Annotated in this window: 46 protein-coding genes (2 of these 46 running past the window's edge); 29 read left to right on the top strand and 17 right to left on the bottom strand. The window is 45.8% G+C overall.

Features of this window, described 5'->3' with window-relative positions:
• The 9 genes from pilM to MASE_RS01690 form a co-directional block, all read left to right on the top strand.
• Positions 1-1,056: the 3' portion of a type IV pilus assembly protein PilM gene (pilM, locus tag MASE_RS01730; RefSeq protein ID WP_014948037.1), read on the top strand. The gene continues 12 nt to the left of window position 1, outside the view; only the last 1,056 of its 1,068 coding nucleotides appear in the window; its start codon lies beyond the left edge, outside the window; its stop codon occupies positions 1,054-1,056.
• Positions 1,044-1,622 carry a PilN domain-containing protein gene (locus MASE_RS01725; protein WP_014948036.1) on the top strand — a complete coding sequence of 193 codons (579 nt, stop codon included), beginning with the start codon at positions 1,044-1,046 and terminating at the stop codon, positions 1,620-1,622. The genes pilM and MASE_RS01725 overlap by 13 nt, the downstream gene beginning before the upstream one ends.
• A 2-nt stretch (positions 1,623-1,624) precedes the next feature.
• A complete protein-coding gene (locus MASE_RS01720) occupies positions 1,625-2,236 on the top strand; it encodes a type IV pilus inner membrane component PilO (RefSeq protein WP_014948035.1) in 612 nt (203 codons plus the stop codon).
• On the top strand, positions 2,233-2,760 hold the full coding sequence (locus MASE_RS01715) for a pilus assembly protein PilP (RefSeq protein WP_014948034.1): 528 nt from the start codon (positions 2,233-2,235) through the stop codon (positions 2,758-2,760). The genes MASE_RS01720 and MASE_RS01715 overlap by 4 nt, the downstream gene beginning before the upstream one ends.
• Before the next feature lie 2 nt (positions 2,761-2,762).
• Positions 2,763-4,535 (top strand): type IV pilus secretin PilQ, encoded by a 1,773-nt coding sequence (locus MASE_RS01710; protein ID WP_014948033.1) that lies wholly within the window; start codon positions 2,763-2,765, stop codon positions 4,533-4,535.
• A gap of 269 nt (positions 4,536-4,804) precedes the next feature.
• On the top strand, positions 4,805-5,320 hold the full coding sequence (gene aroK, locus MASE_RS01705; protein WP_014948032.1) for a shikimate kinase AroK: 516 nt from the start codon (positions 4,805-4,807) through the stop codon (positions 5,318-5,320).
• Between the two features lie 30 nt (positions 5,321-5,350).
• On the top strand, positions 5,351-6,418 hold the full coding sequence (gene aroB, locus MASE_RS01700) for a 3-dehydroquinate synthase (RefSeq protein WP_014948031.1): 1,068 nt from the start codon (positions 5,351-5,353) through the stop codon (positions 6,416-6,418).
• A gap of 121 nt (positions 6,419-6,539) precedes the next feature.
• The gene (locus tag MASE_RS01695) at positions 6,540-8,012 is read left to right on the top strand and encodes an SPOR domain-containing protein (protein WP_014948030.1); all 1,473 of its coding nucleotides are present in this window, start codon (positions 6,540-6,542) and stop codon (positions 8,010-8,012) included.
• A 226-nt stretch (positions 8,013-8,238) separates the two neighbouring features.
• Positions 8,239-9,120: a Dam family site-specific DNA-(adenine-N6)-methyltransferase gene (locus MASE_RS01690; protein ID WP_014948029.1), complete on the top strand. Its 882-nt coding sequence runs from the start codon at positions 8,239-8,241 to the stop codon at positions 9,118-9,120.
• An 83-nt stretch (positions 9,121-9,203) separates the two neighbouring features.
• On the opposite strand, the gene MASE_RS01685 is transcribed toward MASE_RS01690, so the two are convergent.
• The 3 genes from MASE_RS01685 to MASE_RS01675 form a co-directional block, all read right to left on the bottom strand.
• Positions 9,204-9,404 (bottom strand): DUF2970 domain-containing protein, encoded by a 201-nt coding sequence (locus MASE_RS01685; RefSeq protein ID WP_014948028.1) that lies wholly within the window; start codon positions 9,402-9,404, stop codon positions 9,204-9,206.
• A 9-nt stretch (positions 9,405-9,413) separates the two neighbouring features.
• On the bottom strand, positions 9,414-9,722 hold the full coding sequence (locus MASE_RS01680) for a hypothetical protein (RefSeq protein ID WP_014948027.1): 309 nt from the start codon (positions 9,720-9,722) through the stop codon (positions 9,414-9,416).
• A gap of 171 nt (positions 9,723-9,893) precedes the next feature.
• Positions 9,894-10,712 carry a TorF family putative porin gene (locus MASE_RS01675; protein ID WP_014948026.1) on the bottom strand — a complete coding sequence of 273 codons (819 nt, stop codon included), beginning with the start codon at positions 10,710-10,712 and terminating at the stop codon, positions 9,894-9,896.
• A 305-nt stretch (positions 10,713-11,017) separates the two neighbouring features.
• Here MASE_RS01675 and rpe point away from each other — a divergent pair, with 305 nt between their 5' ends.
• The 8 genes from rpe to MASE_RS01635 all read left to right on the top strand — a co-directional run bounded on the left by rpe (position 11,018) and on the right by MASE_RS01635 (position 20,053).
• Positions 11,018-11,695, top strand: a complete 678-nt coding sequence (gene rpe / locus MASE_RS01670; RefSeq protein ID WP_014948025.1) for a ribulose-phosphate 3-epimerase — start codon at positions 11,018-11,020, stop codon at positions 11,693-11,695.
• Positions 11,696-11,760: 65 nt separating this feature from the next.
• Positions 11,761-12,768 carry a tryptophan--tRNA ligase gene (trpS, locus tag MASE_RS01665; protein ID WP_014948024.1) on the top strand — a complete coding sequence of 336 codons (1,008 nt, stop codon included), beginning with the start codon at positions 11,761-11,763 and terminating at the stop codon, positions 12,766-12,768.
• 100 nt (positions 12,769-12,868) lie between these two features.
• The gene (locus MASE_RS01660; RefSeq protein ID WP_014948023.1) at positions 12,869-13,453 is read left to right on the top strand and encodes an anthranilate synthase component II; all 585 of its coding nucleotides are present in this window, start codon (positions 12,869-12,871) and stop codon (positions 13,451-13,453) included.
• A 297-nt stretch (positions 13,454-13,750) separates the two neighbouring features.
• On the top strand, positions 13,751-14,917 hold the full coding sequence (locus MASE_RS01655; RefSeq protein ID WP_014948022.1) for an HDOD domain-containing protein: 1,167 nt from the start codon (positions 13,751-13,753) through the stop codon (positions 14,915-14,917).
• A 462-nt stretch (positions 14,918-15,379) separates the two neighbouring features.
• Positions 15,380-16,588 (top strand): aspartate aminotransferase family protein, encoded by a 1,209-nt coding sequence (locus tag MASE_RS01650; RefSeq protein ID WP_014948021.1) that lies wholly within the window; start codon positions 15,380-15,382, stop codon positions 16,586-16,588.
• A gap of 20 nt (positions 16,589-16,608) precedes the next feature.
• Positions 16,609-17,646, top strand: coding sequence for an arginine N-succinyltransferase (gene astA / locus MASE_RS01645; protein ID WP_014948020.1), 1,038 nt, complete (start codon positions 16,609-16,611; stop codon positions 17,644-17,646).
• A gap of 13 nt (positions 17,647-17,659) precedes the next feature.
• The gene (astD, locus tag MASE_RS01640) at positions 17,660-19,129 is read left to right on the top strand and encodes a succinylglutamate-semialdehyde dehydrogenase (protein ID WP_014948019.1); all 1,470 of its coding nucleotides are present in this window, start codon (positions 17,660-17,662) and stop codon (positions 19,127-19,129) included.
• Between the two features lie 117 nt (positions 19,130-19,246).
• Positions 19,247-20,053 carry a DUF1338 domain-containing protein gene (locus tag MASE_RS01635; RefSeq protein ID WP_014948018.1) on the top strand — a complete coding sequence of 269 codons (807 nt, stop codon included), beginning with the start codon at positions 19,247-19,249 and terminating at the stop codon, positions 20,051-20,053.
• A gap of 65 nt (positions 20,054-20,118) precedes the next feature.
• On the opposite strand, the gene MASE_RS01630 is transcribed toward MASE_RS01635, so the two are convergent.
• The 3 genes from MASE_RS01630 to parC all read right to left on the bottom strand — a co-directional run bounded on the left by MASE_RS01630 (position 20,119) and on the right by parC (position 25,185).
• The gene (locus MASE_RS01630) at positions 20,119-22,287 is read right to left on the bottom strand and encodes a putative bifunctional diguanylate cyclase/phosphodiesterase (protein WP_014948017.1); all 2,169 of its coding nucleotides are present in this window, start codon (positions 22,285-22,287) and stop codon (positions 20,119-20,121) included.
• 12 nt (positions 22,288-22,299) lie between these two features.
• Positions 22,300-22,836, bottom strand: coding sequence for a heme NO-binding domain-containing protein (locus MASE_RS01625; RefSeq protein ID WP_014948016.1), 537 nt, complete (start codon positions 22,834-22,836; stop codon positions 22,300-22,302).
• A gap of 63 nt (positions 22,837-22,899) precedes the next feature.
• Positions 22,900-25,185, bottom strand: a complete 2,286-nt coding sequence (parC, locus tag MASE_RS01620) for a DNA topoisomerase IV subunit A (protein WP_014948015.1) — start codon at positions 25,183-25,185, stop codon at positions 22,900-22,902.
• Positions 25,186-25,511: 326 nt separating this feature from the next.
• Here parC and MASE_RS01615 point away from each other — a divergent pair, with 326 nt between their 5' ends.
• Positions 25,512-28,640 (top strand): hybrid sensor histidine kinase/response regulator, encoded by a 3,129-nt coding sequence (locus MASE_RS01615; RefSeq protein WP_014948014.1) that lies wholly within the window; start codon positions 25,512-25,514, stop codon positions 28,638-28,640.
• Positions 28,641-28,669: 29 nt separating this feature from the next.
• Here MASE_RS01615 and MASE_RS01610 read toward each other — a convergent pair whose 3' ends face one another.
• The 3 genes from MASE_RS01610 to MASE_RS01600 all read right to left on the bottom strand — a co-directional run bounded on the left by MASE_RS01610 (position 28,670) and on the right by MASE_RS01600 (position 33,816).
• Entirely contained in the window at positions 28,670-29,365 is a 696-nt protein-coding gene (locus tag MASE_RS01610) for a DUF2982 domain-containing protein (protein ID WP_014948013.1), read from the bottom strand.
• Positions 29,366-29,530: 165 nt separating this feature from the next.
• Positions 29,531-32,677: an efflux RND transporter permease subunit gene (locus tag MASE_RS01605; RefSeq protein ID WP_014948012.1), complete on the bottom strand. Its 3,147-nt coding sequence runs from the start codon at positions 32,675-32,677 to the stop codon at positions 29,531-29,533.
• Positions 32,677-33,816 (bottom strand): efflux RND transporter periplasmic adaptor subunit, encoded by a 1,140-nt coding sequence (locus MASE_RS01600; protein WP_014948011.1) that lies wholly within the window; start codon positions 33,814-33,816, stop codon positions 32,677-32,679. Before MASE_RS01600 ends, MASE_RS01605 begins: the two co-directional genes overlap by 1 nt.
• A 129-nt stretch (positions 33,817-33,945) precedes the next feature.
• Between MASE_RS01600 and MASE_RS01595 the strand changes: the two genes are divergently transcribed.
• The 4 genes from MASE_RS01595 (at position 33,946) to MASE_RS01580 (ending at position 38,283) form a co-directional block, all read left to right on the top strand.
• A complete protein-coding gene (locus MASE_RS01595; protein ID WP_014948010.1) occupies positions 33,946-34,593 on the top strand; it encodes a TetR/AcrR family transcriptional regulator in 648 nt (215 codons plus the stop codon).
• 163 nt (positions 34,594-34,756) lie between these two features.
• Positions 34,757-35,770, top strand: coding sequence for an aspartate carbamoyltransferase (locus tag MASE_RS01590; RefSeq protein WP_014948009.1), 1,014 nt, complete (start codon positions 34,757-34,759; stop codon positions 35,768-35,770).
• A 4-nt stretch (positions 35,771-35,774) separates the two neighbouring features.
• Positions 35,775-37,055, top strand: a complete 1,281-nt coding sequence (gene hemL / locus MASE_RS01585; RefSeq protein ID WP_014948008.1) for a glutamate-1-semialdehyde 2,1-aminomutase — start codon at positions 35,775-35,777, stop codon at positions 37,053-37,055.
• 154 nt (positions 37,056-37,209) lie between these two features.
• A complete protein-coding gene (locus MASE_RS01580) occupies positions 37,210-38,283 on the top strand; it encodes an adenylate/guanylate cyclase domain-containing protein (protein ID WP_014948007.1) in 1,074 nt (357 codons plus the stop codon).
• Positions 38,284-38,311: 28 nt separating this feature from the next.
• Here MASE_RS01580 and MASE_RS01575 read toward each other — a convergent pair whose 3' ends face one another.
• The 4 genes from MASE_RS01575 to glnK form a co-directional block, all read right to left on the bottom strand.
• Positions 38,312-39,238, bottom strand: coding sequence for a Dyp-type peroxidase (locus MASE_RS01575; protein ID WP_014948006.1), 927 nt, complete (start codon positions 39,236-39,238; stop codon positions 38,312-38,314).
• A 183-nt stretch (positions 39,239-39,421) separates the two neighbouring features.
• Positions 39,422-41,113, bottom strand: coding sequence for a gamma-glutamyltransferase (gene ggt / locus MASE_RS01570; protein ID WP_014948005.1), 1,692 nt, complete (start codon positions 41,111-41,113; stop codon positions 39,422-39,424).
• Between the two features lie 221 nt (positions 41,114-41,334).
• Complete coding sequence (locus tag MASE_RS01565; RefSeq protein ID WP_014948004.1) at positions 41,335-42,582, bottom strand: ammonium transporter; 1,248 nt, start codon at positions 42,580-42,582, stop codon at positions 41,335-41,337.
• 32 nt (positions 42,583-42,614) lie between these two features.
• Positions 42,615-42,953, bottom strand: a complete 339-nt coding sequence (gene glnK, locus MASE_RS01560; RefSeq protein ID WP_012516988.1) for a P-II family nitrogen regulator — start codon at positions 42,951-42,953, stop codon at positions 42,615-42,617.
• A 281-nt stretch (positions 42,954-43,234) separates the two neighbouring features.
• Between glnK and MASE_RS01555 the strand changes: the two genes are divergently transcribed.
• Entirely contained in the window at positions 43,235-44,050 is an 816-nt protein-coding gene (locus tag MASE_RS01555; protein WP_014948003.1) for a hypothetical protein, read from the top strand.
• Between the two features lie 49 nt (positions 44,051-44,099).
• Here the strand turns inward: MASE_RS01555 and MASE_RS01550 are convergent, their stop codons facing one another.
• Positions 44,100-44,819, bottom strand: coding sequence for an AraC family transcriptional regulator (locus tag MASE_RS01550; protein WP_014948002.1), 720 nt, complete (start codon positions 44,817-44,819; stop codon positions 44,100-44,102).
• Between the two features lie 228 nt (positions 44,820-45,047).
• Between MASE_RS01550 and MASE_RS01545 the strand changes: the two genes are divergently transcribed.
• From MASE_RS01545 to MASE_RS01535, 3 genes are all read left to right on the top strand, one after another.
• Positions 45,048-46,691, top strand: a complete 1,644-nt coding sequence (locus MASE_RS01545) for an endonuclease (protein ID WP_014948001.1) — start codon at positions 45,048-45,050, stop codon at positions 46,689-46,691.
• Between the two features lie 212 nt (positions 46,692-46,903).
• Positions 46,904-47,827: a DUF808 domain-containing protein gene (locus tag MASE_RS01540; RefSeq protein WP_014948000.1), complete on the top strand. Its 924-nt coding sequence runs from the start codon at positions 46,904-46,906 to the stop codon at positions 47,825-47,827.
• Between the two features lie 372 nt (positions 47,828-48,199).
• Positions 48,200-48,484: a hypothetical protein gene (locus MASE_RS01535; RefSeq protein WP_014947999.1), complete on the top strand. Its 285-nt coding sequence runs from the start codon at positions 48,200-48,202 to the stop codon at positions 48,482-48,484.
• A gap of 267 nt (positions 48,485-48,751) precedes the next feature.
• Here MASE_RS01535 and mrcB read toward each other — a convergent pair whose 3' ends face one another.
• A complete protein-coding gene (gene mrcB / locus MASE_RS01530) occupies positions 48,752-51,103 on the bottom strand; it encodes a penicillin-binding protein 1B (protein WP_014947997.1) in 2,352 nt (783 codons plus the stop codon).
• Positions 51,104-51,370: 267 nt separating this feature from the next.
• Between mrcB and MASE_RS01525 the strand changes: the two genes are divergently transcribed.
• On the top strand, positions 51,371-52,657 hold the full coding sequence (locus MASE_RS01525; protein WP_014947996.1) for a lytic murein transglycosylase: 1,287 nt from the start codon (positions 51,371-51,373) through the stop codon (positions 52,655-52,657).
• An 88-nt stretch (positions 52,658-52,745) separates the two neighbouring features.
• On the opposite strand, the gene MASE_RS01520 is transcribed toward MASE_RS01525, so the two are convergent.
• Together MASE_RS01520 and hrpB are read right to left on the bottom strand one after the other, a co-directional pair.
• The gene (locus MASE_RS01520; RefSeq protein ID WP_014947995.1) at positions 52,746-53,558 is read right to left on the bottom strand and encodes a DUF4198 domain-containing protein; all 813 of its coding nucleotides are present in this window, start codon (positions 53,556-53,558) and stop codon (positions 52,746-52,748) included.
• Between the two features lie 194 nt (positions 53,559-53,752).
• Positions 53,753-56,449: an ATP-dependent helicase HrpB gene (gene hrpB / locus MASE_RS01515; RefSeq protein WP_014947994.1), complete on the bottom strand. Its 2,697-nt coding sequence runs from the start codon at positions 56,447-56,449 to the stop codon at positions 53,753-53,755.
• Positions 56,450-56,605: 156 nt separating this feature from the next.
• On the opposite strand from hrpB, the gene thpR reads away from it, so the two are divergent.
• Together thpR and purU are read left to right on the top strand one after the other, a co-directional pair.
• The gene (gene thpR / locus MASE_RS01510) at positions 56,606-57,259 is read left to right on the top strand and encodes an RNA 2',3'-cyclic phosphodiesterase (RefSeq protein WP_014947993.1); all 654 of its coding nucleotides are present in this window, start codon (positions 56,606-56,608) and stop codon (positions 57,257-57,259) included.
• 185 nt (positions 57,260-57,444) lie between these two features.
• A protein-coding gene (purU, locus tag MASE_RS01505) for a formyltetrahydrofolate deformylase (protein ID WP_014947992.1) crosses the window boundary here: on the top strand, positions 57,445-57,671 show its beginning. It continues 628 nt past the right edge of the window; the window shows 227 of its 855 coding nt (coding positions 1-227); its start codon is at positions 57,445-57,447; the stop codon falls past the right edge of the window.

The raw sequence follows: 57,671 nt of genomic DNA, 5'->3' as shown, positions 1-57,671 counted from the left end.
TTTAAGAAAAAGCTGCCGCCCATTGTGGGCTTAGATATAGGCACGCGTCAAATAAAAGCGGTGTGGTTAGAGCAATCGAAAGACGGGTTCGTCCTTCAAGGGTATGCCTGTGAGCCAATTAACAAAATCGCTTTCTCTGAGCGTGATATTAAAGATTATGAGTCAGTAAGCATTGCTCTCAAGAAAATTCGAAAGTCGCTAAAAACAAAATTAAAGCTGGCAAATGTTGCTGTGGCTGGTACGTCAGTGATCAGTAAAATCGTCTATATGGACCCAGAGCAAAGCGATTACGATTTAGAAAATCAAATTGAGATCGAAGCCGACAGTCTCATTCCCTATCCGCTTGAAGAAGTATATTTGGATTTTGAAGAAATGGGGCCAAGCACAACGCACACTGGAAAAGTAAATGTATTACTTACCGCTGCGCATAAAGATTTGGTAGACAGTCGCTTGCTGCTTGCAAGAGAAGCTAACTTTGAGCCCAAAATTGTTGATATGGAAAATTATGCCATCGGCAATGCCATGGACTTTTTCCATGCGCCTCATACCGAAGACATGCCACTTTGCTGTATTAATGTGGGCGCCTCGCTACTTCAAATATGCGTAATAAAAAACGGCGACGTCATCTACACCAAAGAGCACGCCTTTGGCTTAAATCAGCTAATTAACGATATTAGCGCCATTCATATGGTTGAGCGTGAAACCGCAGAGCGTCAGCTGCTAGATGGCACGCTGTCTGGAAATTGGGTGGAAGATACGCTTCCTATATTTGCCGCTAACCTACAGCAAAATATCAACCGTGCATTACAAATGTATATGAGCACGCTACATGCAGAGCGCCCCACCAAAATACTGTTTAGCGGCGGTGCCGCTACTATTGAACCGTTAGTCGACATTTTAAAACAAGACTTAGGCCTAGAGGTTGATTGCTTCAATCCGTTTAGCAACATGTCGATAAACCCTAAACTTGATGCCACGAGACTTAGCAAAATTGCACCACAGCTTGCGATTGCAGCGGGTCTAGCGAGCCGGAGCTTTACGCCATGGCACATGTAAATTTACTACCTTGGCGAGAGAAGCAGCGCCAACATCAAAAACAACAATACTTGGCAGGGCTACTTGCCGTTGCCGCCATTGTAGGATTGATTTTTTGGTTCATTGGTCAAGCTATCGACCAGCAAATCAGTAATCAAAACTCGCGTAATCAATACCTTGAACGGGAAATCGCGGTTTTAGATGCGCAAATTGCAGAGATAAAAAAGGTTAAAGATAGTAAAAATGCCATTGAGCAGCGCATGGCATTAATTGAGCAACTGCAAGCAAGTCGCAATGTGGCTCCTATAGTATTTGATGAACTTGCTAAACTCGTTCCTCCCGGTGTGGCCTTTGAGTCTATGACCAGAAGCAATAACCGTATTGAGATTGAAGGGACTAGTGATTCGAACAATCGTCTTTCCGACTTTATGCGCGCGCTGGACAACTCGAAAGTGTTCGTTGCCGCAGAGCTTTCTACCATTAAATCTGACAGCAGTGCAGCGAGAGCGATTAGCAACTTTACGCTTACGTTTTCGATAAACCCCAATGTTGCTCCGCTAGAAATAGAAAGTAGTGAGGCGCAATAACCATGAAGTTTGATGTTTCAAAACTAAAAGAACTCAACGAACTCGACTTTGAACAAATCGCTATTTGGCCAAACGAAGTTCGCATTGTTGTGGCGGCGTTTGTCGCAATATTGGTAGGTGCATTGAGCTACTACATGCTAATAAGCCCCAAATTACCGATTAAAGATGCGGCTGAATTAAAAGAACAAGAATTAAAACTACAGTTCGAAGCAAAATACCGCATTGCGGCTAATTTAGAAGCCTACCAAGCCCAACTTGCGCAAATTAAGGAAGACTTTTCGTCTATGCTGAAAAGTCTTCCAACCAGCAACGAAACACCGGGTTTGCTTGACGATATCACTTACGTTGGTACCGCATCGGGCCTCACGTTTGAGTTGCTTAACTGGCAACAAGAAGTACCAAAAGAGTTTTACACCGAACTACCTATCGAAATGGAAGTAAGCGGTGGCTATCACAACTTTGGCGAATTCGTTTCCAAAGTCGCAGATTTACCTCGTATCGTTACGCTTCACGATTTTGACATAAAGCGTGAAGCAAATGGTCTGTCGCTGAAGCTACAGGCGAAAACTTATCGTTCGGAAAACTCGACAGACATTGAAGGAGATGAACAATGATTCGTTCGTTTTTATCTCTTTTGATCATATTGTTAGTAACAGGCTGTTCACCTAAACTCGACGATCTGCATGCCTATACACAGAGTGTTAAAGAGCGTGCTCAGCCACAAATTGAACCGTATCCAGAATTCAAGACTCACCCACCTTTTAGCTATTCGGCAAGCGCTTTAAGAAGCCCGTTCGATCGCCCTAAGAACAACGCCGCTCCAGTAGCAAAAGCACGGGTAGAAAACTGTTTGCAGCCAAACTTCCAGCGACCTAAAGAAGCATTGGAAGCCTATGGCGTGGACGCCCTCGCACTGACTGGCAACTTTGCCGTTAAGGGAGTGCAGTGGGCATTATTGAAAAGTAACGATGGCGTATTACATAAAGCTAAAGTAGGGAGTCGTATCGGCTTGTTTTATGGCAAAATTACGCAAATTAGCACCGACTCAATTACTATTGAACAGTTATTACCTGATGGTGCGGGCTGCTGGCAAAGGAAAACAACAACAATGACTACAGCATCGAAGGCGGGAGAGTAAGCATGGCCGAACGATACATATTTAACAAATCTCTGAATCGTAGAGTGCCTAGATGGTATTGGCTGGCTTTCGCTGTGGCTGCAATATTTTCATTAACCGTATTTGTTTCGCCAGTAAAAGCCCAAGAGCCTTTGTTAGTCGACCCTGATACTAAACGAAATGCATCAACCGTTACCACCACGGTCACAAACATCGACTTTACTCAAGCAGCTAACAATACCGCTGTAACACTGGTGAGTTTTGAGGGCCAAGCGCCAAAACTTCAGCTTATTGAGTCACAAGGAAAGGTATCCCTTACATTACCAAACACCAAGTTAGGCGAAGACCAATTAGTAGAACTTAATGTGACTGATTTCGGTACCTTGGTTTCTACCATCGAGACATTCGAAGATAAAGATGGCGCGCGAATTGAAGTTAATTATTCGGGCCCAGTTACGGTTAAAAATACGGTAAAAGACGGCGTAATTCGTATGGCGATAACGCCAATGGACAGCGCGCAGCAAGACGCCTTGGAAGCGGAAAAGAAATACACAGGCGACCCCATTTCACTCGATTTTCAAGATGTTCCTGTGAGACAAGTTTTACAAATTATTGCGCAGGTTAATGGGTTTAACTTAGTGACCACCGACACCGTAACAGGAAACGTAACGATAAGCTTGTCGGGCGTTCCGTGGGATCAAGCACTCGACATGATTTTGCGCGTTAAAGGTCTGGATAAACGCTTAGAGGGCAACATTTTGTTAATTGCACCGGCTGAAGAACTATCGGCTCGTGAAACCCAAGCCCTTCAATCTAAAAAGCAAGTTTCAGACTTAGCGCCGCTTCATACGGTTAATATTCCTGTTAACTATGCAAAAGCTGCTGCCCTGGCCACGATCTTAAAGTCGACAGAGGGCGGGATCTTATCTGAGCGAGGGGGGGTTACAGTAGACGAACGAACCAACACTTTACTTATTCGCGACACGTTAGCCTCTATTGATGAAGCAAGAAAAACCATCAATGCGTTAGATATTCCAGTGAAGCAAGTGCTGATTGAGAGCCGTATGGTTACTGTGCTTGACGATGTAGACGAGCAGCTTGGCGTTCGTTGGGGTTTCAGCGACCGTCAAGACGATAATGGTGTGTCGGGAAGCCTTGAGGGCGCAGACACCATTGCCGGCGGCATAGTGCCTAGCATTGATAATCGCCTTAATGTGAACCTGCCTGTGACCAGCGCCGCGGGTAGCATTGGCTTTCAAATTGCGAGCTTGGTTGATGGCACCATATTAGACCTTGAGCTTTCCGCACTAGAATCTGAAAACAAAGGCGAAATTATTGCGAGTCCTCGTATTACGGTTGCTAACCAGCATGAAGCTTACATTGAACAAGGTACGGAAATACCTTACGTACAAGCAACGTCTAGCGGTGCGACTTCAGTAGAGTTCAAAAAAGCCGTTTTGTCACTGAAAGTTACGCCACATATTACGCCTGATAATCGCATTATTTTGGATTTAGTTGTTACGCAAGATACCCGTGGCGAAACCGTTTCTACGTCTACTGGTGAGGCCGTAGCCATCGATACCCAAGAAATTAAAACGCAGGTATTGGTAGAAAACGGCGAAACCATCGTATTAGGTGGCATATTCCAACAAACCAGTTCTGATGGCGTGTCGAAAGTGCCTTTGTTTGGTGATTTGCCTGTCGTTGGTGCCCTTTTCAGAAACTCGTCACAACTTCAGCAAAAACGAGAACTACTTATCTTTGTGACACCTAAGATAGTCACTGAAAGACCATAATCCTCATTTTTAGCCTTCAAAAAAGCGCATTTTTGTGCGCTTTTTTGGTTTTCAGCCTTTTTTTGTAACTAAATTTACAGGTATACGCTATTTGTTAGTAACAAAACTTGCAACGCCTTGCATGAAACTGAGATAATCCCCGCCTCGAAATTTAAGCGAGGTTTAAGGAGTGGTGCTTATTGGACACTAAATAGGCACGAGTCAATGGGTAGGCTGGTAAGGCAACAGTGCACTGCCCCTAACATGATTAAGTTGTGATATAAGCAAATATGGCTGAAAAACGTAATATCTTTTTAGTTGGCCCAATGGGTGCTGGCAAAAGTACCATCGGTAGACATCTGGCAGACGAACTTCACCTAGACTTTTTTGATTCGGATCAGGAAATTGAGCGCCGCACGGGTGCAGACATTGCCTGGATCTTCGACCTTGAAGGCGAAGACGGTTTCCGTAAACGCGAAGAAAACGTCATTAACGATTTGACAGATAAGCAAGGTATTGTACTTGCTACTGGCGGCGGTTCTATTGTAACTAAAGCTGTGCGTAATCGTTTATCTGCCCGCGGCATCGTTGTTTACCTACAAACGACAATCGATAAGCAAGTTGCCCGTACACAACGTGACAAACGTCGTCCTTTGCTACAAAACGAAGATCCAGAACAAGTACTTCGCGATCTTGCAGAAATGCGCAACCCGCTTTACGAAGAAGTTGCTGATTACATTGTTGATACAGACGACCAAAGTGCGCGTGCTGTAGCGAATCAGATTATCAGTAAAATTGGTTTATAAATTAAATATGTAATAGGAGGTGCTACGCCAATGTCAACCTTAACTGTGGAACTTGGAGAACGTAGCTATCCTATACAGATAGAGGCTGGGTTGCTTTCGCAACCTGGCCTTTTTAGTGCCTATATAAAAGGCCCACTTGCCGTCATTGTTACCAACGAAACTGTTGCCCCACTGTATTTAGAAACCGCTAAAGCGGCGTGTGGTAATGTTCAGGTTGAAACCATTATTTTGCCGGACGGCGAGCAACACAAAAATCTTGCCCAATTCGAAGTGGTTATGACACGCCTTCTTGAGCTAAACGCTGCAAGAGATACGACACTTATCGCACTTGGCGGTGGTGTAATTGGTGATCTTACTGGCTTTGTTGCGGCAACTTACCAACGCGGTGTGCCCTTCATTCAAGTTCCTACAACTTTGCTTTCTCAAGTCGACTCATCAGTAGGTGGAAAAACCGCGGTAAATCATCCTCTCGGCAAAAACATGATTGGCGCTTTTTACCAACCGGTTTATGTGGCCATTGATACTGATACCCTAGCTACATTACCCGCGAGAGAGTTTGCTGCTGGCATGGCAGAGGTCATCAAATACGGTATCATTTACGACGCACCGTTTTTTGAATGGCTTGAAAGTAATGTAGATGCGCTTACGTCGCTTGATACTGAAATTCTTACCCAAGCTATTTCTCGCTGCTGCGAAATCAAAGCAGACGTGGTAGCAAAAGATGAACGTGAAGGTGGTTTACGCGCCATTCTTAACTTAGGCCACACGTTCGGTCACGCTATTGAAGCCGAGCAAGGCTACGGTAACTGGCTGCATGGCGAAGCGGTAGCCGCTGGTACTATAATTGCTTGTAAAGCTGCTGAAGCATTAACGTGGTTTGAAGCGTCAGAAACACGACGCGTATCGTCGCTATTTGAAGCATTTGCTTTACCGGTTGCAGGCCCAAATAGTATGACAAAGAATGACTACGTTAAGCATATGAAACGCGATAAAAAAGTGGAAGCTGGCAGTATTCGATTTGTACTTCCTCAAGGCATAGGCAAAGCGGTTGTTACCAAGGACGTCACGGACGCCATTCTTACTGACATCCTTTCTTAGTCATTAGCCCTCGCGACAACCAGGCAACGCGTCTATCTTGACTTCCCTACGTTAGTTGGAATCATAAAGAAATGCGTTGCAGGACAGTTTTTAAAGCAACGGTGAATAAGGGCAAACTCCCATGCAAAGTGAACTGCATGAACGTTTGGAATATTTGGTCAATTACTCTTCTCAGCTGATTTTTGTCAGTGGTGAGTCTATTGCTCAACAACAAAAGACCCTTGAAGCCTTTGTCTTCCAGCAGCACGATGATACCGAGATTGCGTATTTAACTGCACAAGAAAATATGGAGCCCTCTGACTACCGTCGACAACTTTGTCGGCAGCTTCTTGGTCAAGTGGTGGGTAGCTTCGTTAGGCCTCTAAACGAACTACTTTCCGACCTAAATAGTCACGAAGGTCCAATTCTTATAGCCATCACCCAAGCCCACAATCTTCCTGATGCACTATTGCAAGAACTATGGGACTTGGTGTTGCAAAGTCGGTTCGCTGGTAACAAGCAGCATTTAAATGTGCTTTTGTTCGCGAATAACGAATGGGCTGAGCGCGCCAAGCAGTGGCTTCCTGCAAAAAATACAGAAACCCCACTAATAATTAGCAGCCAGTCAGTCATTAGCGAACAGCCTAGCTTCGAGTCAGAGCTCGACAAAATGATTGCTTCACGTCGCGAGGCTTTTCAGGCTCATTTAGAAAATAGACAGCGTGAAAATACGCAAACTTTTATCAACCCGTTAAAGTCTAAGTGGTTTTATATCGCTGTTATATGCGTGTTCCTTGCTACGTTTTCTGGCCTTATTTACTGGCAATACGGTGATAAATTAGCATCGATTTTTGCGCCTATCAGTCAACCTTCGCCAGAACCTGAAAGAACGCAGGTTGAGCCCGGATCTGCTTATAACAAGCTTATAGGCAATGGTGAAACCGATGAAAGCGAAACAACAGCATCAAACTCAGCAACTCAAGCAACCAACCAAATAGGCAACGTAGAGCTTGTTTCCGCGCCCAATGATGATAGTGCAGACGTTGGTGGCTCGTTAATTGATGAATCGTCAGATAACGGTCCGTTGATTACCAATTGGGAAAATGCGGTTTCATCCTTACCTGAAGTTACGCCATCTTCAGAACAGGCAGACAGTAACCAGTTTGAGAATGCCCCGATTGGAGATAATACCACTGATTCCAATGGTTCAGAGGTGGTTAGCAACGGTGCGCTACGTGATCAACAACCTGCTCAAGGTGCCAAATCAAACTCGGACGGCGTCAACGATAATGTAGCGCCAACCACAGTGGCCACTGAATCGAGTCAAGAAGGCTGGATTGGGGAAAATGACTACGCTATACAGTTGTTAGCGATGAAAAGTGAGTCTGTTCTCAGTGAGTTCCTACGAGAAAACAATCTAACTGAGCAAACGCGAATTTATAAAACGACGCGCTATGGTGGCGACTGGTTTGTAGTAGTTAACAAGCAAATCTACACGTCGTTATCTCAAGCGCAACAAGCACGAACAAATTTACCCGAATATCCAGGTAAACAAAATGCTTTTATAAAGCGAGGAAACCAAATCCTCTCAGAGATGAGCAAAGCGCAAAATTAAGTCATTTCACAACCGTGTGGTCATAATATTTCCAGTAAATGAGCAAAATTCCGTTCTTGCGACACTTGTTGGTTGTCCGTTTTACTGATGAAAGTTACAATCTACCTTTAGTGTGGTGATATCTGATACTGATCAGCATAAAAGTATAAAGACGACCCTTTCCCTTGGAACGGCGGCGCACGGAAAAACCACCGTCTTCATTCCGTCTAGGTAGTAACGTTTAAGCATGATGCAGAAAAAAAACCGGGCTTTTTTAAAATGGGCCGGTGGCAAATACAGCTTGGTTGAGCATATTCAGGCCAGATTACCGCAAGCCAATAAACTCATTGAACCGTTTGTTGGTGCCGGATCTGTATTTCTGAATACGCAATACAAACGCTACCTGCTTAATGACATCAATCCTGATCTCATCAACTTATACAATTTCCTTAAAGCGCAGCCCGATGCACTGATTAACGATGCACGCGCGTTTTTTGATGGAAGTCGCAATGAAGAAAAGATGTACTATGACTTGCGCGAAGAGTTCAACGCAACGCAAGATGAATACTACCGAGCGATTCTTTTTCTTTATTTAAACCGACATGGGTACAACGGTTTATGCCGCTACAGCCTTCAAGGGCGTTTTAACGTACCTTTTGGCCGCTATAAAAAGCCGTACTTTCCAGAAGACGAGATGTTTGTGTTTTCGGAAAAATCGCAAAAAGCGACGTTTACTTGTCTTCCTTTTGAAAAGGTTTTTTCTAGAGCTAGGCGTGGCAATGTTATTTATTGTGACCCACCGTATGCTCCTATCAGCAAGACTGCAGCGTTTACCAGCTATGCCGCGCGAAGCTTCGGACAAGAATCTCAAGAGAAGCTGGCTGAGCTCGCCACCCGCGCGTCAAAAAAGCGAGGCATACCCGTCCTCATCTCAAATCACGACTTACCGCTAACTCGGTCGCTTTATCACGGGGCAGATTTCAGTATGCTGTCAGTTAAGCGTTCGATAAGTCAAAACGGTGCAAAGCGACAGCCAGTGGATGAAATTTTGGCTTATTTCCCTCCAGCTAACGTCGCACCAAAGCGAAAGACTCGAAAAAAGAAGACGTTTCACCGCCCTTCAGTTTAGTGTGTGGAGCCTAAAAAACGTCTTATAGGTAGCGCATCGACCGCCTTACCCACATACGATTTTAATGTGTATTCACGCAATTGCTATGCGCTATAGCCCGTATACCATTTAACGAACATAAAAAGCGTAACAACAAACAGCACAACCAAGATTACGCCAATGACGGCGAAGCTTATAAAAGTGCCTTTAGTAAAGTCACGTTCGTAGTTTTTATGGCTCTGAACACCAAATAGACTAGCAACTACACTACCTAGAACTGACCAAAAACCAGTACCAGACTGCATAATTTTCCCCTAAGTGTCGTTAGCAGGTGAGGTGAAATCTCGATTACCTTCGTCGCTGTGCATCAACTCAAGTAGGTCTAAAAAGTGGAATTGGAAAGAGGATGATTTCCCCGCTATCCATGACAGCCAACTTACTTCCTCAACACCCTCTTGATGACGGGCACATTGGTTTTGAATATGGCTTGCGGGCAACTTGGGGTTGAACTCCGTAACGGGTTGGAATTCGCATACTGACGAGTGTGAATTTGGCGTACTTGTAACCGCAACGCTAACAAGCGCTACCGCTCCACAAATCGCAAAAAATGGAAGAACCTTCATCCTGAATACTCCTTACACTCGTTTAAAAATTAATCTCATTATAATCAAAAGCAGGTTACGAACAAGTTAAAAATGCGTTGCTTGTAAAAAATGAAAAGCCTAACGAAAACACATTAGGCTTTTAGTACTCAACGTTTTGATAGAGGCCATCCAATGGCCTCTACAAGGTCATTACAGTTCGAAGTCCATAGAGTATGCTACAGTAAATTTCACTGCGTCGTTATCCAATGCATCGGCACCGTCGTCATCTAAGTTAGTGCCAGTTACAGCGAAGCTAAAACCATCTTTAGCGATCGAAACACCGTAGTCTGCATAACCCTCTACACCGTTAAATGCTTCAGCGAAATCGCCTTCGTGATAGCCAACGTGGAAACCAAGTTCCGTACCGTTTAAGATCTCCATGCTGTAATCAAGCGAGGTGTACGATGCTTGTGCAAAACCGAAGTCTTGATTTTCGCCTTCGTCAGCTTCAGTGTGCGCTAAAAGGTATACAGTAAGGCTTAACCCACCCATACCTACGGTGCCGTAAACTTCCGCAAAATCAAAGTTTGCTTCATCGTCGTAGTTGTAATAAAGGTAACCAAAGTCGTACGCAATACCCTCAGACTCGCCAGAAAAACCAAAGTACATGTCGTGCTCATAAGAGTAAATGTCGTCTGATTCATAGCTTACATTTGATGCCCACGTACCCGCGTAAAAACCACTTTCATGCGCGTAATCGATACCACCCTGTACTGCGGCTTCGTTAGTTGTTTGTGTTAGACCACGCCAGATGTAGTTACTGGTTGCACTAGCGTTAGCAGTGAATGAACCTTCTGCATAGCTAGGCATGGCTGTTAATAGACACGCTGAAGAAATAGCAGCGGCAAGTATTGTTCTTTTTGTAGATGTTTTCATGTGTGTTCTCCAGTCAAATTCAAACTTGTTGTAATTCGTTTTTTCTGTCTGTGTTTTCTTTTTTGGACTGGATAACGCAAAGTTGATGCCCATTTATGGTTCATCAAAAAAACTCGCAAAAAATAAATTAACCAATTGAAATTTAGAACATTATTTCACTTAAAAAATTCATCCTCTGTCACCAAAACAAAAAAACGCTGCATAAAAACGCACCAACATAACGCGCGCTCACCAAAATTGGGCAACGTTCTGACAAAGTCCGTTTATCTTAAATTTCCGTGAAATTAACGCTGATTAACCCTTGGCATAGTAAAGAAGCACGGATTTGGGTAAACTTTCGCAAAGGTGAAACGTAAGTGGCAACGCACCTTGTTGTTTTTAGAATGAAAGGACATGCAATGAAACCATTCCTAATTGCTCCATCAATACTATCGGCCGATTTCGCTCGACTTGGCGAAGACGTAGAAAAGGTATTAGAGGCTGGCGCTGATGTGGTGCATTTCGATGTAATGGATAACCACTATGTACCCAATCTTACGTTTGGGCCAATGATTTGCGAGGCGTTAAGAAACTACGGCATTACCGCTCCCATTGATGTGCACCTAATGGTGAAGCCCGTCGATGACTTAATTGAAAAATTCGCGAATGCAGGGGCCTGCTATATTAGTTTTCACCCAGAAGCGTCTGAGCACATAGACCGCTCTCTACAGCTTATTATCGATGCAGGTTGCAAGCCGGGGCTCGTATTTAACCCAGCAACGCCACTACATTACCTTGACCACGTCATGGACAAACTGCACCACATTCTTATTATGTCGGTTAACCCAGGGTTTGGTGGTCAAAAGTTTATTCCTAGCACCTTAGATAAAGTACGCGCGGTGAAACAGCGTGTATTAGAAAGCGGCTACGATATTCGAATTGAAATTGACGGTGGCGTAAAAGTCGATAACATTCGCGAAATAGCGGAAGCGGGCGCGGATATGTTTGTGGCTGGTTCGGCTATTTTTTCTCAACCCGACTACAGCGATGTCATTGAGCAAATGCGCAATGAACTAGCGTCACTGTCTAAAGCATAATTTTTGAAGCTTTATTTTCTCAAGCTTTATTTTCACAGTATTTAACGTATTACAGGTAAAAAGAAATGAGTAATAAACCCGTTGTATTAAGTGGCTGTCAGCCTTCAGGACAACTTACCCTTGGCAATTACATGGGTGCACTTAAACAGTGGGTTTCCATGCAAGACGACCACGACTGCTTATATATGATAGTGGATTTGCATGCTATTACTGTACGACAAGACCCTAAGCAGCTTGCTGAAGCTTGTCTAGACGGCCTTTCTCTTTACCTTGCTTGCGGTATTGATCCACAAAAAAGTACTCTGTTTTTGCAATCCCATGTGCCTGAACATGCACAGCTATCTTGGGTATTGAATTGTTACGCCCAAATGGGTGAGCTTAATCGCATGACTCAATTCAAAGATAAGTCTGCGAAGAACGAAAATAACATTAATGTAGGCTTATACAGCTACCCTGTACTCCAAGCAGCAGATATTTTGCTATACCAAGCAGATAAAGTACCGGTAGGTGAAGATCAGAAGCAGCACCTTGAATTGACTCGTGACATTGCTACACGTGTTAACAATCTATACGGCGATGTATTTCGTCTACCTGACCCGTATATCCCAGACTTTGGCGCGCGCATCATGAGCCTTCAAGAGCCTGAAAAGAAGATGTCTAAGTCTGACAACAACCCGAATAACTTCATCGGCTTATTAGAAGATCCTAAGAAGTTAGCCAAGAAAATCAAACGTGCCGTGACCGACTCTGACGAGCAAGCTAATATCTACTTTAACCCAACTGAAAAACCAGGCGTGTCTAACTTACTGACCCTACTTTCACTTGCGACGGGTAAATCAATTAAAGAGCTTGAGCCTGAATATACTGACAAAATGTATGGCCACCTTAAAGGTGATGTTGCAGACGCTGTGGTTGCTCTACTTGAACCCATTCAGGCCCGCTATGCTGAAATTCGCGCAGACAGAGCATATCTTGACGACGTAATGAGTCAGGGTGCTGAGAAAGCGTCAGCGCGAGCGGCTGAAACTTTGGCTAAAGTATACAAAGCAGTCGGCTTTATTCCAAAGCCATAACAGCCGAATTCCAACATCTTGCTACACGCCATGAAGGGTTCATTTAATCCTTCATGGCTAAAACCTTCGCAACTTAGAAATACCAAGGACTAGCACTGCTGTGTTGCTGTTAATTGATAACTTCGATTCGTTCACTCATAACCTCGCTCGGTATTTCACTGAGCTCAGCGTCGACGTTGAAGTGGTGCGAAATAACGCACTGACCTTAGACGACATATCTCGCTTAGCGCCTTCACAGTTAGTTATTTCACCGGGACCATGCACGCCTAACGAAGCGGGTATCAGCTTATCTGCGATTGAACATTTTGCAGGCAAGATTCCTATTTTAGGTGTATGCCTGGGTCATCAAGCTATAGGTCAAGTGTTTGGTGCCAAGGTAGTAGGTGCACAAGAGATTAAGCATGGAAAAGTTTCACCCCTAACACACCGCAACAGTGGCCTGTTCAAAGGCTTACCTAACCCGTTTAACGTGACGCGCTACCACTCATTGGTTTTAGATCCCGCATCGCTACCTGCCTCACTGAGTGTTGATGCATGGTGTGAAACCGCAAAGGGCACAAAGGAAATCATGGCAATTTCCCATAATCATCACCCTATTTGGGGCGTGCAGTACCACCCCGAGTCACTGCTTACCGAACACGGTCATAGCGTACTGGATGCATTTCTTCAGTTTAAATCAATTTAAGTATACGAGTTTGATGCCGATACGCCTTTATAGTGTAAAAGGTTACGCTTGAAGGCCAGAATTACTCGCAATTCACTGATTTTTCGTTTAACTTTTCATAATTCGTTTTAGCCAATGCGCTGAATAAAGATTATACGAAGCATCGCACACGCAATATCAACAGTTGCAGGGTAAATAAGGCTTGCTTTCAAGCAGTAGCTACCATTTTCATCATTACCGTAGCGAAAGTAATAAAGGCCCCTGATGTACGATAATATTGCCGTTCACCAAAAAGTTATGAGCAGGAGTGCTTTTAATATGACAATGGGGGCAACCACACCGCCCACGATAGATGATCGTTTTGAAAATATGATCATATCGCCAGAGCGAGTGCTGGAAATGCTAGGAAGGCGCAAGGTGGGAGAAGTAAGCTTCGAGCAATCGGAGCAAGGTGATGCGCGCAGGCTGCTACTGCACGTTGAAAAAGTGGCGATTGAAAACAAGCGCCTTCAAGAGAAAACCGAAGCGTCATACCTTGAATCAGTGAGTCACCATCTTCACGAGATCCTTCTAGGTGAATTAACAGAGCAGCTAAGCTATACCGACGAGCTCGTTCAAAACGTACTTAACTTGCCCGAAAATATCGGCGAGCTTCTTGATGCACTTTCCGTGAAAGCATGCTCGGTTTCGAAACTAGAGCCAATCGCCGCAACCATGCCATGGCTTTATGATGAACTGATCGTTGTGGTGAATACTCCACAATTTAGACGCAAAGACTCCCGTGGGCGTATCATTGTTGTAGAGACACTGCGCACAGCATTGAGCTTTTTGGGTATTGAAAACCTACGCACATTGATACCGTCGCTCATCTTAAAGCGTGCTATGCCTCAGATTACCGACCCTTACCCGCTAATTAAACAAAAGCTTACGCCTTATACAACTGGCGTTGCCATAACGGCGAAACGCCTTGCAGCACTTACGGATTTAAACAAAAACCAGGCTTATACCCTTGCGATGCTTAGTAATTTGGGGCGTTGTGTCGTAACAAGACTTTACTTCAAACTGTTCGATAAAATTCAGCTACATCTGTTGCAAGAATGCCAGAAAGACAAAGAGCAAAAGCGACATGAAGCGCTACTCAAAGTGGCTCCTTCAGCCAACCACCTTATTGCTCTACAGCAAGAATTCGCAGATGCAGTCAGCGCGGATATTCTGGAGTGGATGCATTTAATGCGCTTGCCTATTGCAGAACCTATGCGAGCGTGTGCCGATAAAGTACCCGCACAGCCTAAAACACTCAGTAAGGTACTTCATCAAGCCCGAACCTACACACAAATTCGGATGTTACATCAGTTAAAGCTTGTTGAAATGAAAGAAGTAAAGCCGCTTTTCATGGAGCAACGCTACCCTGCAGGTGCACTCGAAAAACTCAAAACCATTGATATTTTCACCCTTCCTTTGGTGAAAAACGAAGAGAATCATTAATTTTTTAGTGGATATTCATGCACTCGTTATGCACCTTTTTCATTTCATGTGCATGATGCCCCAAATTATTGACGCTTGCTCAATGCCTTGCCCGTTTTTAGCTACATTAAACAGGTAAGGCTTCCAGTCCTATCCCCCCTTTCTTATTGCCTCACAGTGCATTAAAACCCGTATGTAGCCCTTTTCTCAGCGCAAAAATTGATTATTACCAATTGATATAGCCCAGTAGTTAATAGTTATTCACTTTTCCTGCAAATTAAGCCACAGTCCTTATAAATAAAGGGCTGCAGCCTTTTGCATAGAAGACAAATGTTAAAAAAAATGGCATACTGTTGAACAAATCCGATTAGTTTTTACGCGCCCAATTAACGCTTATCGACCAAAGTAGTACTAAAATGTGCTCATAGATTCGATAAGCCAAATCACACTGTGTGATTGGCGCCCAACGCAGAGGTAACAAAGATGAACGTAACTCGCGCTACATTTGATGATGTAATGGTTCCTAACTATAACCCGGCAGGTATGGTACCTGTTCGAGGTGAAGGTTCACGCGTATGGGATCAAGATGGAGCTGAGTACATCGACTTTGCAGGCGGTATTGCAGTTAACGTTTTAGGTCACTGTCACCCAGAGCTTGTGAAAGCTCTTAATGAACAAGGCAGCAAGCTTTGGCACTTAAGCAACGTTTTCACTAACGAGCCAGCCCTTCGTTTAGCTAAAAAGCTAAATGACGCAACGTTTTCAGATAAAGTTTACTTCGCAAACTCAGGCGCAGAAGCGAACGAAGCAGCATTGAAGCTAGCTCGTCGCTGGGCGCTGGACAAGCACGGTGAAGACAAAAACCAAATCATCGCTTTCAACAAAGGTTTCCACGGCCGTACCTTCTTTACCGTAACAGTAGGCGGTCAAGCTGCTTACTCTGACGGTTTTGGTCCTAAGCCAGGCGCTGTTGACCACTGTGACTACAACGATTTAGCTGCCTTTGAAGCGCTAATTTCTGACAAAACCTGCGCGGTAATGATGGAACCGCTTCAGGGTGAAGGCGGTATTATTCCACCTGATGCAGATTTCGTAAAAGGCGTTCGCGAGCTTTGTGACAAGCACAACGCATTACTTATTTTTGACGAAGTTCAGTCGGGTGTTGGTCGTACTGGTCACCTTTATGCCTACATGGGTCTTGGCGTAACACCTGATATCCTAACAACCGCAAAATCTCTTGGTGGCGGCTTTCCAATTGGTGCCATGCTTACCACAGCAGACGTCGCTGCACACCTTAAGCCAGGTACCCACGGTAGTACTTACGGTGGTAACCCACTAGCCTGTGCTGTTGCGGAAAAAGCGTTAGATATCGTGAACCAGCCAGAAGTGCTTGAAGGTGTACTTAAGAAAGAAGCCCTATTCCGTGAACTACTAGGTGCTATCAATGAAAAGTACAACGTATTTGAAGAAGTACGTGGTCAAGGCATGCTGTTGGGTTGTGCGTTGAATGAGAAATACCAAGGCCGTGCACGTGACTTCATGATGGCTGCAACGAAAGAGAACCTTATGTGTCTTGTTGCTGGCATGAACGTTATTCGTTTTGCGCCTTCACTGGTTATTCCTGATGAAGACATCAAAGAAGGTCTTGCACGTTTTGAACGCGCCGTTGCTGCCGTTGTAAACGCCGAATAATTACAACACGAGTAGCGAACATGAATATCATTCGCCCTATCACGAAGGCCGACTATAACGCGCTTAAAGAAATCGCCGTTGAATCAGGTATTGGCTTTACGTCTTTACCTGTCAACGACGAGTTGCTGCAGCGTAAAATTGATCGTGCAGAAACTGCGTTTAACAAACCAAACGTAACCGAACCTGGCGATGAGTCATACTTGTTTGTAATGGAAGATACCACTACCGGACAGGTAGTGGGAACAACAGGTATTGAAGCGGCTGTTGGTATAGACGATGCGTTCTATCATTACCACCTAAGCAAAGTAGTGCACGCCTCGCGCGAGCTTAACATTCACAACACGGTAGACATTCTAACGTTTTGTAATGACTACACCGGTGTTACTGAAATATGTACGCTGTTTCTTCGCGAACAAGCCCGCGGCGGCATAAACGGCCGCTTCCTTTCAAAGGTTCGATTCTTGTTCATGATGGAGCACCGTGAACGCTTCTCAGAGACAGTTATTGCTGAAATGCGTGGTGTGAGTGACGAAGAAGGACGCTCACCATTTTGGGAGTGGTTGGAAACCCATTTCTTTTCAATGGATTTTCCTACTGCCGACTACTTAACAGGCATTGGTAATAAAGTGTTTATTGCTGAACTTATGCCGAAGTACCCGATATACGTAAATCTGCTTAGCAAAGAAGCGCAAGAAGTCATTGGCGAAGTTCATGACAAAACACGCCCTGCTCTTCAGCTTCTTGAAGAAGAAGGCTTTTCTTGCCGCGGCTATGTAGACATTTTCGACGCAGGCCCGACGGTAGAAGCAAACTTAAGCCACATCCGCACGGCTCAGTCGAGTTTAAAACTGCCTGTAGTGATTGACGATAGCGCTGCTGCCCAAGGGCAAACGCACTACATCATTAACACATCAGTATCTGATTTTCGTGCAGTTGCCACCGAGATGACGGTAAGCGAAGAAAAGCAAGTTGCCGTACTATCTCGCCAAGCCGCTGCTGCATTGAATGTCAAAGAGGGAGAGCACGTACGCTTCGCCCCCGTTACATTCAGAGATTAAAAGGACACCCACTATGCTACATACACATTTTATCAACGGTGAATGGGTTGCCGGACAAGGTCATGACTTAGCGTCAATTGACCCTGCAAAAAACGAAGTGATTTGGGAAGGTAAGTCTGCGACAGCCTCTCAAATTGATGACGCAATTAACGCTGCTCGTGCTGCACTTCCAGCATGGAGCATGAAAACCGTTGAAGAGCGTCTTGAGATTATTAAGGTTTATGGCACTAAACTAGAAGAAGCTAAAGCGCACCTTGCCAAAGTTATGGCTAAAGAAACGGGTAAGCCAGAATGGGAAACTGCCACTGAAGTTGGCGCCATGATGGGCAAAATTGGTATTTCTGAAAAAGCCTATTTTGAACGCACGGGTAACGTTGAAAACCCAATGCCTGTAGGTAAAGCCTTCATTCGACACAAGCCTCACGGCGTTGTTGCTGTATTTGGCCCATACAACTTCCCTGGCCACCTGCCAAACGGACACATTGTTCCAGCCCTTATTGCAGGTAACACAGTTGTGTTTAAACCAAGCGATTTGACGCCTATGGTTGCACAAGAAATGGTGAAGCTATGGGATGCTGCTGGCCTGCCAGCGGGTGTACTCAACCTAGTACAAGGTGAAGTTGAAACAGGTAAGGCTTTGGCGTCGCATAACGATATCGATGGTCTTTTCTTTACGGGTAGCTCACGCACAGGAAAAATCTTGCACGAGCAGTTCGCAGGTCACCCAGGTAAAATTTTGGCTCTTGAAATGGGTGGTAACAACCCACTCATTGTTAAAGATGTGGCTGATGTTGATGCTGCTGTACATGACATCGTTCAGTCTGCTTTCATTACGTCCGGTCAGCGCTGTACGTGTGCACGTCGCCTATTCTTACCAGCCGATGCACAGGGTGATGCAATCCTTGCTCGCTTAATCGAAGTGACCAAGAATATTAAGGTGGGTGATTATGACGCTGAAGATCAACCATTTATGGGCGCAATGATCTCAAGCAATGCCGCTGCACTGATGGTAAAAGCACAGCAAGAGCTTGAAAACCTTGGTGGTAAAGTACTGGTTCGCCTTGAACAAAAAGACGAGAACAAAGGTTTTGCTACTCCTGGCATCATTGATGTGACTGACATGCTTGCTTCACTGCCTGACGAAGAACACTTTGGTCCACTACTTAAAGTGATTCGTTACAGCGATTTTGACGCAGCTATCGCAGAAGCGAATAACACCAGCTTTGGCTTATCAGCAGGTCTTCTAGGCGACAACGAAGAAGATTATCGCTACTTCTTCGCACGCATTCGCGCGGGCATCGTAAACTGGAATAGACCTATTACAGGTGCAAGCAGCGCAGCGCCATTTGGTGGCGTGGGCGACAGCGGTAACCACAGAGCAAGTGCGTTTTATGCAGCCGACTACTGTGCGTACCCAGTTGCTTCAGTTGAGCTTGATAAAGTTATTATGCCGGGCAAATTAAGCCCAGGCTTGTCGATGTAACTCAAGCTTTTCACGTTACAAAAAGGCCGACACGATTTTTGTGTCGGCCAGTTTAGTACCAACCCTATACGAACTATTCGTTTAAAAATAGTCAACGACAGAAAGGACCCTACCACCATGCATAGCAACATCGATACGTTGTTTAGCAACATGTGGGACGATTACGTTACCATCACTCCCTCAGCGCATAAAATTCATGCACTTTTGGCGGGTGAAGAAAACACGAACGACATCGTTAACGACCATGTAGCTTTTCGAACTTTTGCTCTTGATAAAACCCGCTTAGACAAGCTTGCTGCGCACTTCTTAGCATTGGGTTATGAAGCTAAAGGCGACTATGACTTTGAAGCGAAAAAGCTTACTGCAAAGCATTTCGAGCACCCTGACGATACTAAACCAAAAGTATTTATTAGTGAGCTTCGTGTAAATGAGCTTTCTGAAACTGCTCAAGCAATTATCAAGAAGATGGTTGATCAAATGCCTGAGTCTGTAGTGGATGCAGATAACTTCTTGTACTCGGGTAAGCATTGGGACGTTACTAAAGCAGAATACGACACACTGCTTAGCGAATCAGAATACGCGGCGTGGATGGCGGCATGGGGCTTCCGTGCTAACCACTTTACAGTAAGTGTTAATCACTTAACCCGTACTGACGAGCTTACCGACGTAAACACATTGCTTAAAGAAGCAGGCTTTGTGCTAAACACCTCTGGCGGCGAAATTAAAGGTGGTCCAGACGTATTTTTAGCGCAATCTTCAACGATGGCTGACCGTGCTGACGTAGCGTTTAGCGACGAAACTGTGGCAATTCCAAGCTGCTTCTACGAATTTGCACAGCGTTATGAAATGCCTGATGGTAAGCTTTACAAAGGCTTTGTTGCCGCATCGGCAGATAAAATCTTTGAAAGCACCAATGCTAAGTAACGAGCTTGCTTAGTCATTAAAAAAAGCCCGATAGGGCTTTTTTTGTTTATGCTTAGCTGAAGACATTACCGATTAGGCTCAGTAGTATGCCTTGCCAAGAACTGATCGTAAGGCATTGGTTTATCAAAGTAAAACCCCTGCATTAGCTGAATGTCGGCCTGCTCCATGAAAGGCAAATAAGACTCCAACTCTACGCCTTCAGCCACCACATCTATTTGCAAACTCTTTAACATGGCTATCAGACCATTAAATAGCGCATTGGCTTTGCTATCTTGGTGAATACCCTGAATTAAGCTTTTATCCACCTTAACCACTTCAAACTGGAAACTTCGCAAGTAGCTAAGAGATGAAAAGCCACTGCCAAAATCATCCAGAGACAGTCTAAACCCATGCTCTCTCAACGTGTTTAATGCTCTAAGTGCTGATTTTTCATCGCGAATAAAGACCGACTCAGTGAGCTCTAGTTCAATAAATTCGGGAGACACATCATTATCCATACAGATAGACATTGCCTGATTTGGAAATTCTGGGTCAAGCATCTGGTTAGCACTGATATTCACAGACAAAGGAATGGCGTCACCCTGCTGCGATTCCATTATTGAAATGTAATCACATGCCGCTTCCAGCGCTTGAAGACCAATGGCGCTGTCCAGCTTGTGCTCTTCTGCTATGGGAATAAACACTGCCGGCGATACAACACCGTGTAAGCCTGAAATCCAGCGACACAGTACTTCACCGCCTTTTAACTCACCGTTTAGATCATATTTACCCTGAATATAGAAATCGAGAAGGTGGTTCTCTACTGTTCTGCGCAAGTCATTCACCATACTGACCTGCTGGGTCATGCTCTCATAGAGACCTGACTCGTAAATAAACGCTTGCCCTTTACCCAGCTCTTTCGCACGGTACATTGCGGCGTCGGCACACTGCACCAAGCTTTCTAGGTTATCACTATGTTCTGGAAATTCAGCAATGCCAATACTGGCAGACAGCCTAAGCTCCGACGTTTTTACGGTTATGGCGTCTTCTTCTATCTGGCTGATAAGCCGCTCAGAGCGTTCAGCAATTTCCTCAACATTCTGATTAGGCAATACGGCAATAAACTCATCACCACCCCACCTGCCGACTTCCCCTATCGGGCCGAATATGGCAGTAAGGAGCGCTCCTACGCGCTGAAGCTCAATATCCCCTCTTTCATGCCCTGCGTTATCGTTAATTGCTTTGAACCCGTCCAGATCAATAAAGACCAAAATAAAGTGCTGCTCTTTTTGTACTAACCCGGAGATGGACTCACGCAGCGAATTGCGATTGGAAAGGCCAGTTAACTCATCGTGCAATGCCAGTTGACGTAGTTTGGCTTCGTTTCGTTTTCTATCGCTGATGTCGCGCATTGTGGCAATCAAATAAGATGACGTTTGCTGGTAGGTCTCAAACAAAGCCACCGAGATATCGACAACCTTAATTTCACCGTTTTGCGTCTTCACTTTCGACTCGAAGCGAATTTGTTTATCAAGCGCCAACTGCACTTTATCGACTTTCTCAGCAATGAATATTTGGTTGAAATCCAAACCAATGCATTGCTCTTTGAAAGGCGCAGCAATCAGCTGAATATATGCATCGTTACATTCTGTGATAACAAGATCAGGTGAGAGTACTAACATGGGCTCACGTGAGCTCGCAAAAGCAGAGGCCATCAAGTGAAACGATTGTTCGGCTTTGCGCTGCTGAGTAATGTCTTTTGTGGTGCCAACAATATGAAGCGCTTCACCCGCTTTTCCGCGCTTCAGCACGCGCCCGCGCAGCCTTACCCACTGAAAATCGCTGTCGAGCTTTAAGCGAAAAGAAAACTCTATACGGTCACGATTGCCGTGTAGCGCCATGCTCCAGTGAAACTGCAGACCGTCTAAATCGTCCTCATGTACCCGCTCTAGAAGCTCAATTAAGGTGCCTGACCAGGTAGATACACTTTCAGAATGTAGTGAGAATGAGCGAAATTCCATAATGTCATTCTCTGCCTCCCAATTCCAAAAAGACTCCTGCGACGCCCATAGTGCAAGTTCCAAATCTTTCTGTGCACTTTGGCTTTTTTGAAGCGTAGCATACAAACTTTGCGTCTTTTCTCTTAGCAAAGCTTCGGCTTGCTCTCTCGCATTTCGCTCTCGCTTTAAACGCCTTTCAAGTAACGCAGCACGGTCGCTACCAGAAGGCGTGCTATGCGTTGTTCCATCTGACATAACATGCCTCCGTTAAACGAGAGATATACTAAATTCGTAGGTATGAGGCGTATCTAGTTGATGGGTTTCCCTTTCCAGGGTGCAGTTGTAATGAGCTGCGGCTGCGTCCATCAAGCCTTCTGCTAAAGGATATAATTCTCTTTCAGAATAATACTGTAAGCGCATGGTGTTATCGGTTCTGGATATCACCGTAAATCGGGGTAGGTCGGCGTCTGGGTAGAGCTTCTTAACCTGAACATGAATGTCGCCGTCCAAGTGCTCCAGCATATCCAACATGCCTTCTGTATTGGCTAGCACGTCGCCATGTACTGCACCTAACTTACCAAATAAGTAATAGCCAAAATCGTAGAGTAGCTCGTTAGCTGACTTACCCGTTTTCTCCACCAGCACACCTAACAGGCGTTGCATTTGTTCAAACGGGTAATAGCCCACTGCGGTATAAGCGCCGTCGTTTTCTAACCCAGCTTCCATGATGACATCGTCAGCAAACTCAGGAGAAACTTTCTCCTCGAGCATATCGATTAACGATGTAAAAACTATGCCTAGCATGTAAATTCCTCATCTAATCCCTTTTTGAGTGTAGTTCACCTAAGCATAAGAACAACTTAAACTTTATGACAAATCTTCAGATGTTTCGTCCTTGCTGGGTAAGACAACTTCAACCGTATCAACCCGCTGTAGTCCTCGCGGTAATTTATTCCCTCTTCGGCCTCTTTCTCCCTGATAGTGGGTAAGGTCGTCAGCCGTCAGTGTCATGTTGCGCTTACCGGCTCCCACTTTAATTGCGGCACCATCAGGTACAACAGCAAGCACCTTCACGTACTCTTCTCGAGATTGCGATTTTGCAGAAGGAATATTGATAAGCTTGTTCCCCTTCCCTTTACCTAAACTTGGTAAGTCGCGTAGTGGGAACATGAGCATGCGACCTTCATTAGAAATACTTAGGCACCAGTCGGAGTCTGGATTTGTAACCGGTGTTGGTTTCATGACTTTCGCCGCAGTAGGCAATGATAAGTAGGCTTTACCCGCCTTGTTCTTACTCACCATATCTTTAAATGTGCCGACGAAGCCGTAACCTGCATCAGAACCTACTAAGAATTTGCTTTCGTCTTGCGCCATAATGACGTGTTGGAATGACTCGCCACCCACTATGCTGAAGCGCCCGGTTAGCGGCTCCCCTTGACTTCGTGCAGACGGCAACCCGTGAGCGTCACAAGAGAAAGTACGACCTGAACTGTCCATAAACACGGCAGGCTGATTGCTCTTGCCTTCGGCGCTGGATAAATAGGCATCACCAGCTTTGTAGCTTAAACCTTCCGCATCGATATCATGACCTTTTGCACAGCGTGCCCAGCCTTTTTCTGACAGCACAACAGTTACAGACTCAGCAGGTACCAGCTCTTTTTCAGACAGCGCTTTAGCTTCACCACGCTCAACAATAGGTGAGCGTCTGTCGTCACCGTACTTTTCAGCGTCTGCAAGGATTTCTTTCTTAATGAGGGTTTTAAGGCGGCGATCTGAGCCTAGAAGCTGCTGAAGCTTGTCGCGCTCTTCTGCAAGTTCATCTTGCTCGCCTTTAATTTTCATTTCTTCTAACTTGGCTAAGTGACGAAGCTTCAATTCCAGAATTGCTTCCGCTTGTGTGTCACTTAAACCGAATCGCGCCATTAATTCTGGTTTTGGTTTGTCGTACGTGCGAATAATTTCGATAACTTCATCGATATTCAAAAACGCAATTAATAAACCTTCTAAAATATGTAAACGCGCTAACACTTTATCTAAACGGTATTGCAAGCGGCGCGTAACAGTATCTTTTCGGTACTGCAACCATTCAGACAAAATCGTACGTAAGTCTTTCACCTGAGGGCGACCGTCTAGGCCAATCATATTCAAGTTGACCCGGTAGTTTTTCTCTAGGTCGGTAGTTGCAAATAAATGCTGCATCAGCTGAGTTACATCAATGCGATTTGAGCGAGGCGTAATCACCAAACGGGTTGGATTTTCATGATCCGATTCGTCTCGGAGATCGCTTACCATCGGTAACTTTTTCGCCTGCATTTGCGCGGCAATTTGCTCTAGTATCTTGGCACCAGACGCTTGGTGAGGTAGAGCGGTAATAACAACATCACCGTTTTCTTCCATGTACACCGCGCGCATTTTTATAGAACCACGCCCAGTCTCGTACAGCTTTTGAATATCAGACTTTGGCGTAATAATTTCAGCTTCGGTAGGATAGTCAGGTCCATTAACGTGTTCTAGCACATCGCTAAGCTCGGCTTTGCTGTTGTCTAACAACATGGCACACGCGTTGGCCAACTCTCTCACGTTGTGAGGAGGAATATCAGTCGCCATGCCAACGGCAATCCCTGTCACGCCATTTAATAGGATATGTGGCAAGCGAGCTGGAAGCACGCTAGGCTCGTTTAGCGTACCGTCAAAATTAGGTACCCAATCTACCGTACCTTGTCCAAGTTCATTCAGCAGCACTTCAGAGAAGCGCGAGAGCTTAGCTTCCGTATAACGCATGGCAGCAAACGATTTCGGATCATCCGGCGCACCCCAGTTACCTTGACCATCTACTAAAGGGTAGCGATAAGAAAAAGGCTGAGCCATGAGCACCATCGCCTCATAACAGGCAGAATCGCCGTGAGGGTGAAACTTACCCAGCACATCACCTACGGTTCTCGCCGATTTTTTATATTTGGCGTTTGCACTTAAGCCTAGGTCTGACATCGCATAAATGATGCGTCGCTGAACAGGCTTTAAGCCATCCGAAATATGTGGAAGTGCACGGTCCATGATGACGTACATGGAATAGTTTAGATAAGCGTCTTCGGTGAAACGTCGAAGAGGAAGTTGCTCTACCCCATCGCGATTAATGATGATCTCGTCACTCATGATAGTTTTTTCGTTTTGTTATTAATACCAATGCGCTCGTGCTAGTTAGGCTGTCGATTGTGGACAATTTAGCGCACCACTTAGTGAAAGCTCCCGAGCGTTAAAGGCTATTGTGGGGTAAACCGCATTTGTGTGCAATCCTTGAAACCAATTGTCGCGACTTTTGGGTCTTACTCATTGTATGGGTTGAGGGTTTGTTTTGTTATTCTTCAAAGAGAGTGGTTAAATAGCATTGGGTGAAATTTGCCGTTCAATTTTCACTCTTACGAATAAAACTAAAAAATAATAAAGCCCCTAATCAAACGGTAACGTAAGTACAGATAATCATGGCTATCTTTCGCGTATTCTTTTTTTTATTTCTTGTTGTAGGCAGTCACCTGCCTTCGAATGCCAGCGCGCAGCATATCGAGCAGCTCTTCGATGAAGAAAGTACGCTAGATTTATCAGACTCTCTGTATTTTTTATTTGAAACCGATTATCAGCTTACTATCAGCGATGTATCACGAAGACGCAATGACTTCCTTATGCATCCCCATGACAACCCTAACTTTGGGTTTCGTAATAATGGCATGTGGCTACTCACTTCTGTTGCCAATGTTTCAAACGATAAACACTGGGTGTTCTCAATAAATTTCAGCCAACTCGACAGTGTTGATTTTTATTTGGTGCAAAACGGCAAGGTAATAAAGCAAAGCCATCAGGGGAAAGCTCAAAAAGAACAGCGTTTTCGTGTTCCAACCTTTCGTGTTGAGCTGCCTGATAGCGATCCTGTCGACCTTTACATACGCATTGAAAGTCGCTCATCTAGCCTAATTGCACCACTTCGAATTCAAGCCGAACCGCTACATAGCAGCTACTTCCAAATGGACAGCTTGCTCTGGGGCTTTTTCTACGGCGGATTGCTTATTCTCGCTATTTATAACCTTGCTCTATTTTTTGGCGTGCGGGAAAAAAGTCTGATTGCCTATGTTGGCTATATCGCTGCGGTTATTTTGTGGCAGTTTGTGTGGGGCGGCCATACGCACTTGCTGTTTAGTCAGGGGATCCCCTCTTGGCTGGTTGGGCATTCCGAGCTGATATTCGTAATTATTGGTATCAGCTCAGGCTTTTTTACCAAGACGTTTTTGGAAACGGAAAAGCACTCTCCCACGGCACATCCTGTCATTAACTTATTGTTGGTTTGCCAAGCGTTAACAGGGCTGGTGTGCTTCGTCGATCTGCTTCCTTCTATTTGGAAGAACAACCTAGTATACGGCGTGGGTCTTGTGGCGATATTGAGTTATATCTACGCCGGGTTCGAAGCATTTTTCAATAAGTTTAAGCCCGCGCGTTACTTCATATTTGCATGGAGTATGCTCGCCACCGGCGCAATTATAGGTATGTTAAGCCTTATCGGAATTTTACCTTCCAACGACTTCACCACCTATTGTTTTCAGGTGGGTGTTTTCTTAGAAGCCGGGCTCTTTTCCTTTGCATTAATGGAGAAAAGCAGAGGCCAGCTGGAAAGCGAAGTTGAGCAAGCAACAAATGATTTGCGCAACAATATGGAGCTCATTGAAGAGCAGAATGCCCGTTTAGATATCGCGCGCAAAGATGCGATAAAAGCCAGTAACGTTAAATCTCAATTTCTGGCCAACATGAGCCATGAAATTCGCACACCTCTTAATGCTATCTTGGGGTTCAGCAAAGAGTTGAACAATGCGTCGCTGCCCACTGACCAGCAAGAGCAAGTCAGAATTGTAAACACGGCCGCGGACAACCTGCTAACAATCGTTAACGATATCCTCGATTTTTCTAAGATTGAGGCCGGTAAACTGCAAATTAATAATCAGCCTTTCTCGCCCAATAAGCTGCTCGAAGAAATGGTCACTATCATGGCTAAATCTTCCCACAGCAAGCGCATCGAATTTGTATTTGATTTGCACCCGCTCCCTGAAAAGCTCATTGGCGATGTGTTTCGTATTAAGCAAGTGCTCAATAACTTGTTAAGTAATGCACTTAAATTCACGTCCAGCGGCACCATTACGTTTTCGGTGAGCGGACGCTCGCTTCCTCATGGTATTCACGAAGTAAATATTACCGTTGAAGACACAGGTATCGGAATAAGCCGACAAGACAGAAAAAAGCTATTTAACGCCTTCTCGCAAGTAGACGACGCCCTTAACCGTAATTACCAAGGCACTGGATTAGGTCTCGTGATCAGTCGAGAGCTGGTTCGCTTAATGAACGGTGATCTAACGCTAAAAAGTGTATTAGGCCAAGGCTCTACGTTTAACGTATCTCTACGTATGAACCAGTTAAGCCAGAAATATGCGTTAACTAGTAGTGAAGACTGGAAAGGTAAGAACGTGGTTATTTTCGACCCGGTACCTGCAACACGTCGCTCAAGTGCAAGCATGTTATCGATTTTGGGTGCGCAGGTTACCTCTGTTGAATCACTAGATTACTTGAAGTCACTTAAAGGCCAGTACGACTTTTTCATGGCAACTGTGCCGGTAAGTAAGATGGGATTGCGGGATACCTATTTAAGTCGTTTTGTACAATTCCCTGCGCAAAAGCGAATACTTTGGTATTCCGGCCCTGAACCTTTTGCGCAATACCCAAGCCTGTCGCAACATTTCCATTCACAAGCGCGTATGCCGATGACGCTTACCAAGTTAGATAGCCTGGTGCACCACCATACAACGCCAGCTAAAAATGCGATGCAAGAGAAAATAGGCACGCTACCAAAAGCTAAAATTCTTGCCGTTGATGACATGGAAATGAATCTTAAACTGCTGCATACGTGGCTCGATCATTCTCCTGTCGAGCTAACCACAACGATCAGTGGACAAGACGCCGTCAATCAGTGCCAGACTCAAGAGTTTGACTTAATTCTCATGGACGTGCAGATGCCAGGCATGGACGGACTGCAGGCCACCCGAGAAATTCGTAAATCACCGTTGAATATGGGTACCCCAATAGTGGCAGTGACAGCCCACGCATTTAAAGAAGAGCAAGAAAGATTGCTTGCCTCTGGCATGGACGATTACTTACCTAAGCCTATTGAGGTTGAGCTACTTATTACGCTTATCAATTCGTGGTGCCACAATGTTGAGCCCGGTGAAATCGTCTTTCCCTCTATCGACTGGCAGCTAGCACTTAAACGAGCGAATCAAAATCAAGATACAGCAAAAGAAATGTTAGACAGTTTTATTGCGTTGCTGCCCGAAACTATCGAGACACTTTCGACGCTTTGGGACGATCAAGATTACAATGGGCTTAAGACCGAAGTTCACAAACTACACGGTGCGTGTTGCTATACAGGTCTGCCGCGCATGCAGCATTTAGCCAACGAAACAGAGAGCTCACTTAAACTTGGTCAGCACAAGCTAGTCGAGGAAAACTTACCAGCCCTTATTGCCGAAGCCAAGAAAGTGCTTAACGAGAGTAAATTGAAGGACAGCCGCAGCTAGGCGAATAAAGTCTAATTGCTACGATGAGCTTAGCTGGCTTCAGAAGACTGCCTAGCTTTCTGGCACTGAGCAATAAGTCCTGCAAACTCGCTGGCATCCCTATCTAGCTCTGAGCTCGCGATAAAAATATCATACCCAAGGCGCTTTCTTAGCTCTACCATACGATGTGCCAGCATAGCTTTAATGCCTTTAATGATGGTCCCGTCTTCCATAACGTACTGCTTATCGTCAAACATAGATTGCTCATAACAGCTTCCAGAGGCGCAATTCTCATCTGTGTTCTGCATTAGCAATGGCCGCTGCTCCATTAACAAGTGCGTTGCAAGCCGTGGTGAAATCGTATTGAGGAAATCCGTGTAACTTTTGATTTTGAAACCGATGGTTTCAAGGGGAATATGCTCCAGCCCATGGCGAACACGGGGGCAATCTGCGCGCAGCAGGTTGTCCCAATGAATGCGCCAACTGCCCAGACGGTGGCGATAAGTGATATAGTCTTTGGCAATTTCCAAACTATAGTCGGGCTCACGAATTTTGAAGTACCCTACGAGCAAGCACACTAACGCGGCACTGGTGATAAAAATCCCCGCTAAGAACAGCCAATCGGGAAGAAAGGCTAACCACAGTGCCGCAACACACAGGCCGATACAGCCCAGCACCAGGCTGGTAATACCGTTACTTTTCGAGGCTGCTCGGATATAGATTGGTTCGACACTAGTACCAGACATAAAAATACACCACCAACATGATTACGGCCCAAACGATATAAAGTCTCATGCGTTTACACTTCACGCAGTCGGTTTGCCACCAACGCAAAAGAGGATTTGATTTTCGCATACGCTAAGTAAGCCAAATTTATACGTGGGTTAAAAAGGGATAGTTTAACCGTAAAATTATGCCAATGTGTGATTTCTATAACGGTATCGTTGAAAAGCAGCCACTATAGTTGGCGTAAAGACTAACGACAAGATTACCGAGAATCCTACTCCACCAGCCAGCACCACGGCCAACGGCGGCCAAAAGCTACCTTCACTGAACAATAGCAAGGGAATCAATCCACCTACCGTCGTGAAAGTAGTCGATAAAATATGGCGGCTACAGCTCATGGTTTCTTCAACAATGGCTTTCGTGTCTCCCTGCTTTGCTTTGGGGTTCGCGTTGATAGCGGCAATGACCACTATCGATCCGTTGATTGCTACGCCAATAAGGCCAGCACAACCTAGCAGCGGATTAAACCCAACCGGCAATCCAGATATCCAAAGACTGAACATACCCAGCCCTACAGAAAGTATTGCCACTAATCCGATTACACCCGCCATGCGCAAGCTGGTAAAAGTCAGAATGAGCGTGGTTACCATAAGAACCAACAGCACCGGCGCATAGGTCGCTAATTTACCTAATGCTTGCTGCTGTTCATCAGCGTCTCCCGCTAAATGAATACGATATCCTTCGGGAAGAATTAATCGACTTTCGAGCAGATCTCGCAAATGGTTACTTGCATCAATGGCCGGGACACCAGGAAGCAAAAACGCCTGAATACGATTTAGCCTTTCGCCATCAAGGCGCGTAATACTGCTGGTTGCAGGCTGAAGCGTTAAGTTTGTTACGGCAGCAAGTGGCGACCAAGAAATAGCATTGTCTCCTGCAACCGGAATTGGCATGGCGTCTACGCCCGTTACATTTTGTCTATACGCCTCGTCTAGCCTTACGCGTACAGGAATTTCTTCTGTGCTTTCCAAAACAGAACCACCGGTAATACCTGAAAAGTTTATCTGCATTTGATTGGCAAGCTCGGAAAGCGTAAGCCCCAAGTAAGAAAGATTATCGCTGTCCGCGTTTATTTTAAGCTCGGGTTCTCCCATTGAAACGCTGGTTATAGACTGAGAAATGCCGTCGACTTCAGACATTAACATGCGTACTTTGTCGCCTAGGTCGTTCAACACATTCAGATCAGGGCCGAAAATCTCTACCTCAACAGGCGCCGCAATAGGCGGACCCTGCCCAAAGGCTCGCACTACAATTTGTACTTCTGGATACGCGCTATCAAGCTCTTGTTGTAGTTTGCCCACTAGCGCAACAGCTTCATCCACTGTATCTGTCGACACCACAGCATTTGCGAAATAAGGCATGTTGTCACGCGTCATCATCTGGTTGTAGTACACCGACGGCGCAGAGCCCCCGACTAACCAACTAACTTGTTTCACGCCTTGCTCACTGCGAATAGCACTATCTATTTTTTTAACATAGCTCGTTGTGTTGTCGATACTGCTCCCTTCTTTGGTCCACAGGTACACTTCGAACTGGTCTCTATCTGCACTTGGGAAAAACACATTCGCCAAGGTGCCCGACAATACAAAACCCGATAAACAAAGGATAGCAATAACCGGTAACACCAAAATTGGCTGTTTAACCCATCTACCCAATTGCTTTTTAAAAGCGAGACTGAGCTCTGGCGCTTGTAATCCCACTTTCCACCACGCCTTCGATGCTATTTCATGTTGCGAACTATTGTCGTGCTTTGGCAAAAATCGGGCAGCGAGGGCTGCAATGATAGTAAGAGAAATAAACAGCGAGCCAATAAGTGCCATCACCACGCTAATGGCAATCGGGCCAACAAAGTCACCAATGTTTCCATCTAAAAGAAAGATGGGCATAAAGCCTAAAATGGTCGTGAGCGTTGAAGCCAGCAGCGGTACAAATAGATGTGAAACGCTTTTGGCCATAGCACCTACTCGCGTTAAATTAGGATCTTGTAAATTAATGCGAATTTCATCGGTAATAACAATGGCATTATCGATTAGTAAACCAATGGCGATGATCATGCCAAAGATAGACATTTGGTGAATTTGCTCGTCGTAAAAACTTAAAGAGAACAAGGCAAAAGCGGCGCATAAGGGAAGTGCCAGGCCCACAATCCACGCAGCACGAAACCCCATGAAAAGTAGAATAACCATCATGACCACGGCGCACCCCATAAGCAGGTTCATCGATAAGTCAGCAAGGCGAGTAGCGGTATATTCGTTTTGCTCAAATGCGACGGTAGCGGTTAAGGTTCCGCTGAAGTCTTTATTGAACTGCTCCACTACTGCTAATGCATTTTCTGTCCATACATCAGAACGCAGTGACGGCTGCATACGCGCTGCCACAAATATAGACTCTTCACCATTTAGAAATGCCACTTCGTTGCGAGGGGTAGTAAAACTGCGCTCCACTGTAGCGACGTCTTCTACCCGTAAGTAGCGGCCTTGCTCGTTAACTAAGGGAATTGAAGCAATCATGTTCACGCCATTTAAGCCCTCTCCCACTGTAAAGCGCAAATTACTTTGCTGGGAGTTAAGCATTCCCGCAGGCAATTTGGGGTCGGCGCGGCTTATTAAATTGCTTACTTGCTGTAAGGTAAGACCCGTTGCAGCAAGCTTAATAGGGTCGATGTTGACGCTAATCTCTTCCTGTGGTGCGCCGTATACACGCACTAGCTCAGTGCCGTTAACGTTTCGCAGCCTGTCTGTAAGTTCTTGAGCTAAACGCGCGGTGAGTGTAATAGGGGTATTTTCAAAGTGGTCTGCTCGCACAGATAGCAATAAAGTGAACGCTGTCGCGCCGCGCTTTTCATCGAAAACTGGCGCCATTGCACCTTCAGGGAATGACTCAGCGGCAGCGCCAATGGCATCGCGAATTTCACTGAATAGTTGTTCGTTACTTGAATTATTTATCCAGTCTTGCGTCTCTATGAGAATGATGGAGATACCAGCACGCGACGTGGACTTCACTTCCTTTATTTCAAATATTTCTCTAAGCCTGTCTTCAAGCACATCACTAACCAAAGCCTCTACCCGTTCCGCCGATGCGCCTGGGTATTGAGTGATGATTAATGCGTTTCGCGTATCTATTCGCGGGTCTTCAATACGCGGCAGAGAGCCTAATGCTGACAACCCTGCTGTGACTAGCACCAGAAGACTCAGTATGAGTAAATGCCCTCGTCGGTAAAATAAGGTATACCATGGATAAGATTTATCTGAGCCGAAGTTAAATGACTTCATTAGCGTGCCCCAGCTTGATGTTGACTGGGGATTGATACCATTTGGCCAGGTGCGAGTTTGTGTGTACCTTCGCTTACGTAAACCTCTCCATCTTTGAGCGCTCCGCGCACAAACGCGTTGTTTCCGTCGGTATATACAACTTCCACTACACGGGCTTCAAGGGTGGCGTTTTGCTCGTTTGATAAAACAAATACACGCCACAAACCGCGCAAGCCGTTGCTTAGCGCGTTAACCGGCAGCCAACTTCCTGTCTCAGAGTGAGAACGAAATCCAGACAAAATGGCCATGTCACCGGGGCGTACCCGCTCATTACTATTTAATGTCACTAAAATATCAATGGTTCGCGTTTGCACGTTGCGAACAGGTAAGCGTTGCGTAACAGTTCCCGCCACATCAATATCCCCGACGCTAACCAGCACCGGCTCATTAAGGTCAAACTGATCCACAACATCGGCAGGTACCGCGAAACGAGCCTGATAATTCTCTATGCCCGTAATTCCAAACACGGGAGTTCCAGCGCTAACTACACTGCCTTCATCAAAAAAGCGTCGATTGACTACGCCATCGAAGGGAGAAATAAGGGTCGTTTTTTCTATTTCTACATTCAGTGATTCAAGGGCGGCCTGCATTTCACTAACTTGGGCCTTAGCGACATTGAGACTTGCCTTTACTTCGTCTAGTCGCTGCGCTGATTCTAGCTTTTTCTCAACCAACGACGTGGTTCTTTCGCTGTTTACTCTAGCAAGTTCAAGGTCGGCGTTCGCACGCTCAAGTGAGGCTTGAAGCTCACGTTTTCTGGCATTGAGACGCTGAATATCTTGACGGGCTAGAACATCTCCCTTGCTTACTACATCGCCCTCTTCAACAAGTAATGTATTGACTTGCCCTGCCATATCGAATGAAAGCGAAGTGGCCCGTGGGGATTCGATAAGCCCAAAAACATTGATTGGAGTTTCAAAGCCCGATTGAATTTTGACTGTTCCAGTGGACACTGCAACGGGAACTCTTGCCTCTGGCGTTTGTGTCGCATTGCCAAGACCTGCTGTCATCAAAAGAATGACCAACGCTGCAGTAAAAACGGCAATAGCGATAATAAGTGAGAGTTTGCCACTTTTAGAAGGCGTCGTTGCAGCAGTCATAACATTTCCTTTAACCAGTTTAGCGTTTGCTCTGGGCTATATTTGCATACTTATTGTGCTATGCTAGTATATAAATACTAGACCGTCCAGTTTGATATTTAAATATTCGTTAATACAGTGAGAACGAACGTGGCTACCACTCGAAAGCAAGGCCGACCTAAGAGCGAAGAGAAATACCATCTTATATTGCATGCAGCGTCTTGCCTGTTCTTAAAAGAGGGCTTTGCCAACACATCTATGGACACTGTGGCTAAAGCCTCAGGTGTGTCTAAACAAACGGTCTATTCTCATTTCGAAGGAAAAGATGCTCTCTTTAAAGCAGCAATCTCATCGAAATGCAGATCATACCAACTCGACACCCAGCAACTTATCGACGCCACTTCAGGCTCACTCTCACTATTAGAATGTTTACGAAAAGTTGGCTGTCAGTTTGTGCGACTATTACAAGATCCTGAAGCCATTGCTATCTTTCGAGTAATTATAGCTGAAGCGGTAAATAGCCCTCATGTGGCAACACTTTTTTATCAGGCTGGCCCCGAAGCTTCCCTATCTACATTGAGTGATGTCATAGAGAAGTTCGGAGAAGGTAGCTTAAGCCGTGATATCGCCCAACAGCTGGCGGTAGATTATTGCGCCCTCCTTAAGGGGGAATATCACACCATGATGCTGTGCGGTATACAGTCTCCGCTTCAAGACGAAGCGATTACAGCCCACGTAAATAGCGCGGCTGAAAAGATCCTTTTACTCTTTACCCACTATACTCAACAACGCAATTAGTCGACATATGCGCACACGCACACTTGTGTTTTGATTTGTGGAAAGCTCTTTTCAATAAAACGCCAAACTGAGAAAAACGTAAGGCAAGATTAACGTTGCGCTAATGACTTAACCCCAGCGGTATTATAAACTAGCGCCGTTTTCGTTGATGATTGAGAAGCGCATGTCTGACTTTACCGGTAACCACATTCTTTCGGTTAATCAATTCGATCGCGAGGCCATTGAGAAAGTGTTCTCAGTTGCCAATTCCATGCAACCCTATGCCAAACGACAAAAGCGCACAACCGTGCTAGATGGCGCCATTCTCGGTAACCTTTTCTTTGAGCCAAGTACTCGTACGCGAGTTAGCTTTGGTACCGCATTCAACCTTTTAGGTGGTGAAGTTAGAGAAACCACCGGCATGTCGAGCTCTGCGCTGGCAAAAGGTGAGTCATTGTACGACACAGCCCGTGTGCTGAGCGGCTATTCCGACATTATTGCAATGCGACATCCTGCGGCGGGTTCAGTGGCAGAATTTGCCGAAGGTAGTCGTGTACCTGTTATCAACGGTGGTGATGGTGCAAACGAACACCCAACCCAAGCACTGTTGGACTTGTTCACGATTAAACGTGAACTGGAATACAATGGCCACGGCATTGACGGCTTACACATCGCCATGATTGGTGATTTGCGTTACGGCCGAACAGTGCACTCTTTATCTCGCTTGTTATGTTTGTTTAAAAACATTCGCTTTACGCTCATTTCGCCAAAAGAGCTGGCCATGCCTCAGCCCATCATAGACGCCATCGAAAATGCGGGGCACCAGCTTACGATTACCGATACCCTTGAAGGGAATATGGATGCGGACATATGCTATCAAACACGCATTCAGGAAGAGCGCTTTCCTTCTCAGGAAGAAGCCAACAAATACCGAGGTAAGTTCCGCCTTAATCAGTCGATTTACACGAAACACTTTCAGTCGAAGACCGTTATCATGCATCCACTTCCACGAGATTCACGTATGGAAGCCAACGAATTAGATAACGATCTAAACCTCAATCCAAACCTCGCCATTTTTAGACAAACCGACAATGGTGTACTTGTCAGAATGGCATTGTTTGCGCTTACTCTGGGTGTAGAAAACCTTCTCACTAAGTACGAGCGTGACGTTGTTTGGTACAGCAATAAGAGTAAGTAATTACATGCAAAAATCTGAAGCCCTATTTACCCGCGCCCAAAAAACCATTCCTGGTGGCGTAAATTCACCCGTTCGCGCTTTTAAAGCGGTAGGCGGTACACCTCGCTTCATCACGAAAGCTGATGGCGCGTACATGTGGGATGCGGATGGTAAGCAATATATTGACTATATTCAGTCTTGGGGCCCTATGGTTCTAGGTCACAATAACGCCCAAATTCGCGAAGCGGTTATTGAAGCGTCGTATAACGGACTGTCTTTCGGTGCACCTACCGAAGCTGAAGTGATCATGGCTGAGTTGGTTAGCGAACTGGTTCCATCTATGGAAATGGTACGCATGGTGAACTCTGGTACAGAGGCCACCATGTCAGCTATTCGCCTGGCTCGCGGCTACACGAGCAGAAACAAAATTGTTAAGTTTGAAGGCTGCTATCACGGGCACGCCGACTCACTGCTAGTGAAAGCGGGCTCAGGGGCGCTAACCCTTGGTGTACCAAGTTCACCAGGTGTTCCAGCAAATGTTGCTGAGCATACGCTTACCGTTGAATACAACAACCTAGACAGCGTAAAAGAAATCTTCGAAGCCCATGGCGATGATATTGCGTGCATTATCGTTGAACCTGTCGCAGGTAACATGAACTGTATCCCTCCTGTGGAAGGCTTCCTTGAAGGACTTCGCGCTATTTGCGACCAATATGGCAGCGTATTGATTTTTGATGAAGTAATGACAGGCTTCCGCGTATCTCGCGGCGGGGCGCAAGAGCGTTATAACATCAAACCAGACCTGACTTGCTTGGGTAAAGTCATTGGCGGCGGCATGCCAGTGGGCTGTTTTGGTGGCCGTCGTGACATTATTACTCACATAGCACCGACAGGGCCAATTTACCAGGCGGGTACGCTTTCTGGTAACCCAGTAGCTATGGCTGCGGGTCTTGCTGCGTTAACACAGATAAAACAGCCTGGACTTTACGATTCAATTTTCGAAAATACGCAAACGCTAGTAGATGGTTTCCAAGCCCTTGCTGACAAACACAATATTAGTCTAACTACTAATATTGCCGGCAGTATGTTTGGGATATTCTTTACTGACGTAGAGAAAGTCACGAACTACAAGCAAGCAATTAACTGTAATACCGAGCAATTCAACAAGTTCTATCACGGTATGCTAGAGCAAGGCGTTTACTTAGCACCTGCATCTTATGAAGCGGGCTTTGTTTCTAAAGCGCATGACGCTGCAGTCATTGAGCAAACCCTTGCTGCAGCAGATAAAGTGTTCTCAACGCTTTAAGTTAATTCCTTTCTGGTAATTTTTGCACTAATACGCCCACCGTGGCGTATTAGTGCCTCTTCTTCATTGCTTCTCTCATACGTAACGCTTGAATTCCTCGCGGGCTAGATTATTAGCCTTCATTTAAAAGCAGTTTATAGGTGTGGTGTTATCAATGGATTGGCAGTTTGGCGCTATTTGCGCACTTTTTCTCTACAGTGTCGCTATCACAACTTTGCACGTAAGGCGCAGCCGTCGGTTTGCATACAGAGCTAGCCAATTTAAACGTCGGCGTCATGTCTCCACCACTGTCGCAAAAAACGACGATGAAACGCACTTTCACACAGCTGCCGATGAGGCCCAAAGGCTTACACAAACCTTTCAAAAATTCATTCCAAAGCAGTTTGTGGAGCACATGTCGAATTCTGACGTAGACGCGCTGGGTCTTGGCTATGCGGCAGAAAACGACGTTGCGATTATGTTTTGCGATATCAGAGGCTTTACCGGCTTTTCTGAACGTATTACGCCACAAGAGTTGATGAACTTTCTTAATTCTTATTTCACCAGAATGAACGATCCTATTCATCAAAACCACGGTTTTATTGATAAGTTCATGGGCGACGCCATTATGGCGCTGTTCGATCATCGCGAAGGATCTTCACAACAAAAAGCTATGGATGCGGTTAATGCTGCGCTCGACTTACGCAAAGCGCTGACAATATATAACGGCCATAGAAAGAACAGTAACTACGAACCAATTAATATGGGAATAGGTATCCACTTTGGCCCTGTTATTATGGGTACGGTAGGTTCAGAAGATAGGATGGATACCACCGTCATTGGCGATAGCGTAAACATTGCTTCTCGCTTAGAAGCTTTAACCCCCAAATACGAGGCGGATATTATCGTAAGTGCCCAAGTTCTTCAGACCATAGGGTCTGGCTTCCCAATTAAAACCCGCTTGCTTGACTGGGTAAGAGTGAAAGGACGAAAAGCGCCAATTGAAATATACGAGGTGTTAAGCCACCTTTCAGAGAGTGAGCAGGAAAAGAAGTTGGCGGTTCAGACCAAGATTGCCGCAGGTATCGCATGCCGTATAAATCAGCAGTGGGACGAGGCCATTTCTTTTTTTGAGACCGCTGTCGCTATGAGCCCAAACGACTCGCTAGCGCATCATCACATAGATGTTTGTCGAATTTACAGAAGCGTCGATTTTAAGGAAGATTGGGATGGTGCGCTAGTCTACTAATCCCAATGGCCATAAGCGACGGTTAAATTTAGGACTCAGATAACTTAGCCTGCTGGCGAATGAAATTAATGGATGGCGCGAAAAACGCAGCACCTGTTTCAGCACTGGTAAAGTCCAGCCATCTGTCATAATCGCCTTCACCGTTGCCGTATATTTGGCTGTGGAGCATCTGTTTAAATGGCCGCGCACTGGCACTACAGCTTACGAAGAATAAACCTTGAGAGGCCATATCACCGTATGGCATGCCTTGCTTAATTAGCCTTGGTTCGTCGCCATCGGGCGCAACAGTGCTTGCCCTAACACAATGCGAAGACTCAGACTGTTCGCTACTTACCAAATTGTGTTCTTGCGTGGTGCCCATCACTTGTTCTTGCTGACGGCTTGAAAGACTATTCCAGCGCCTTAAATCATGGCGATAGCGTTGTATGTGAACATAGCTGCCACCGCTAAAATCAGGATCATCTTCGCCAATAATCCCGACTTGTCTGCGCTTCATTCCACGTGGATTGTCTGCGCCATAGAGAAAACCATTGAGGTCACGGCCATCTAAGTACCTAAACCCTCTTATCTGCTCCACCAGTTCTACATGAATACGCAACAAATCCATCACTTCAATGCCAACCGCATGGCAAATATCCAGCCTATCAGCGCGAATTTGAATGAAGAGATCGCAAGGCATGGTGGGGGCACTTCTATCATCACACTGCATATCAGGAAAAGGGGCAAGCTCAACAGGTATCAAACCGGGGTATACCTCAGCCCAGTAACCGGTGCCAATAGCGACAACGCCGGTTACCATGGCTTCGTAGTGCTCATTCTCAAAATGCTCGAATATATCCAGCACGCGAGATAGTTTGGCGCGTACGGCTTGGCTATCGTCATCAATGACGTTCAGTAATAAATACTGTGCATGTAAATTTGGCTCAGCGCAGAGGCCTTTTTGTGGTTGTGTCATTGCCGCTCTTGTTGTTATTAACGCCTTGTTCTGACGTTTCGCTGCTGGCGATCATTCGCCGCGCTTTGTTGTGCGAACCTTATCGTAAAGTGTAGCGGCTGCTTCAAACTTTGAAACCCTTTAAAGCGAAGCAGCAAACGGGGAACAAATTAACTCCGCCGCCTATTATTTACACTAGTGTGCTTAATAGCCCGCGGCTTGTCCATCTTTTCGCGTTTCTGAAGCGCCAAAATAGACACCTTTCTGCTCGTCCCAAGCGATGGCCTGATAGCCACCGAACGCGCCTACCACGCGTTGAAGCTTATGCCCCCGCTCCATGAGTTCTCGCTGAACGGTTTCACTGAACCCCGATTCTAAGCTCACATAGCCACCATCAGTCATCAACGCTCCCGTTGGGCTACTCGACCCACTGTGCAGTATGCGTGGAGCATCCCCCGCTTCCTGCAAATTCATTCCGAAGTCGAGAATGTTTACAATAATTTGCGCATGCATTTGAGGCTGAGTTCCACCGCCCATCACGCCAAAGCTCATCACTGGCTTACCGTTTCTTGTTACAAAAGCCGGGATAATGGTGTGAAATGGACGCTTTCCCGGGCGATATTCATTAAAGTGCCCTTCTTCAAGCGTAAACATCTCACCTCTATTTTGAAGAATAAAACCTAGCCCTGGAGGTGTCATGCCTGAGCCCATTCCGCGGTAGTTACTTTGAATTAAGGACACCATATTGCCCTCTTTATCAGCAACGGTCAGATAAATGGTATCCCCTTCATAAATACCCGCATCAACGCGATTCGCTGCGCGTTCATTATCTATGAGCTTCTGGCGCTTAGCGGCATACTCTTTCGAAATTAACCAGTCGACAGGAATATCATTGAAGTCTGGATCTGCATAGAACTTAGCGCGATCTTCGAAGGCGAGCTTCTTGGCTTCAACAAAGGTATGGATGTAGTCTGCTGAGTTAAACCCCATTCCTTCGATATCATAGTGCTCAAGCACATTGAGAATCTGTAGTGCCGCTATGCCTTGTCCGTTGGGCGGAAGTTCCCACACATCATACCCGCGATAGTTAGCAGAGACGGGCTCTACCCACTCCGAGGTATGTGACGACAAATCCTGGTATGACAAAAAGCCGCCTTGAGACTTCATGTAAGCATCGATAGTGCGTGCGATATCGCCCTTATAAAAAGCATCTCGCCCGCCTGTTGCAATCTTTTCATAGGTCACGGCTAAGCCAGGGTTTTTAAAAACATCGCCTTTTTGCGGTACTTTCCCGTCGATAAGAAAAGTCTCTGCGAAGCCGTCATAATGACCTATTCGCTCTTGATTCATCTGCCAGTAATAGGCAATGACTTCTGAAACAGGAAACCCCTCACGGGCATATTTGATAGATGGGGTAAGCAGCGCAGACATGGGCAGCTTGCCAAATTTTTCGTGTAGTGCAAACCAGCCATCTACAGCGCCAGGGACAGAAACGGGTAGCGGACCAAATTTTGGAATTTGATGCAAGCCACGCTCGGCAAACACCGCTTTGGTTAACTGTCTGGGTGAACGGCCAGAAGCGTTTAAGCCGACTAGCTTTTCTTCTTTTGCATCCCACACAATGGCAAATAGGTCGCCGCCAATACCGCTGCCTGTAGGCTCAACTAAACCTAACATGGCATTGGCTGCAATAGCTGCATCAACTGCACTGCCGCCTTGTTTTAAAATATCCAATGCCACTTGCGTAGCTAATGGTTGGCTTGTTGCTGCCATGCCGTTCTTTGCAATAACTTCTGAGCGACTTGCAAAGGGTTGGCCCGTTATTCTGTCATAGCCCAAACAGCTGATACTAAAGAAAGCCAGTATCAAAGGTAGAAGTCGCACACTTGCAGTCATAACCGTCCTTTTACTAAAACGTTGCCGATAATAAATCTAGCGTTAGTTTATCGATTCATAGTGTAGCGTTATTGTCACATTACGCCTAGGCTCTTTTCCTAAGCTCAATAATGGTCTTAAAACACATTGCATGAAACGAAAAAAGCCCCGCATTAGCGGGGCTTAAACGAAGTAATAAGGCATTATTGTTATTGTTGTTTCGTTGCCTAATCGAGACTCTCTTACGAACGGCTGCTTGTGAAGTCTGGGTATGCTTCCAGGCCACATTCGCTCATGTCTACGCCGTCGAATTCTTCTTCTTCGCTCACACGTACACCCATAACCGCTTTAATCACTAGCCATACCACTAGGCTCACTACGAATACCCATACAAAGATAGTCGCTGCACCAATTAGCTGACCAGAGATGCTTGAACCATCGTTAGTGAAAGGTACAAGGATAAGACCTAGAAGACCTACCACGCCGTGAACTGAAATTGCGCCCACTGGATCGTCAATCTTAAGCTTGTCTAGTGCAACAATGCTAAGCACTACTAAAATACCACCAAGGCCGCCGAACAAAGTAGCTTGTAATGGTGTAGGTGTTGAAGGCTCTGCTGTAATAGCCACAAGACCGGCTAGTGCACCGTTAAGTACCATAGTTAGGTCAGCTTTACCGAATAGAATGCGTGCTACGATAAGTGCAGCAATTGCACCACCAGCAGCTGCAGCATTTGTGTTCATAAATACAATCGCTACTGAGTTTGCACTTTCAACAGTTGCAGTAGCCAGTACTGAACCGCCGTTGAAGCCAAACCAACCCATCCACAGGATAAATGTACCTAAAGTTGCAAGCGGTAAGTTTGCACCTGGAATCGCGTTTACTTTACCGTCAGCGGTGTATTTACCCTTACGAGCACCAAGCACAAGAACACCAGCAAGAGCAGCAGCTGCACCAGCCATGTGAACAATACCTGAACCTGCAAAGTCAGAGAAACCAAGGTCGCCAAGCGTATACATACCGAATACTGCTTCGCCGCCCCATGTCCAAGCACCTTCCATTGGGTAGATGAAGCCCGTCATAACAACTGCGAACGCTAGGAATGCCCAAAGCTTCATACGCTCAGCTACCGCACCAGATACGATAGACATTGCTGTTGCAACAAATACTACTTGGAAGAAGAAGTCAGCAGAAGGTGCATATGTTGCTGGCTCTTCAGCGACACCTGTTGCGCCATCAGCCATGATACCGCTTAGGAATGGACCCCAGTCGCCGCCACCGTACATAATGCCGTAACCGCAAATCATGTACATAGTGCAAGCGATAGCGAATAGCGCCACGTTTTTAGTTAGAATTTCTGTGGTGTTTTTCGCTCGAACAAGACCTGCTTCAAGCATCGCAAAACCTGCAGCCATCCACATAACCAGTGCACCGCAGATTAGAAAATAAAAGGTATCTAGCGCATACCCAAGTTCAAAAGTGATTTCCATTATGGTTTTCTCCGCAAATATATCGTTGTGGCTTACAGCGCGTCGCTATCCGACTCACCAGTTCGAATACGAACGGCGTGTTCAAGGTCGTAAACAAACACCTTGCCGTCTCCAATTTTGCCTGTTTTGGCAGCGCCAACGATGGCTTCTACCAGGCGCTCTACTTGATCATCCTGAACAGCAATTTCCAGTTTGACTTTAGGTAGAAAATCCACCTGATATTCCGCTCCGCGGTAAAGTTCAGTGTGTCCTTTTTGACGTCCAAAGCCCTTCACTTCGGTCACGGTCAAACCGTCGATACCGATTTCTGAAATGGCTTCACGAACATCATCTAGCTTGAACGGCTTGATGATCGCTGTGACTAGTTTCATGAGTTGCTCCCAGTTTGTTTTGGTTATTCTGTGATTTATGGTCGTGTTTCCAACTATGGGAAGATAAACCAAGAGCCATGCCACAAATGATTAGCCAAATAAATCAAATACATACAAGCAAACGCTTCATGAACGCACAAAAATAATGCACACTAATGGTGCACTGTTAAAAATTTGCCCAATTTTGAAGCGGTATGAGGTTGCGGTAAGGTGAGAGGACTAAAAAGTGCGATGAAATTAGGATGGAACTATTCGATAGGGCCCATGGTCTGTAGTTTACTATGACGACTATCACCCCATCTTTCTTTGCGCCTGAGCGCAGCATTGAACACCATTCCGTTGCAAAGAAAACGGCGTGGCGCCCACTATTAATTTCGGGCTGTGCACATGTATTTGGGGTCATCGTAGTGGTCATACTTTCTCAAATGGGCATCAACAACCAAAAAGCACGAGTAAATGTTTTGGAGCGAACGCCGGAGATAAGCGCCAGACTGTACTATCCCCCCGTTCCACGCCCTTCTGCCCAAGCTAAACCACAAGAAACTAAACCAATCGATGTTTCCCCTAAAAGGCAAGAAATTGAGTTGAAGCCTGACGCAACCAAAGCGACTGAAGCACTTGATAGTAAGAATGAAATTGTAGAAAGCCCTGCGCCCAAGCAGCAGAAAAATGCTGAGCCCGATACACAGCAGGTACCCATTGAAAGTAAGCCGACTAATACACTGCCGTCGCCCACTTTATCAAAAGACGCAAATCGGCGCGCAGGCTCGTTGAATCTATCGGTAAAAGATGGCGCAGCCCTCTACTTTGAAAAGTATCACAGTGACAAAGTCGCTGAAGACGCAGAACAGGCAGCAAAAGCATTTCAAGAGCGTAAAAATAGTCCTGTGCTTAGCGGGCCAAGCACACAGCAAATACAAGCTAATGAAAATCGACGCCCTTCAAAACGCGTAAACTGTAGCAGTACGACCAATAAAACTTTGGCGATATTGAGTGGAATTGCTGGTGGAACCTTAGAATGCACCAAAATGGACGACCACAAACGTTTTATAGAAGCCAGAGTCAATAAACTTCCTAAAGACGAAGAGATTAACTAGCCCTCTCTATCAACGATTTACCGTCATGTGAGGTAAGCCCTTATCACAGTCACTTTCTTTTGAAAAACTTAGGGGGTCGCCCGAAATACGCTTTGAACCGGCGACTGAATGCTGCAACATCTTCATACCCTGTTAGCTGAGCTATACCCAACATTGGTGTATCGGTATTTCTAAGTAGTGCTTTGGCCTTTTCCATCCTCACTTTTACAAGGTAATCTCGTAAACTATGCCCGGTGGCTTCTTTAAAGCGTGTTTTGAATTGCGTTGTTCCCATGCAGGCTATCCGTGCTAACTCCACCTGTGTAAAGCCTCGGGCAAGGTCGCGATGAATATGGCTTAATACAGGAGTCATTCGCTTATCCATGCTGCATCCTTCCAAGGATGTTTCTAGCAAGGTTAAAAATAGCGCCAGTATTTCTTCATGGCCTTGGTCAGCAAACTGGCTAATTTGAATCTCTACAAACGATAAAAACGCCTGTAATGCGGACGTTACCTGAAATATCGGGTGCAACCTGTCATTTAAATTAACTGGCACATACTCCAAGTCCGCCACAATAAATTTTGACAGTTCGTTAGCGCTAAAATAATGGACCTCATTCGGCGCTATGCATACGCCTTCGCCTACGCCTACCCGCCCGCTAAAATTATCGATTTCTATCAAGATATGTCCGTTGATGGGCAGCACTAACTGAAAGTAGTTGTGTTTATGGCGGCACGTTTGCTTCGTATATGAGCGTACGGATAGCGATGGAATTGGGCTGTCAGTCATTTTATTGCTCCCAACAGTCCATAATAGGTAGTACTGATCTTTTGCCTAACTCACCGTTTATTTGCATCTATTTCCTTGCCGTTAACTCAGTACTCTCTGCCGTTAGATTAAGCACTTTTATTCATTTTGTCACAAATACGTGCAATATTTGATACGCCTAGGAAGGCGTCGAACACTACGTTTAAGGAATAAATATACATTTAAAATAAAGACAATAACGGAAAATAAATGAATATAAACTTACGTCAAATAGTCGGCTTGGCAAGTGCGTTGTTACCCGCTATCGCCATGGGTCAGGTCTCCAATGGAGACTTTGAAACATGGACGTCTGGCGCACCTAATTCATGGTCAACTATCGACTCCGGCATTAGTGTAGCTGAAAACTCGGCCTACTCATTCTCGGGAAGCAAGTCTGCTGCAGTTACCGTCAATACGACAACGCAAGGTTCAACTGACTTCCGTCAGACAATCAATGTAACCGCCGGTCAAAATTATGAATTTTCAGTGAGGCTATATCACACTGAAGGTGCTGTAAAAGCACGCCTATATGTAGACGGTTATCAAGGTTATTCTGACAACAGCTTAACCGGAAACTGGCAACAGCTTACTTTCTCTTATTCCGCTACAGCGTCAAAAGAGATTGAGGTGGGGTTACGCTTTTATGATCAGACTGGCTTTGATGGGTCAGAAACCGTCTATGTAGACGCATTCGAGCCGACTACGCTTGGGTCAGGTGGCAATAACGGCGGTGGAAGTTCGTGTGCTAGCCATTCAGGTGTTTTGAACTTAACTACCGACAATTACGGCAGCGAAACCAGTTGGCAAATAACTAACGCAAACAACCAAGTTGAAGCCTCTGGCAGCAGCTACGCTAGCAACCAAAGTTATACTGAAGCGGTTTGCCTTACTGATGGAGAATATACCTTTACCATTAGTGATGCCTATGGCGATGGAATCTGCTGCTCCTATGGCTCTGGCAGCTATAACTTGCTAATAGAGGGCGTGTCTGTTGCTAATGGCGGCTCTTTCGGCGCGAGTGAAAGCACCAGCTTTAGCATTGGCACAACGAGTGGCGGTGGCAGTGATGGTGGTTCATCAGAACTCACTGGTTACTATGCAAGTGCCAACGGTCTGTCAGGCTATACGTTAAAAACCGAGCTATACAACATTATCAAAAATCATAATACACAAAGCTATGGCGACCTTTGGACATTCTATATTTCATACACAAGCGACAGCTACTATGAAAATGACGGCTCCATTTTGGACATGTATTCAGAAAACCCAAATGGTAGTGACGCTTACAGCTACACGGCTGGTTCTGACCAGTGTGGCAGCTATAGTGGAGAAGGCAGTTGCTATAACCGCGAACACGCTTTCCCGCGCAGCTGGTTTGGCGGTGCAGTCTCGCCTATGAATACTGATGTTCATCACGTTTTTGCAACCGACGGCTACGTTAACGGTCGCCGAAGTAGCTATCCGTACGGTGATGTCGCAAGTGCTACTTATACGTCATCGAATGGTTCCAAACTGGGCGCTGGCTCTTCTGCTTCTGGTTATACAGGCACCGTTTTTGAGCCCATCGACGAGTTCAAAGGTGACTTCGCAAGAGCGTATTTCTACATGGCGACACGTTATGAAAACGTCATTGCAAATTGGGAAACGAATAGCACCTATGGCGACGCAGTGTTGAATGGTACGAGTGATCAAGTATTTGAAAGCTGGTTCTTAACTCTGCTTTTAAGCTGGCATTCTCAAGACCCTGTAAGCCAAAAGGAAATCGATAGGAATGACGCTGCCTTCAATTTCCAGAACAATCGAAACCCTTTTGTTGATCATCCAGAACTGGTAAACAACATTTGGGGTAATTAACTTCAACATGAGAAGAGCACGAGCGTGCTCTTCTCAACTCACACTTCCTCTGAGTTCGCCTTTTCTGTTGGTGATAGCCCTGAAAATTGCCTAAAAAGAATTGTGATTTATCGGCATTATTCCTGATTGTATATCCCCCATGTTTTAAGTACGCTAAGCTGCTATTTACTGGGGATTACTCTAACTGTAATACATAACAAAGGATATTCGACGTGGCCGCAGCTAACTTACTTGCCCTACTTGATGATATAGCAACGTTAATGGACGACATCGCAACCATGTCGAAAGTCGCTGCGCAAAAAACAGCGGGCGTTTTGGGCGACGATTTAGCGGTAAACGCCGACCAGGTCCAAGGCGTTAAAGCAGACCGAGAGCTACCTGTTGTATGGGCAGTAGCAAAAGGCTCACTTATTAATAAAGCAATATTGGTTCCTGCGGCATTAGCCATCAGTGCTTTTGTGCCCTCACTTATAACCGTCCTTTTGGTACTGGGCGGGTTATATTTATGTTTTGAAGGTGCAGAAAAACTGCTGCACAAATATCTTCCCCACGAAGATGAAGAAAAAACACGAGAAGCCAGAATAGAAGCGCTTACCCACGAAGATGTGGATATGGTAGCGTTTGAGAAAGATAAAATTAAAGGCGCTATACGCACCGACTTCATACTGTCTGCTGAAATCATTGTTATTGCATTAGGTACTGTGACCGATGCAACACTTACTACGCAAATTGGTGTACTAGTAGCACTAAGCTTAGCGATTACCCTTGGCGTTTATGGGCTGGTAGCGGCACTAGTTAAAATGGACGATGTTGGGCTTTACATGCTTCGCAAGTCGTTAACAGGTTCAATGAACACCCTTCAACGATTTATTGGCAGAGCGTTATTAGTTGCCGCCCCCGCATTAATGAAAACCCTTGCGGTTGTAGGCACTGTTGCTATGTTTTTAGTCGGTGGTGGCATCCTCACACACAGCATTGGCTTTTTGCACGTTATTACCGACTGGTTTACCGCACTTATCCCAGACGCATCGCTGGTTATGTCTATACTTGCTGATGGTGTTGTTGGTATTGCTGCTGGTGTGATCATTGCGCTAGTAGTGACAATGGTTTCACAATTTAGAAGTAAAGCGTCCTAGACCTATTCACTCTTTTATACATTGGCGGCGCTGCTCTTCTTTATAGACTAGCGCCCCTATTTCTGACCTTTCTCATGGTCACCAGTGTCGCTGCGCAAGTGTTAAAAAATTTGCGTTAGTCATTTTGACCACCTCTACATTAAATTCGCTAAATTTTAGTATTTCTTTAATCCCCCTATTCCACCTTCATTTTTTATCAAAAGTTAAAATTCACTAAATTCATACACTTAGCTTATTTTTACGAGTTGGCACATCCCTCGCTATAAACTAATTGTTAATTGATAACGACTTATTATCGAAACCTTTAGCAACATGATAGCTGCCACGCAGTATGTTCAAGTGCAGTGTCTAACTTAATTTTTGGAGATTACTATGTTTATCGGTCGCAAAACTTTCACTGCACTAACTTTAGCAACTAGCGTATTGGGCGCATCAGCGTTCGCTGACGGCACTCAGAACAACATTGTTTCACATACAGATTTTATCGTTGAAAGCGCCATGCATGACGTAAAGCAGAACTTGGACCTAGGCGTGACTTATGACGTGTTAACTGCAAGCCATACGTTTGAGCCAGAAGTAGAAGAAGCAAATGCATTGGTTGCTGACATCACTGTTACGCCGATTGAGCCTATCAGCTCAGACGATAACGACGCATAAGGAGAATGCACATGTTAACCGCCGCAACCCTATTTATGGTGGTACTCGGACCGGTTATTGCGTTTGTAGTCAGTGCGCTGGTGTTTTCAACAGCGCGCCTATTCCTTCAGAAAGGTCACTGAAAACGCAATAAAAACAAATAGGAACCTAACCGACTACCGCTAAAAGATTTGCCTTCCCTGGGCCTTTTACTCCAGAGGGAGATAGAAAGCACGGACTGTATCCCAGCCAAGTGATTGTGTTTTCTATCTTCTTACTGGAGTTTTTTTATCCGAATATCCGTTCCCACCAGCTTTTATCATCCTTGTCGCTGTCTTTGTCTACAGGACGGCCTGAACAATCTTGTTGAGGTGGAGGAAGCACATCCAAAATAGCCGGTACGCTCAAACTCCCAGCACATCCTGCAACCACAACCGCGCCGGTCTTGGCGTCAAAATGTGCAATGCCTAAGCCTTTCGGGAAACGCCTTGATAATGACTTGGGTGACTGAGATTTCATGTAGTTTATAAAGACGGGCAAGGCCCCACCTGCACCGGCCAAATTAACCGGCTGGTTATCATCATTGCCTACCCAAACCGTAACCACATTGTTTCTATCGAAGCCACTAAACCAGCTATCGCGGTAATCGTCAGTGGTGCCCGTTTTGCCAGCCATATTCACATTCCCAAAATTCCAACCGATGCGCTTCGCAGTACCTTCGGTGGTTACTTTATACAAGGCATAGTTGAGCAAATAGGTTGCTGCTTCATCGGTGCGCTGAGCAAAAAACTCCGCCTTTTTCCAAAGCAGCGCGTTATCTGCTGTTACTACAGAAGTCACCGTATGAAGAGGTATGTAACGCCCATCATTTGATAAGGTCTGGTACATTTGGTTTGTACTAAATGGTGTCAATTCAAAAGCACCAAGGGTCAACGACGGTACTTTATCTACGGGGGTGGTTACCCCTAATCGCTCTATCGTATCGGCTAGCGCATCAAGCCCTATCTGCAAGCCTAGATTAACGGTTGGTATATTTAAAGACTCGACTAGCCCTTGAAGTAAAGGCACCTGGCCTCTGAATTCTTTATCGTAGTTTTGTGGCGACCACGTTTTTCCATTTCGACTTTCAAGGGTAATGGGCTCGTCTTTAAGCGGCGTTGCCAGGTTAAATTGTGTTGGATCTTCTAGTGCGGTTAAGTAAACCGCAGGTTTAATCAACGAGCCTATAGGGCGTTTTGCGTCTAGTGCTCGGTTAAAGCCTTTGAACGCAAAGTCTTTTCCGCCAACGATAGCGCGTACTTCACCACTTGCACTATCTGTGACTACCATTGCGCCCTGTAATGGCACTTTCCTGTCTTTTTGCAAGCCGTCTAATGTACCTGACAATGCACTTTCAGCGCGGCGCTGGGCTACGATATCAAGTGTTGTAAACACTTTTACGCCCGAATCTCTTAAGCTAGGCTCAGCCAGAATTTCATTGAGTTCCCGACGAACCTGCTCCATGAAAGCAGGGTGTTTACCGCTTGCTAGGCTCGCCCCACTGGCGAGCCCTAACGGCATATTCACAAAACGTTCGTAGTCTTGACGACTAATTTCATTTTCATCAAACAGCATGCGCAACACTAAATCACGACGCTCTTTCGTGCGCTCAGCATATTTGCGTGGGTTGTAATAAGATGGGCCTTTAATAATAGCAACCAACGTGGCTATTTCGGGCGTACTTAGCTCGTTAGCTGGTCGGTCAAAATAGAAATAGCTGGCAAGTCCAAAACCATGTACGGCCATATCGCCATTTTGCCCCAAAAACACTTCGTTTAAGTACGCTTCAATAATTTCTGATTTGCTGTAACGGGCATCAATGATCACCGCCATAATGGCTTCTTTTGCCTTACGCACAATGGAACGCTCACGGGTTAAAAACATGTTTTTAACCAGCTGCTGCGTTAGCGTACTGCCGCCTTGAACCGTTCGTCCGGCTGCAATATTTGCCATTAGAGCCCGCAATATTGAAAGCGGCGCAACGCCATGGTGATTATAAAAATTGCGGTCTTCCACCAGGGTTAGCGCTTTTGGCAACATTTCAGGAATGGTGTCTAACGTTACCAGCATACGGTCTTCTTGAGACCCGCTTGTCATGCGCGTTACTAACCAGGGTTCTAGCTTTGCAGAACCATACGGGCGGCCTTGCGACTTGTCATAAATTTCCCCAATACGTGCACCTTCCCACGTGATCACTAAATGACGCAGAGGCTCTGCGCCTTCTGGAAACTGAAACGCACGGCGCTGCACAGTCAGCACCTTATTTTGATAGCTATATTCACCGCTACTGTCGGCAAAGGTTACCTTGCGGTAGCCCAGCAAATTGAGCTCATCAATGACTTCTTGGGGCGTTATCTCTTCACCTTTGCTGATTTCCAACGGACGGGCGAAGATCTGCGCGGGAACTTCCCATTTATTTCCAGAGAACGCATGCTTAATTTGGGCGTCAAGGTAGAAGGCATACGCCCCAAGCACAACCAAACCAATAAGAGTGACTCGCCAAAACAGTTTGAAAAACCACGAGCGCTTGGCCGAGCCTTTGCCATTGCTTGATGCTTTACTTTTTGAAGATGGATTGTCTTTTGTCTGTCTTTTTGCCACGTGAAAACGCCATGAAGATCATTGAGGATGACATCGCACATATTGCGATATGGATTTAACGAACGCCTTTAAAACGTTAGTTTTAATAGTATCAACATTACCATTCGGGCCGCCTCTCAACAACTGTTTCCAAATATGCACACTCCGAATTTGTATACTTCTGAAACGTCCCATGGCGCTAATATGTTGAAGGACTAAAATGAATTTTACTCGCGTTTCACGGTCACAATGCGATAGCATGCTGGCAAGTAACACAGGAACCGTACTATGCGCTTAGCTTCATTTAAGTCTTCTTTTTTCTCTACTCGTTCGCCTAAAGGGGCCAAGTCTTACGCCTCATTTCTTCGACCGTCACTTCGCACGTCTATGGCGCTGCTTCTCGCGGGTGCGACAATGAATTCAGCGCTAGCCAATGAACAATTCGCTAGCTGCACTGCAGCGCTTGCTGATAAAGCCAAGCAGGAAGGGGTTAGCCAGCAGACTATCGATGATGTGTTTCCTCGTCTTGTTCACCAAGATCGTGTGATTGAGCTAGACCGAAGCCAACCAGAATTTGTACAAACCTTTCCGGGGTACTTCAGCAAGCGCGTTACCGACTGGCGTACCGAAAAAGGTAAAGAGATGTATGCAAAGCACGACAAGCTTTTGCATAAGCTAAGTGAAAAATACGGCGTGCCTCCTCATTATCTGCTTGCTTTTTGGGGGCTAGAAACAAACTTTGGCTCTTACAAAGGCAAAATGCCGGTACTCGATTCGCTTGCCACTTTAGCGTGTGATAAGCGACGAAGCACCTACTTCACCCAAGAGTTTCTTGTTGCTGTGAAATTGATGGAGCGAGAGAAGCTGCAAAAAGAAGACATGATTGGCTCGTGGGCCGGTGCAATGGGGCACACCCAATTTATGCCTTCGGCCTATACCCACTACGCTATTGATGGCGATGGCGACGGACAGATAAACTTGTGGGCAAGTGAAGAAGATGCGTTGTCTTCTGCGGCAAACTTTCTTGCCAACTTGGGTTGGGAGCGCAGCTTCCGCTGGGGTCGTGAAGTGCAACTGCCTGAGAACTTTGACTATCAAGAGTCAGGCTATAAAAATAGAAAATCTCTCAGTGAATGGCACGCCCAAGGCGTGAAAAAAGCTGATGGTTCTGAATTGGGCGAAGGCGATACTACAGCCTATGTTATTGTGCCAGCTGGTCACAACGGCCCTGCCTTTATCGCCTACAAAAACTTCCGCGTTATTATGCGCTGGAACAACTCAGAGTTTTATGCCATTGCCGTAGGTGTATTGGCCGACCGTATTGCTGGCGCTTCTGGCATTAAAGCCACGTTACCTGATTTACCTGCGTACAATCGCAAAGATATTATTGCCCTTCAAAGCAAGCTGAATGATTTGGGCTTTGATGTGGGTAAGCCTGACGGCATTATTGGCCCCGCTACCCGTGAAGGCATTCGCAATTACCAAATTAGTAACAACATGATTGCGGATGGGTTCCCAGGACTTGAAGTGATGGCTGCACTTAATATTGACCTGGCAAGCAAAGCTAACTCTTAATCTTGATTAAAACAGCGCCCTTTCAGGGGCGCATTAATCATTTGGTATTTTCAGTAATCGGTAAGGTAAAAACCGCTCAGCTTATTGGTTACTGAAAGTACTCAAACGTTAGGCTTGAAAAATAGGTTTCGAAATCTGCAGCCGCGCTATTTGTAAGTGGGACTCCCCAAACTGTATTCAGAATTACAGGTCCTTCGACGTCAAATTTAAATGTCGCCTTGCCCTCACTATCCGTTTTAACCGCTTGCTCTTTAGCGCTGTGATCAACCAAGGAATACGCATCAATAAGCGCGTTACTCAAAGGCTTACCTTTAAATAATACCTGAACAGATAGCGTGTTTCCTGCAAGCTTGTAAGGATGTTCAAGAGGCACTATTTCCAATGTGTGGCCAATGGGTTTTAATACGTTGTTCGTTACCGCGTCACCAACTTGCACAATGGTTTTCGCCTTTCTAGAGTACAGCTCTTTGCCGGCGATATCGTTTTGTCCCCTCGCCTCGCGGTGCGCCAATACCTCAGTTAAGCCTTCTTCTTTTGCATACTGATTAAACTTCTTCGCTTTTAATGTGCTTGTGGCGTGATAGCTTTCAAATCCTATGACGTGAGTACCGGATGGGAGCTTGGTTGTTTTTGCCATGCCCGGCAGCATCGAGGTTTTAGGTACAACACTGGCAGCCATATCAGTTACACCGTCAAAAGAGTAGGTGCGCAACGCGACTATTCTATCCCATGCAAGGTTCCAATGAGAGGTATCTTCCTTATGACCCACTTTAAACTGCAATGCCAGCGAATTCGGTTCTTGTGAACGATATGCTGTGGGTTCTAGCCAAAAATCGTGAGCTTGAACGTTAATTGAAGTAGCAAATAAAAAAGCAGCAGTAGCAATACAAGATAGTTTCATTGCGTAGTTTAACCTGTAAATAAGAGTGAGGTTTCAAACTCCAACTTAGCGCAAGTTTCAGCGTACGACCACTGTCGTAAAAAACATACTGTGTACGAAACTGGCATATAGGAAAATGGCGTATAGATACCACTTTTGTTTAAAATAAACAAAAATCACCTGAAAACGATGGTTCGTGTAGCCGTATCAGCGCGCTACATATGCTTTTTTGTTTTGCTGGTCGGCGATGCATTTGCGGGGTCATCTGGCCAAAAGTGCTTTGGATAGCGCCCCTTCATTTCTTTTTGTATTTCCTTATAACTGCCATGCCAAAAGGCGGCTAAATCACTGGTGGTTTGTAATGGCCTACCTGCTGGCGACAGCAGCTCACATACAACGGTAATTCGCCCACCCGCTATCGTTAATGGCGTGCCTTGAGAATATAACTCTGGCATTTTGACCGACAGCACCACATCTCCATTATCGCGATAATCCAGGCTAGCCTCTCTGCCGGTTGGAATAGTCACGTGAGTTGGCAAGAGTGTGGCCAAGGCATCTTGCTGAGGCCAAGAAAGACCATTATTCAAGGCTGTTTTCCACGGTAACTGCTTAAGGTTTTTGATGTTTTTACAGTTCTTTAAGACAGGTGCTAAACTGTCTTTGGCCTGGTGCACGAGAGCGTTCAATGACGACGGCCACGGCTCGGGTTCATCGAAGGCTTTGTCTTGTGGCAAATTGAGCTTCCCAGCCATTGCCACTCTTCGCCACCATTGCCAGTCTGCGTCAGAAAGCGGCCAGCTTGATAGAGGAAGTGCATCAAGGTAGGCGAACCATGCGTTGCATAACGCATCATCCCAGAATGCTTTTTCACGACTTTTTTCCTGTCCAGAAACCGGTGTGCTATTTAACGTTATCTCATAAAAGCCCGTACTTACTCTGGCTTCCATTACCCCAGTATCGCTGTTAAGAATAACGCTGCGCTTTTCTTTGAACGCGTCAGGAAAGGCTAAACGCAACCAGCTTTCAGGCACTGACTGTGCCAAGCGTATTGCCACCGTGCTTTTTATCAGCTGCCCGTCGAGCACTGCCAGCCATGGTCCATCGCCATTTTCGCTCTCATTAAAAATGGACGCACTACCAGCAGCAGTGAGCTCTGCACCTTTGCCACTTGCCAGTTTGTATTCGACTATACCGGTCTTAGGCTTACCATTTGTTGTATTCGAGCTCTCTGCCGATTTATCTGACGCACTGCGCCTATAGCCCACCTGCAAAGGAAATGCGATAGCGATACAAAGCCCAAGGGCTTGCTCGTCTAGTTCGTTAATATCAGGCTTAAAGCGTTGTGCTTTTCCATCATTATTTTGCACGTAGCGCGCATAACGGGTAGCTTGCTGTGTAAGCTGACTGCGCGTGTTGCTATTGGCGTGGAGCAGCGCATCCATGACATTTGTTGCGCCGCCCACACTGACATTACTTTCGCTAAGGGCCACAACAAAAGGTGCGGCGTGGCGAAGCGCGTCGTTGTCATCAGCACTAAGTCCATCAATCCCTTGTTTAACGGTCAGCAATAAGTGGGCTAAATGGGGCTGACAGGGTAACTGGGCCAGCGCTCTTCCATAGGGAGTAATGCTGGATTGTGAGATAGCATTAACGCGCTGAAGCTTTTGTTGTGCGACCTGCTGCTGCGCTTGTGTAGGCTTCGTCAACAATGCCAAGGTATCTGGGCTACTGCCCCAGGCTAAGGTATCAAGCAAAAAGCTACTTAAGTCTTCCTTTTCAATTTGCGCCGCATTGTATTTGGCCAAACGCTCGAAGCTGCTTTTGCTACACAACCGATAGCAGGTTCCGGCCATTACACGCCCCGCGCGCCCCGCTCTTTGAATGGCGGATGCTTGCGAAATGCGCTGCTGGGTAAGCGCAGTTATGTCACTGGACGGATGATACTGAGCACTGTTTTCCCATAGGCTATCAATAACCACCGTCACGCCTTCAATGGTAAGACTCGTTTCAGCAATATTGGTAGATAATATGATTTTTCGTCTGCCTTGCGGGTCTGGCGTAATAGCGGCTTGTTGCACAGATTTACTTAACGCTCCATAGAGCATGTGAACGTCTATGCCCGCACTCTCAGCAACGCCTTTTATATCCTTAGCAACGGCATTAATGCTTCCTCGCCCAGGTAGGAAAACCAAAATATCACCGTCGTGTTCGCCTACTGCCTGCTTTATGATATTGCAGGTTTTGGGTACTAACTCATGCGCCTGCACATCTTGTGTGTAGCGGATGTCAACGGGAAACATGCGCCCTTGCGTATTCAAGTTCACTACTGGCAGTACGCTATGCGCATTGAGCAACATTTGAAGGGGTGCTACATCCAAGGTAGCCGACATTACAACTAATCGTAAGTCATCGCGAAGCCCCGACTGTACTTCAAGCGCTAGTGCCAAACCGAAGTCACTGTGAATACTGCGTTCATGAAATTCATCGAAGACAATAGCGGCTACTCCATCAAGCTCAGGGTCTTGCTGAATCATGCGAGTCAGCACCCCTTCGGTTATGATCTCAAGCCGAGTGGCAGACGATGTTTTCGACTCCCCCTTAATGCGATAGCCAACCGTTTCGCCCACATTTTCATCTAATTGCCTAGCTAAATAGTCCGCAAGGTTTCTCACCACCACGCGCCGTGGCTGCATAAGTAATATTTTTCCTTTAAGCGATGATTTCAGCAGTGACAAAGGAAGTACGGTGGACTTTCCCGCGCCCGGAGGAGCCCCTATGATGACGTTGCTAGCGGCTACAGCTTCTTCAAGCGGCGTAACGAGTTCATAAGCGGGTAAGTGAGAAAACGGCTGTAACATAAAGGGCATAAAGGTGTTATAAGTTGATGGGTATAGTGTACCTGATTTGAGCAATGCACCCGAACATCACTGCTATTTTTTTAAATTTGGCAAATAGCTCAATACTTGCGTCTTGTTTTGGAATTCGCAGGTAGCGCCATGATAAACTTAGGTTTGTATGGACATTAACGTGATGTACAAGCTAAAGGGCAAATTGGAAGGAGGAAAGCTATGCGAAGCTTTATTGGTTTAGATCTTAGCGCCACAGAAAAACTTGCTCTAGATAACTGGCGCCAACAGGCATTGCCTGAAGTTATGCCCCGTCAATGGGTAAAAAGCGAGTATACCCGCTCTCGAAAGTCTACCAATGCGCGCTACGACAACACCAATAGCCAAGGGCCCGCGCAACCGTACGCAGTGCCGGCGGCGAACTTCCACATAACGCTTAGCTTTTTAGGTGAGATAAATCACCGGCAGCACGAAGCGTTGGTGTATGAACTCGATCAGCTTGTGAGCGAACCCTTTTCTCTAACCCTCGATGCGACGGGATTATGGAACGGCCCTAAGATACTCTTCGCTTCGCCGACAGATGCGCCAAAGGCGCTAGGTGAACTCGCCAAATTGTCGCGAAAAGCAGCCCGCAAGGCGGCAATAGAGGTAGAAAGTAGAGAATATAAGCCTCACGTTACACTTGTCAGAAAGGCTACGTCGAGCTTGCCTCTTCCCCTTTACAGCCCCAATGTAGACGTTCACGTTTCGGCATTTCACCTTTTTGAGTCTGTCTCTACACCGCAAGGGGTAGTCTACCCTATCCGCCAGTCTTGGCCGTTAAAACACAATATGTCGGTAAGAGAAAAGCTGCGCCGAGGGATAACCGACGAGTAAAGGCAAACGCAATACCGTGCTGACTTGGGTAAACTGATGTCCATTTGACTCACACCTTTTGAGCTTAAGACCTCATCTGATTATGAGTTATAGCAATTTAAGCTGGTTTAAAGTAGCGCGTCGCCTTTACAACACATGGCGGCACAGGTAAAAAGAAAGCCTGTTTTTTTATTCAAACTGCCCAAATGCAACAAACATTTAGATTAGTAATAGACTGCCCAGACCAAATTGGGCTCGTTGCCAGCGTGTCGCAATTTTTGGCCGACCATAACGCTACCATCGTTGAAGCAAGCCATCATACTGACTTACAAACCGGCCGCTTTTTCATGCGCCATGAAATTAGCACCGACTCGCTAAAGTTAGATCATCAAAGCTTTGTTAAAGAATTCACTCCGCTTGCTAACGAATATCA

Origin of the sequence: Alteromonas macleodii ATCC 27126 (assembly GCF_000172635.2) — a bacterium.
GTDB classification, from domain to species: domain Bacteria; phylum Pseudomonadota; class Gammaproteobacteria; order Enterobacterales; family Alteromonadaceae; genus Alteromonas; species Alteromonas macleodii.
This window is presented reverse-complemented; position numbering and strand designations above follow the sequence as displayed.

Coding starts and splice junctions, on each gene's coding strand:
- MASE_RS01680 (WP_014948027.1), bottom strand. CDS start 9,722: ATGAAGGTTCTTCCATTTTTTGCGATTTGTGGAGCGGTAGCGCTTGTT.
- MASE_RS01605 (WP_014948012.1), bottom strand. CDS start 32,677: ATGAAGTCATTTAACTTCGGCTCAGATAAATCTTATCCATGGTATACC.
- aroB (WP_014948031.1), top strand. CDS start 5,351: ATGTCAACCTTAACTGTGGAACTTGGAGAACGTAGCTATCCTATACAG.
- glnK (WP_012516988.1), bottom strand. CDS start 42,953: ATGAAACTAGTCACAGCGATCATCAAGCCGTTCAAGCTAGATGATGTT.
- MASE_RS01580 (WP_014948007.1), top strand. CDS start 37,210: ATGGATTGGCAGTTTGGCGCTATTTGCGCACTTTTTCTCTACAGTGTC.
- MASE_RS01690 (WP_014948029.1), top strand. CDS start 8,239: ATGATGCAGAAAAAAAACCGGGCTTTTTTAAAATGGGCCGGTGGCAAA.
- astD (WP_014948019.1), top strand. CDS start 17,660: ATGCTACATACACATTTTATCAACGGTGAATGGGTTGCCGGACAAGGT.
- astA (WP_014948020.1), top strand. CDS start 16,609: ATGAATATCATTCGCCCTATCACGAAGGCCGACTATAACGCGCTTAAA.
- MASE_RS01520 (WP_014947995.1), bottom strand. CDS start 53,558: ATGAAACTATCTTGTATTGCTACTGCTGCTTTTTTATTTGCTACTTCA.
- ggt (WP_014948005.1), bottom strand. CDS start 41,113: ATGACTGCAAGTGTGCGACTTCTACCTTTGATACTGGCTTTCTTTAGT.
- MASE_RS01720 (WP_014948035.1), top strand. CDS start 1,625: ATGAAGTTTGATGTTTCAAAACTAAAAGAACTCAACGAACTCGACTTT.
- MASE_RS01725 (WP_014948036.1), top strand. CDS start 1,044: ATGGCACATGTAAATTTACTACCTTGGCGAGAGAAGCAGCGCCAACAT.
- MASE_RS01675 (WP_014948026.1), bottom strand. CDS start 10,712: ATGGGCATCAACTTTGCGTTATCCAGTCCAAAAAAGAAAACACAGACA.
- parC (WP_014948015.1), bottom strand. CDS start 25,185: ATGAGTGACGAGATCATCATTAATCGCGATGGGGTAGAGCAACTTCCT.
- aroK (WP_014948032.1), top strand. CDS start 4,805: ATGGCTGAAAAACGTAATATCTTTTTAGTTGGCCCAATGGGTGCTGGC.
- MASE_RS01625 (WP_014948016.1), bottom strand. CDS start 22,836: ATGCTAGGCATAGTTTTTACATCGTTAATCGATATGCTCGAGGAGAAA.
- MASE_RS01590 (WP_014948009.1), top strand. CDS start 34,757: ATGTCTGACTTTACCGGTAACCACATTCTTTCGGTTAATCAATTCGAT.
- hemL (WP_014948008.1), top strand. CDS start 35,775: ATGCAAAAATCTGAAGCCCTATTTACCCGCGCCCAAAAAACCATTCCT.
- MASE_RS01545 (WP_014948001.1), top strand. CDS start 45,048: ATGAATATAAACTTACGTCAAATAGTCGGCTTGGCAAGTGCGTTGTTA.
- MASE_RS01550 (WP_014948002.1), bottom strand. CDS start 44,819: ATGACTGACAGCCCAATTCCATCGCTATCCGTACGCTCATATACGAAG.
- MASE_RS01710 (WP_014948033.1), top strand. CDS start 2,763: ATGGCCGAACGATACATATTTAACAAATCTCTGAATCGTAGAGTGCCT.
- MASE_RS01610 (WP_014948013.1), bottom strand. CDS start 29,365: ATGTCTGGTACTAGTGTCGAACCAATCTATATCCGAGCAGCCTCGAAA.
- MASE_RS01565 (WP_014948004.1), bottom strand. CDS start 42,582: ATGGAAATCACTTTTGAACTTGGGTATGCGCTAGATACCTTTTATTTT.
- MASE_RS01630 (WP_014948017.1), bottom strand. CDS start 22,287: ATGTCAGATGGAACAACGCATAGCACGCCTTCTGGTAGCGACCGTGCT.
- MASE_RS01575 (WP_014948006.1), bottom strand. CDS start 39,238: ATGACACAACCACAAAAAGGCCTCTGCGCTGAGCCAAATTTACATGCA.
- MASE_RS01525 (WP_014947996.1), top strand. CDS start 51,371: ATGCGCTTAGCTTCATTTAAGTCTTCTTTTTTCTCTACTCGTTCGCCT.
- MASE_RS01715 (WP_014948034.1), top strand. CDS start 2,233: ATGATTCGTTCGTTTTTATCTCTTTTGATCATATTGTTAGTAACAGGC.
- MASE_RS01695 (WP_014948030.1), top strand. CDS start 6,540: ATGCAAAGTGAACTGCATGAACGTTTGGAATATTTGGTCAATTACTCT.
- MASE_RS01615 (WP_014948014.1), top strand. CDS start 25,512: ATGGCTATCTTTCGCGTATTCTTTTTTTTATTTCTTGTTGTAGGCAGT.
- MASE_RS01655 (WP_014948022.1), top strand. CDS start 13,751: ATGACAATGGGGGCAACCACACCGCCCACGATAGATGATCGTTTTGAA.
- thpR (WP_014947993.1), top strand. CDS start 56,606: ATGCGAAGCTTTATTGGTTTAGATCTTAGCGCCACAGAAAAACTTGCT.
- MASE_RS01685 (WP_014948028.1), bottom strand. CDS start 9,404: ATGCAGTCTGGTACTGGTTTTTGGTCAGTTCTAGGTAGTGTAGTTGCT.
- rpe (WP_014948025.1), top strand. CDS start 11,018: ATGAAACCATTCCTAATTGCTCCATCAATACTATCGGCCGATTTCGCT.
- MASE_RS01600 (WP_014948011.1), bottom strand. CDS start 33,816: ATGACTGCTGCAACGACGCCTTCTAAAAGTGGCAAACTCTCACTTATT.
- MASE_RS01635 (WP_014948018.1), top strand. CDS start 19,247: ATGCATAGCAACATCGATACGTTGTTTAGCAACATGTGGGACGATTAC.
- MASE_RS01650 (WP_014948021.1), top strand. CDS start 15,380: ATGAACGTAACTCGCGCTACATTTGATGATGTAATGGTTCCTAACTAT.
- MASE_RS01535 (WP_014947999.1), top strand. CDS start 48,200: ATGTTTATCGGTCGCAAAACTTTCACTGCACTAACTTTAGCAACTAGC.
- trpS (WP_014948024.1), top strand. CDS start 11,761: ATGAGTAATAAACCCGTTGTATTAAGTGGCTGTCAGCCTTCAGGACAA.
- MASE_RS01555 (WP_014948003.1), top strand. CDS start 43,235: ATGACGACTATCACCCCATCTTTCTTTGCGCCTGAGCGCAGCATTGAA.